At 60.6% G+C, this 42,751-nt stretch carries 46 protein-coding genes, 4 pseudogenes and 1 riboswitch; of the genes and pseudogenes, 36 read left to right on the forward strand and 14 right to left on the reverse strand.

Annotated features, from left to right (window positions below; translation table 11 throughout):
• On the reverse strand, window positions 1-226 hold a 226-nt coding region (locus tag AC5E6N_RS06065), incomplete at its 3' end, for a hypothetical protein (RefSeq protein ID WP_491747018.1).
• Between AC5E6N_RS06065 and AC5E6N_RS06070 the strand changes: the two genes are divergently transcribed.
• The 6 genes and pseudogenes from AC5E6N_RS06070 to AC5E6N_RS06095 all read left to right on the forward strand — a co-directional run.
• On the forward strand, window positions 170-370 hold the full coding sequence (locus tag AC5E6N_RS06070) for a recombinase family protein (protein WP_491746978.1): 201 nt from the start codon (window positions 170-172) through the stop codon (window positions 368-370). The genes AC5E6N_RS06065 and AC5E6N_RS06070 overlap by 57 nt on opposite strands.
• Entirely contained in the window at window positions 349-438 is a 90-nt protein-coding gene (locus AC5E6N_RS06075; protein ID WP_491747015.1) for a hypothetical protein, read from the forward strand. The genes AC5E6N_RS06070 and AC5E6N_RS06075 overlap by 22 nt, the downstream gene beginning before the upstream one ends.
• Window positions 439-528: 90 nt before the next feature.
• Complete coding sequence (locus AC5E6N_RS06080) at window positions 529-756, forward strand: type II toxin-antitoxin system Phd/YefM family antitoxin (RefSeq protein WP_491690054.1); 228 nt, start codon at window positions 529-531, stop codon at window positions 754-756.
• Between the two features lie 3 nt (window positions 757-759).
• The gene (locus tag AC5E6N_RS06085; RefSeq protein WP_491746979.1) at window positions 760-1,152 is read left to right on the forward strand and encodes a type II toxin-antitoxin system VapC family toxin; all 393 of its coding nucleotides are present in this window, start codon (window positions 760-762) and stop codon (window positions 1,150-1,152) included.
• 266 nt (window positions 1,153-1,418) lie between these two features.
• Window positions 1,419-2,038 (forward strand): annotated as a pseudogene (locus AC5E6N_RS06090) (transposase family protein); the annotation flags it as partial.
• Window positions 2,032-2,118 (forward strand): annotated as a pseudogene (locus AC5E6N_RS06095) (hypothetical protein); the annotation flags it as partial. The pseudogenes AC5E6N_RS06090 and AC5E6N_RS06095, both read left to right, overlap by 7 nt.
• 4 nt (window positions 2,119-2,122) lie before the next feature.
• Here the strand turns inward: AC5E6N_RS06095 and AC5E6N_RS06100 are convergent.
• Window positions 2,123-2,887, reverse strand: coding sequence for a GntR family transcriptional regulator (locus tag AC5E6N_RS06100; RefSeq protein ID WP_491746980.1), 765 nt, complete (start codon window positions 2,885-2,887; stop codon window positions 2,123-2,125).
• 195 nt (window positions 2,888-3,082) lie between these two features.
• On the opposite strand from AC5E6N_RS06100, the gene AC5E6N_RS06105 reads away from it, so the two are divergent.
• The 13 genes from AC5E6N_RS06105 (at window position 3,083) to AC5E6N_RS06165 (ending at window position 17,603) form a co-directional block, all read left to right on the forward strand.
• Window positions 3,083-4,297, forward strand: coding sequence for an acyl-CoA dehydrogenase family protein (locus AC5E6N_RS06105; RefSeq protein WP_491746981.1), 1,215 nt, complete (start codon window positions 3,083-3,085; stop codon window positions 4,295-4,297).
• Window positions 4,260-5,180, forward strand: a complete 921-nt coding sequence (locus AC5E6N_RS06110; protein WP_491746982.1) for an isocitrate lyase/PEP mutase family protein — start codon at window positions 4,260-4,262, stop codon at window positions 5,178-5,180. The genes AC5E6N_RS06105 and AC5E6N_RS06110 overlap by 38 nt, the downstream gene beginning before the upstream one ends.
• Window positions 5,177-6,094: an isocitrate lyase/PEP mutase family protein gene (locus tag AC5E6N_RS06115; RefSeq protein ID WP_491746983.1), complete on the forward strand. Its 918-nt coding sequence runs from the start codon at window positions 5,177-5,179 to the stop codon at window positions 6,092-6,094. Before AC5E6N_RS06110 ends, AC5E6N_RS06115 begins: the two co-directional genes overlap by 4 nt.
• 82 nt (window positions 6,095-6,176) lie before the next feature.
• Window positions 6,177-7,175, forward strand: coding sequence for a TAXI family TRAP transporter solute-binding subunit (locus tag AC5E6N_RS06120; RefSeq protein ID WP_491746984.1), 999 nt, complete (start codon window positions 6,177-6,179; stop codon window positions 7,173-7,175).
• Window positions 7,176-7,253: 78 nt separating this feature from the next.
• Window positions 7,254-9,206: a TRAP transporter permease gene (locus AC5E6N_RS06125; protein ID WP_491746985.1), complete on the forward strand. Its 1,953-nt coding sequence runs from the start codon at window positions 7,254-7,256 to the stop codon at window positions 9,204-9,206.
• Complete coding sequence (locus AC5E6N_RS06130) at window positions 9,193-9,852, forward strand: cysteine hydrolase family protein (RefSeq protein ID WP_491746986.1); 660 nt, start codon at window positions 9,193-9,195, stop codon at window positions 9,850-9,852. The genes AC5E6N_RS06125 and AC5E6N_RS06130 overlap by 14 nt, the downstream gene beginning before the upstream one ends.
• Window positions 9,853-9,855: 3 nt before the next feature.
• A complete protein-coding gene (locus AC5E6N_RS06135) occupies window positions 9,856-10,356 on the forward strand; it encodes a CoA transferase (RefSeq protein ID WP_491746987.1) in 501 nt (166 codons plus the stop codon).
• The gene (locus AC5E6N_RS06140) at window positions 10,253-11,782 is read left to right on the forward strand and encodes a 3-hydroxyacyl-CoA dehydrogenase (protein ID WP_491746988.1); all 1,530 of its coding nucleotides are present in this window, start codon (window positions 10,253-10,255) and stop codon (window positions 11,780-11,782) included. Before AC5E6N_RS06135 ends, AC5E6N_RS06140 begins: the two co-directional genes overlap by 104 nt.
• A 163-nt stretch (window positions 11,783-11,945) precedes the next feature.
• Window positions 11,946-14,093, forward strand: a complete 2,148-nt coding sequence (locus tag AC5E6N_RS06145) for an acetate--CoA ligase family protein (RefSeq protein WP_491746989.1) — start codon at window positions 11,946-11,948, stop codon at window positions 14,091-14,093.
• The gene (locus AC5E6N_RS06150; RefSeq protein WP_491690008.1) at window positions 14,090-14,911 is read left to right on the forward strand and encodes an ABC transporter ATP-binding protein; all 822 of its coding nucleotides are present in this window, start codon (window positions 14,090-14,092) and stop codon (window positions 14,909-14,911) included. Before AC5E6N_RS06145 ends, AC5E6N_RS06150 begins: the two co-directional genes overlap by 4 nt.
• Before the next feature lies 1 nt (window position 14,912).
• On the forward strand, window positions 14,913-15,698 hold the full coding sequence (locus AC5E6N_RS06155; RefSeq protein WP_491690009.1) for an ABC transporter permease: 786 nt from the start codon (window positions 14,913-14,915) through the stop codon (window positions 15,696-15,698).
• Window positions 15,699-15,779: 81 nt separating this feature from the next.
• Window positions 15,780-16,826 carry an ABC transporter substrate-binding protein gene (locus AC5E6N_RS06160; protein ID WP_491746990.1) on the forward strand — a complete coding sequence of 349 codons (1,047 nt, stop codon included), beginning with the start codon at window positions 15,780-15,782 and terminating at the stop codon, window positions 16,824-16,826.
• 96 nt (window positions 16,827-16,922) lie between these two features.
• On the forward strand, window positions 16,923-17,603 hold the full coding sequence (locus AC5E6N_RS06165; RefSeq protein ID WP_491746991.1) for an isochorismatase family protein: 681 nt from the start codon (window positions 16,923-16,925) through the stop codon (window positions 17,601-17,603).
• 255 nt (window positions 17,604-17,858) lie between these two features.
• On the opposite strand, the gene AC5E6N_RS06170 is transcribed toward AC5E6N_RS06165, so the two are convergent.
• Window positions 17,859-18,782 carry a ribokinase gene (locus AC5E6N_RS06170; RefSeq protein ID WP_491746992.1) on the reverse strand — a complete coding sequence of 308 codons (924 nt, stop codon included), beginning with the start codon at window positions 18,780-18,782 and terminating at the stop codon, window positions 17,859-17,861.
• 147 nt (window positions 18,783-18,929) lie between these two features.
• Here AC5E6N_RS06170 and AC5E6N_RS06175 point away from each other — a divergent pair, with 147 nt between their 5' ends.
• The 9 genes and pseudogenes from AC5E6N_RS06175 to AC5E6N_RS06215 all read left to right on the forward strand — a co-directional run.
• Window positions 18,930-19,952, forward strand: a complete 1,023-nt coding sequence (locus tag AC5E6N_RS06175) for a LacI family DNA-binding transcriptional regulator (RefSeq protein ID WP_491746993.1) — start codon at window positions 18,930-18,932, stop codon at window positions 19,950-19,952.
• A gap of 42 nt (window positions 19,953-19,994) precedes the next feature.
• Entirely contained in the window at window positions 19,995-20,930 is a 936-nt protein-coding gene (locus AC5E6N_RS06180; protein WP_491746994.1) for a substrate-binding domain-containing protein, read from the forward strand.
• Window positions 20,931-20,938: 8 nt separating this feature from the next.
• Window positions 20,939-21,727, forward strand: coding sequence for an ATP-binding cassette domain-containing protein (locus tag AC5E6N_RS06185; RefSeq protein WP_491690015.1), 789 nt, complete (start codon window positions 20,939-20,941; stop codon window positions 21,725-21,727).
• On the forward strand, window positions 21,724-22,764 hold the full coding sequence (locus AC5E6N_RS06190; protein WP_491690016.1) for an ABC transporter permease: 1,041 nt from the start codon (window positions 21,724-21,726) through the stop codon (window positions 22,762-22,764). Before AC5E6N_RS06185 ends, AC5E6N_RS06190 begins: the two co-directional genes overlap by 4 nt.
• A 12-nt stretch (window positions 22,765-22,776) precedes the next feature.
• A complete protein-coding gene (locus AC5E6N_RS06195) occupies window positions 22,777-23,625 on the forward strand; it encodes a BtpA/SgcQ family protein (protein WP_491746995.1) in 849 nt (282 codons plus the stop codon).
• Window positions 23,622-24,272 (forward strand): TenA family protein, encoded by a 651-nt coding sequence (locus AC5E6N_RS06200; protein WP_491746996.1) that lies wholly within the window; start codon window positions 23,622-23,624, stop codon window positions 24,270-24,272. Before AC5E6N_RS06195 ends, AC5E6N_RS06200 begins: the two co-directional genes overlap by 4 nt.
• Window positions 24,269-25,330, forward strand: coding sequence for a phosphotriesterase family protein (locus AC5E6N_RS06205; protein WP_491746997.1), 1,062 nt, complete (start codon window positions 24,269-24,271; stop codon window positions 25,328-25,330). Before AC5E6N_RS06200 ends, AC5E6N_RS06205 begins: the two co-directional genes overlap by 4 nt.
• A 1-nt stretch (window position 25,331) precedes the next feature.
• Window positions 25,332-26,093, forward strand: a complete 762-nt coding sequence (locus AC5E6N_RS06210; protein ID WP_491746998.1) for a glutamine amidotransferase — start codon at window positions 25,332-25,334, stop codon at window positions 26,091-26,093.
• 304 nt (window positions 26,094-26,397) lie between these two features.
• Window positions 26,398-26,481 (forward strand): annotated as a pseudogene (locus AC5E6N_RS06215) (P-loop NTPase); the annotation flags it as partial.
• A 128-nt stretch (window positions 26,482-26,609) separates the two neighbouring features.
• On the opposite strand, the gene thiE reads toward AC5E6N_RS06215, so the two are convergent.
• The 5 genes from thiE to AC5E6N_RS06240 all read right to left on the reverse strand — a co-directional run bounded on the left by thiE (window position 26,610) and on the right by AC5E6N_RS06240 (window position 31,624).
• Window positions 26,610-27,260, reverse strand: coding sequence for a thiamine phosphate synthase (gene thiE, locus AC5E6N_RS06220; RefSeq protein WP_491746999.1), 651 nt, complete (start codon window positions 27,258-27,260; stop codon window positions 26,610-26,612).
• Window positions 27,251-28,033, reverse strand: a complete 783-nt coding sequence (gene thiM / locus AC5E6N_RS06225; protein WP_491747000.1) for a hydroxyethylthiazole kinase — start codon at window positions 28,031-28,033, stop codon at window positions 27,251-27,253. Before thiM ends, thiE begins: the two co-directional genes overlap by 10 nt.
• A 41-nt stretch (window positions 28,034-28,074) precedes the next feature.
• Window positions 28,075-28,163: riboswitch (TPP riboswitch) on the reverse strand.
• Window positions 28,156-28,833, reverse strand: coding sequence for a thiaminase II (tenA, locus tag AC5E6N_RS06230; protein WP_491747001.1), 678 nt, complete (start codon window positions 28,831-28,833; stop codon window positions 28,156-28,158). It overlaps the preceding riboswitch by 8 nt.
• Entirely contained in the window at window positions 28,830-29,678 is an 849-nt protein-coding gene (gene thiD / locus AC5E6N_RS06235) for a bifunctional hydroxymethylpyrimidine kinase/phosphomethylpyrimidine kinase (protein ID WP_491747002.1), read from the reverse strand. The genes tenA and thiD overlap by 4 nt, the downstream gene beginning before the upstream one ends.
• Window positions 29,678-31,624 (reverse strand): aconitate hydratase, encoded by a 1,947-nt coding sequence (locus tag AC5E6N_RS06240; RefSeq protein WP_491747003.1) that lies wholly within the window; start codon window positions 31,622-31,624, stop codon window positions 29,678-29,680. Before AC5E6N_RS06240 ends, thiD begins: the two co-directional genes overlap by 1 nt.
• 217 nt (window positions 31,625-31,841) lie before the next feature.
• On the opposite strand from AC5E6N_RS06240, the gene AC5E6N_RS06245 reads away from it, so the two are divergent.
• From AC5E6N_RS06245 to AC5E6N_RS06255, 3 genes are all read left to right on the forward strand, one after another.
• Window positions 31,842-32,150 (forward strand): BolA family protein, encoded by a 309-nt coding sequence (locus AC5E6N_RS06245; RefSeq protein ID WP_491747004.1) that lies wholly within the window; start codon window positions 31,842-31,844, stop codon window positions 32,148-32,150.
• Entirely contained in the window at window positions 32,143-33,762 is a 1,620-nt protein-coding gene (locus AC5E6N_RS06250; protein ID WP_491747005.1) for a protein adenylyltransferase SelO, read from the forward strand. Before AC5E6N_RS06245 ends, AC5E6N_RS06250 begins: the two co-directional genes overlap by 8 nt.
• 121 nt (window positions 33,763-33,883) lie before the next feature.
• Window positions 33,884-34,150, forward strand: coding sequence for an XRE family transcriptional regulator (locus AC5E6N_RS06255; protein WP_491747006.1), 267 nt, complete (start codon window positions 33,884-33,886; stop codon window positions 34,148-34,150).
• A 107-nt stretch (window positions 34,151-34,257) separates the two neighbouring features.
• Here the strand turns inward: AC5E6N_RS06255 and AC5E6N_RS06260 are convergent, their stop codons facing one another.
• Window positions 34,258-34,662 (reverse strand): PIN domain-containing protein, encoded by a 405-nt coding sequence (locus tag AC5E6N_RS06260; protein ID WP_491747007.1) that lies wholly within the window; start codon window positions 34,660-34,662, stop codon window positions 34,258-34,260.
• Window positions 34,652-34,879: an AbrB/MazE/SpoVT family DNA-binding domain-containing protein gene (locus tag AC5E6N_RS06265; protein WP_491747008.1), complete on the reverse strand. Its 228-nt coding sequence runs from the start codon at window positions 34,877-34,879 to the stop codon at window positions 34,652-34,654. Before AC5E6N_RS06265 ends, AC5E6N_RS06260 begins: the two co-directional genes overlap by 11 nt.
• 209 nt (window positions 34,880-35,088) lie before the next feature.
• Here AC5E6N_RS06265 and AC5E6N_RS06270 point away from each other — a divergent pair.
• A pseudogene (locus AC5E6N_RS06270) lies at window positions 35,089-35,301 on the forward strand (VOC family protein); the annotation flags it as partial.
• Between the two features lie 331 nt (window positions 35,302-35,632).
• Here the strand turns inward: AC5E6N_RS06270 and AC5E6N_RS06275 are convergent.
• The 4 genes from AC5E6N_RS06275 to AC5E6N_RS06290 form a co-directional block, all read right to left on the reverse strand.
• Complete coding sequence (locus AC5E6N_RS06275) at window positions 35,633-36,451, reverse strand: hypothetical protein (protein WP_491747009.1); 819 nt, start codon at window positions 36,449-36,451, stop codon at window positions 35,633-35,635.
• A gap of 175 nt (window positions 36,452-36,626) precedes the next feature.
• The gene (locus tag AC5E6N_RS06280; protein WP_491747016.1) at window positions 36,627-36,965 is read right to left on the reverse strand and encodes a phytanoyl-CoA dioxygenase family protein; all 339 of its coding nucleotides are present in this window, start codon (window positions 36,963-36,965) and stop codon (window positions 36,627-36,629) included.
• A complete protein-coding gene (locus tag AC5E6N_RS06285; RefSeq protein ID WP_491747010.1) occupies window positions 36,947-37,342 on the reverse strand; it encodes a 2OG-Fe(II) oxygenase family protein in 396 nt (131 codons plus the stop codon). The genes AC5E6N_RS06280 and AC5E6N_RS06285 overlap by 19 nt, the downstream gene beginning before the upstream one ends.
• The gene (locus tag AC5E6N_RS06290; RefSeq protein WP_491747011.1) at window positions 37,287-37,526 is read right to left on the reverse strand and encodes a hypothetical protein; all 240 of its coding nucleotides are present in this window, start codon (window positions 37,524-37,526) and stop codon (window positions 37,287-37,289) included. The genes AC5E6N_RS06285 and AC5E6N_RS06290 overlap by 56 nt, the downstream gene beginning before the upstream one ends.
• A 242-nt stretch (window positions 37,527-37,768) precedes the next feature.
• Here AC5E6N_RS06290 and AC5E6N_RS06295 point away from each other — a divergent pair, with 242 nt between their 5' ends.
• From AC5E6N_RS06295 to AC5E6N_RS06310, 4 genes are all read left to right on the forward strand, one after another.
• Window positions 37,769-38,800 carry a cupin domain-containing protein gene (locus AC5E6N_RS06295; protein ID WP_491747012.1) on the forward strand — a complete coding sequence of 344 codons (1,032 nt, stop codon included), beginning with the start codon at window positions 37,769-37,771 and terminating at the stop codon, window positions 38,798-38,800.
• 73 nt (window positions 38,801-38,873) lie between these two features.
• Window positions 38,874-39,728 (forward strand): aminotransferase class IV, encoded by an 855-nt coding sequence (locus tag AC5E6N_RS06300; RefSeq protein ID WP_491747017.1) that lies wholly within the window; start codon window positions 38,874-38,876, stop codon window positions 39,726-39,728.
• 56 nt (window positions 39,729-39,784) lie between these two features.
• A complete protein-coding gene (locus AC5E6N_RS06305; RefSeq protein ID WP_491747013.1) occupies window positions 39,785-41,137 on the forward strand; it encodes a 6TM ABC transporter family protein in 1,353 nt (450 codons plus the stop codon).
• A 182-nt stretch (window positions 41,138-41,319) separates the two neighbouring features.
• On the forward strand, window positions 41,320-42,751 hold a 1,432-nt coding region (locus tag AC5E6N_RS06310), incomplete at its 3' end, for an ATP-binding cassette domain-containing protein (protein WP_491747014.1).

Below are 42,751 nucleotides of genomic sequence, written 5' to 3' on the forward strand. Positions count from 1 at the left end.
CGACCAGGAAACTGAAGCCGCGCAGACGCGGCCGATAACAAGGAAAATCAGCTAGAGCATAAACGAATGTTTGAGCAACGATTTCGACGCACCGGCACAAAAGAACTTGAAGTGTGCGAAAACCTGCTGCGTAAGCTTCCGCACCAGCAACAGGTTTATGCGACAAACAATGCTCGTCGGGTACGCCCGGGTCTCCAAAACAGACGATCAGGACCTTGGTCTGCAATTGCGTGCACTCAAAGCTGCCGGACGCAAGCGGATTGCGGAGGAACGGGCATCCGGAGGACGCTGGGACCGGCCCGAACTCCACCGGCTTCCTGGGACCTGGATGAAGGCGATGTCGTCGTGGTGTGGAAGCGCGATCGGCTGAAGCGCTCGCTCAAGGACATACTTCTCATACTCGACAAGATCGAAGCCGCCGGCGCTGGCTTCCGTTAACGGACATTTTGACAAATTCGGTCCAGACAGACATTGAACCTGGATATCTGAAATCTTGACTTAGCCATGTTAGCTAACTACATTCCCGTTATGCAATTCACCGTTCACAACGCCAAGAGCCAGCTCTCCAAGCTGATCGATGCCGCCCTGCAGGGCGAAGAGGTTGTTATCGCCAAAGGCGATAAGCCAGTGGTTCGCCTTGTCCCTGTGCCGCAGGGAAAATTCAAAATGGGCGTTTTGGCAGATCAAGTGAAAACCTGTCCGGACTTTTTCGAACCGATGAGCGAGGAAGAACTTGCTTCCTGGGAAGGTAGCTAGTTCTTGGATGCGCTGCTTGATACGCATGCCTGGGTCTGGAGCATGCTGGGCGAAGGCCGTCTGAGTTCGAATGCCGTCTCTGCGATAAACAAAGCCGACACCGTCAGGGTAAGCCCGATCAGCATCTTTGAAATCACCCAGAAGGTCCGTCTGGGCAAGTGGCCGGAAATGGAACCGCACGCCCCCACGCTTGCCGGCCAGATGGCGGCCCAGGGGGCGATTTCGGCGCCCTTTACCAATGAAGTCGCGTATTTTTCGGCTGCGTTGGACTGGGACCATCGCGATCCGTTCGATCGGATTTTGGCCGCAACGGCAATCCTGACCGGCACTCCCTTGATTTCCGCCGACGGACAGTTCGACACGCTGGATGATTCCCGGCTGCTGCGGCTCTGGTAGACCGTCCTGTTTGTTTCCGGCCGCGAAGGTCAGTCGCTCCCGATTGGCCGCACAAACGGCGACGGTTGTTGTTGCAACGTCAAAACGGACTCTCTCGTCGAGCAGAGCGTGGATTGATGGGCTATGGGACGCTGAGGACGAAATCTCAGCCTTTGAGGATCCCGGATCGGGATTTTTGGGGCTGTTTGTCGGATTGCCGGAGTTGGGGTTCTTCCTCACTTTGTGTGGTTAACAGAGTGTTAGCGCCGTCATTGCTATCTGCGGGAATGCAAACAAAATCGAACTGTTCGCCCGGCCCAGGTGTTAAAATTCTGGGTATCACCCTTCAAGATAAAGAGCATTGGGTTGTTTGCGCCGTCGCAAATCCAATTGGCATTTGCCCTGATTGCGGAACGCGAAGCCGGTACCGGCACGGCTGGCACAATCGCCGCCTGCAGGGCCTGCCTGTCCAGGGCCAAGTTGTGAACATCAAACGCGCGCTAAGCCGGTGGCAGTGTAAACACCGGCAATGCAGGCGACGCACTGAACGGATGGCTGAGATTGTGGGCATTGATGATTGGAGCTGGCGGCATTCCTCACGCTACGGCACGGTCATGGTCGGTCTCGAACGTCACTCGGTCGTCGATGTTCTGGACGAGCGCAGCCTGTATGCCCAGGCTGTCAGAGAAGGCGCTCCGCAGGCCCGACAGAAGGATGGACACCGCATCGCACGCCATCTGTTATGACATCAGGAAGCGTGGCTACACAGGCAGCCGTTGCAATCTGGAGCGCTTGTTGAAGGTGTGGCGCCATGCCGAAAAAGGGGCAGCAAGATGATATGTCCTTTGAAGAGCGCGCTCCGGAACCGGTTCGTGATCCCGATACCGGTCATGTGATCTCGCCGATGACGCCGCACATGTGAACCCCAATGGCGGCGCCATCGCGCTTGGCCACCCGTTGGGCGCCTCCGGTGCGCGGCTGGCCGGCCCGCTCAGAGCGAGGATTGGCTGGGCTGCCACAGGCTGCCATTGGGGGCCTGGCGCAGGCTCAGATTAAGCTCGAACTCGTACATGTCGGGGTGATAGAATGCCTTGATCCACTCCACCGCCGAGCCGCTCTCATCCCGCACGATACGCTTGATGCAGAGCAGCGGCGAGCCGATCGCCACCCCGAGATGATCGGCCACCGTGGTGTCGGCGGCGCGCGCATAGATCTTCTGATTGGCGCCGCCGATCTCGACCCCGGCCCGCTCGAACAGCCGCAACAGCGGCGTCTCGGCCATATCCTCGGCGGTGAAGGTGCGCCCGATATCCTCGCGCACATAGGTCTTTGCATAGGAAAAGGGGCGGCCCTTCAGCTTGCGCAGGCGCACGGCATATTGCCCCAGGGTGCCCTCCTCGACCCCCATGTCGCCCGCCACGTCGGCGGGGATGGCGACATAGGCGAAGGCCAGCACCTTGACGGTGGTGGTCACCCCCATGGTCAGCAGGTTCTCGACAAGCCCGCTCACATCGGCCTGCACCGGATTGGCCACACGCTGCGGCCGCGCGAAGGTGCCGCGGCCGCGTTGGCGCAGAATCAGCCCCTCGCGTGCCAGCCGCTCCAGCGTCTTACGCAGGGTGACCCGCGAGACCGAAAAGATCCGCGCCAGCTCCTTCTCGCTCGGCATCGGCTTGTCCGGATCGAAATGTCCGCTCTGAATCTGATCGTGCAGCACAACATAGATGCGGTGATACATCGGCGTCGGGTCATGCATCGCAACCGCCTTTCATGCTGAGGGTGTCCATGCTGCTGCGCAGGCGCTCATAGGGTCTTCCCCGGTCTTTGGCAAACAGTCTGGGTTTAGCAAAAAGTCAAGAAAAATCAAAAGGAGGGTACATTTCCAGTTTACAAAGGTATTAAAAGATCGTCAACTTTACATCTGGACATTTGCGCCGACAAAGGGAGTCTCATGGATTTCAACCTGACCGAAGAGCAGCGGATGTTCCGCGAGGCCGTGCGCGGCTGGGCCACGCGCCATCTGGCGGACAAAGCGCTGGAACGCGCGCAGAACCCGTCCTTTCCCTTCGACGTGGCCCGCGCCGCGAGCGAGGCGGGGCTGATGGGTATCACCATCCCCGAAGCCGATGGCGGGGTCGGCGGCAAGCTGATGGATGCGGTAATCGCGATCGAGCAGGTTGCCGCGGTCTGCCCGAAATCCGCCGATGTGATCCAGGCCGGCAGTTTCGGGGCGATCCGCACCTTCTCGGAATATGCCACCGCGGAGCAGAAAGAGCGCTATCTGACCCGGCTACTGAAGGGTGAGGCGGTGATCGGGCTGGGCATGACCGAGGCCGAGGCGGGATCGGCCGTCACCGATCTGCAAAGCTTCACGCGCCCCGATCCTTCGGGCGATGGCTGGCTGCTGAAGGGCGGCAAGGTCTTTACCAGCCATTCCGTCGAGGCGGATGTTTTCCTGATCTATTGCCGTTTCGGCGAGGGTGTTGGCCAGATCGGATCGGTCATTCTGGAACGCGGCGCCCCCGGCTTCACCATGGGCCAGAGCGCAACCTATCTGAACGGCGAGACCTGGTGTCCGCTGTTCTTCGACGACGTGCCGATTCCGCGGGAAAACCTCCTGCTGGGCCCGGGCGGTTTCAAGAAACAGATCGCCGGCTTCAATGCCGAGCGGCTCGGCAATTCGGCGCGGGCGCTGGCACTGGGGCGCTATGCGTTCGAGGTCGCCCGCGACTATGCCGCCGAGCGCAAGCAGTTCGGCCGCAGCCTGAACGATTTTCAGGGCCTGCAATGGAAATTCGCCGATATGTACGCCCAGCTCGAAGCCGCCCAGCTGCTTCTCTACCGTGCCGCGGTCAGCGCCGATCAGGGGCTGCCGGATGCCCAGCAGACAGCGGTGGCGAAGCTGATGTGCAACGAGGCGGGCTTCCGGGTGAGCAATGAAGCGATGCAGATCATGGGCGGGCTCGGTTATTGCCAGGAGACGCTGGTGGAATATTGCTTCCGCAAGACCCGTGGCTGGCAAATCGCCGGCGGCTCGCTTGAGATGATGCGCAACCGGATCGCGGAAGGGGTGTTCCAGACCCGCTTCTCGCAGCGCGGTCCCCGGGGCGACCGGAGGACCAACTGCCATGAAAAAGACCACCCGCCTGAAAACGCTGATACATGACACCGAGCTGCTGGTCATGCCCGGCGTGTTCGATCCCTTGTCTGCCAAGCTGGCGCAGGAGGCGGGTTTCGCCGCGGTGCAGGCCAGCGGGCTTGGCATCGCGGCCAGCCATCTGGGCATGCCCGATGTGAGCATCCTGTCGATGCGCGAGATGGCCGACCGGACCGCCGCGATGGCGCGCGCCGTCGCGCTTCCGCTGATGGCCGATGGCGATGCCGGGTTCGGCAATGCGGTGAACGTGTGGTTCACTCTGCGCGCCTTCGAGGAGGCCGGCGCCGCCGGCATCAATCTCGAAGATCAGGTCATGCCCAAGCGCTGCGGACATCTGGCGGGCAAGGAGGTCATTGCCTGCGCCGAGATGGAGGGCAAGATCGCCTGCGCGGTGGAGGCCCGCCAGGATCCGGACTTCGTCATCAACGCCCGCACCGATGCGCTGGCCGTCGAAGGGTCGCGGGCGGTGGTGGCGCGGGCGCGCCGCTATTTCGCCGCCGGCGCCGACATGGTTTTCGTCGACGGCGTGGACAGTCTGGACACCGTCCGGATGCTGGCCGGCAGCATTGGCGGGCCGCTCGCCGTGAACATGGTCGAGGGCGGCAAGACTCCCGAAGGGATGAGTTTCGCGCTGTTGCAGGAGGCCGGTGTCGCGCGGGTCAGCCTGCCGGTCAGCCTGTTGCTGGGCGCGATCAAGGGTATGCGCAACGCGCTCCGGCACATCCGCGCCCGGGGCGGCAGCGAACCGGATCCGGCGGTCTACGCCGATTTCACCGAAACGCACCGGCTGTTGGGCATGGACCATGTGTACGATCTGGAACGGCGCTTTCTCGACCCGGACCGGCTGGCCCGCAAGTACCAGACCGCGCAGTCCGGGGAGGCACGGACATGACCGGCAGCAGTAAGCCGGGATATCCGCTCGGGCTGGCCCAGGCCGAGGGCCGTAATGCCAGATTGCGCGCGGCGCTGTGCGGTCCCGACCTGCTGATGGCACCGGGCTGCTTCGATTGCCTGACCGCCCGGCTGGTGGCCGCGCAGGGCTTCTGCGCCGGCTACATCACCGGCTCGGGCGTGTCGATGAGCGCCCTGGGGGCGCCCGATATGGGGGTGATCTCCTATGGCGAGGTGATCGAGCGCGCCCGGCGCATCGCCGATTGCGTCGACCTGCCGATGATCTGCGATGTGGACACCGGCTATGGCGGCCCGGTCAACGTGATCCGCACGGTGCGCGAGATGGAACGCGCGGGCATCAGCGCCGTGCAGATCGAGGATCAGAGCTGGCCGAAGAAATGCGGCCATGAGCTGGGACGCAAGCTGGTTGACGCGACCGAGATGGAGGGTCGCATCAAGGCCGCGGTCGATGCCCGCGACGATGCGGATTTCATTGTCATCGCCCGCACCGACGCCCGCACGCTTCTGGGGCTGGACGCGGCACTCGACCGTGCCGCCGCCTATGCCGAGGCCGGGGCCGATGTGATCTTCGTGGAATCCCCCGAAAGCCAGGAGGAGATGCGCCGGATCAACGACCGGATCGCGCCCCCGACCCTGGCGAACATGGTCGAGGGCGGGCGCACGCCGATGCTGCCCGCCGCCACCTTGCAGGAACTGGGCTACCGGCTGGCGATCTATCCCAATTCCCTGACCCGGCTGATCGCGCACCAGGGCGCACGGATGCTGGAGGTGCTGCGGGAAACCGGCAGCACCGACGCGATGCGCGACGCCATGCTGAGCCACGGCGCGCTGTGGGATCTGTTCGACTACAGCGAATGGACGGCGCTCGAAAACCGCTTCACGGATCCCGGCTGACAACGCGACCGGCGCGGCAGGCATCAACGAGGACTAAGACCGGGCGATAACCAAGACCAACCCAAACAGTGAGGAGACCAAGATGAAACACCTATTGCACAAATTGAGAGGCGGCGCCGTCAGTTGCCTGGCCGTCGCGGCCCTGATCGGGCTGCCGGCGCTCGCCAGCGCCGAAACCCGGCAACTGTCCATCGGCGCCACCAGTCAGGCGTCATCGCTCTACGCCTATCACGTGGCCGTGGCGCAGTTGCTGAACACCGAGCTCGACGTCGTCAATGTCAGCGTCGTCGAAACCGGCGGCGGGCTCGACAATATGCGCCGGCTGAGCGAAGGGCAGGTCGACTGGGGCATGATGGCCGAGCCCGATCTCTTCGAATATCACAAGGGCCTCGGGCCGTTCGAAGGTCAGGCGAACCCGGATTTCCGCACCTTCTGGACAACAACGCCGCTGGCCTATTTCTTTGTCGTCGATGCCGAGAGCGACGTGACCTCAATCTCGGATCTTGACGGCCGGACCTTCAATGGCGGCGGCCGCGGGTCCGGCACCGAGCGGGCCTCGTTCGAGGGGCTTGGCGCCCTGGGGGTGGAGCCCGATTGGTTTCGCACCGGCATGAGCGACGCGATCACCGCCTTCCAGGACCGCCGCATCGTAGGCTTCACCAAGGCCGGCCCCCCGGCCTCGCCCGACAGCGCCATCCTGAACGCCCAGACCGCCCGCGATATCCGCATCCTGAACTGGACCGAGGAGGATATCGCCAAGGTGCAGGCCAGCTTCCCGCATTTCGATTTCATGCAGGTCGAGGACACCCCCTACGAAACCGGCCCGATGAATCTGCGGGTGGTCTTCATCACCATGGGCACCACCAAGGACATGCCCGAGGATCTGGCCTATGACATCTACAAGACGGTTGTCGAGAATGTCGACAAGGTCGCCGAATCCTACGGCGCGATCGCCGGGCTGGACATCGCCAAACAGACTCTGGAACGGGCCCAGACACCGCTGCATCCCGGTGTCGTGCGTTATCTGCGCGAGCAGGGCCACGAGGTGCCCGAGCGCCTGCTGCCACCCGAGATGATGTAACGCCACCCGGCCTCCGTGCCACCGCGCGGAGGCTGACCACCCGGGCCCCGGGCCATCCGATACCGCAGCGGGAGCGTCATGGCCGAGGCCACCGACATTCCACAGACAGATCAGCTCGCTGAGCCGGCCCCGCGCTCGCTGCGGTGGTACTGCATTTCCGCCATCGCCGTCGCGATGACCGGGTTCCATCTCTATACCGGGGCCTTCGGCGCCTTTCCCGATCTGATCCAACGCGCGCTGCATGTGGGCGGCACGCTGATGCTGGCCTTTCTGCTGTTCGGCATCCGTGGCCAAGACACCCGCTACGCGCGGTTGACCATCGTCGATACCCTTCTCGCCCTGCTGGCCGCCGCCGGCGCGCTTTATGTGGTGTTCAGCTACGAACGGGCGATGGGTTTCACCTTCCGGGCCAATGATGTCGATTTCGCGCTGGCCATCCTCACCACGCTGCTGGTGCTGGAAGGCTGCCGCCGGGTAATCGGCTGGACGATCCCGATCCTGGGCCTGCTGGGTCTCGGATATGCGCTGCTGGGTCCGGTCCTGCCCGATGCGATCGCCCATCGCGGCCTCGACCCGCGTCTGGCGGCCGAGGTGCTCTATCTGTCGAACCGGGGCCTCTTCGGCATGGTCACCGGCATTTCCGCCAATGTGATCGCGCTTTTTGTGATCTACGGCGTGTTCCTGCTGCGCACCGGCGGCGGACAGACCTTCATGGATATCGCCCTGAAGATCGGCGGCCGCACCACCGGGGGCGGCGCCAAGGTCACCACGATCTCAAGCGCCATGTTCGGCAGCGTCTCGGGTTCGGCGGCCGCGAATGTGGCGACAACCGGCGCCTTCACCATTCCGCTGATGAAACGGCTGGGATACCGGCCCTCCTTTGCGGCGGCGGTGGAATCGGTTGCCTCCACCGGCGGGCAGATCATGCCGCCGATCATGGGCGCCGGCGCCTTCATCATGGCCGAACTGCTGGGCGTCAGCTATGTGTCGATCATGGTGGCCGGGCTCATTCCCGCCCTGCTCTATTTCCTCGGCTGCCTGGCGGGCATCCACTTCGAAAGCCTGCGGCTGGGCTATCGCCCGGTCGACGCGGCACAGATGCCACAGCTTTCGCAGGTGCTGACCCTGCGAAAGGCCGGGCCAGTGCTGACCTCGCTTTTCGCGCTGATCGGACTGATGGTGAACGGCTATTCGCCGGCGCTCGCGGCCTTCACCGCCATCATGCTGCTGGTCGGGCTCTATCTGCTGGCCGCGGATTCGCGCGGTGATCTGGGCCGGCGTGTGAAGGGCCTGGGCGGCACGGTTGTCGAGGCCGGGATCGCGCTGGTGGCCATCGCAGTGCTGATCGCGGGCGCGCAGATCCTGCTGGCGATGATCTCCACCACCGGGCTCGGCGTCTCCTTCACCAATTCGATCATCTCGCTGGGACAGGACAGGCTGATGCTGTCGCTGGTGCTGGCGATGGTGGTGTCGATGCTGCTGGGCACCGGCCTGCCCACTGCGGCGGCCTATCTGCTGGCGGCAGCGGTGGTGGCCCCGGCGCTGGTGAACCTGGGCATCGAGCCAATCGGCGCACATATGTTCATCTTCTATTTCAGTATCATCGCCGGCCTCACCCCGCCGCTTTGCGCCACTGTCTTCATCGCCGCCACAATGGCCGAAACAAGCTGGCTGCGGGCCTCGATGCTGGCGATCCGGTTGTCGCTGGTGGCGTTCATCATCCCCTTCGTCTTTGTTTTCCATCCGCAATTGCTGATGTCGGACGCGCCTGCCTCGATCGCCTTTTACAGCGTCACTGCCTTTGTCGGCGTGGTCGTGATCGGTGCCGCGACGGCGGGCTATCTGAAAGGGCCGCTGAAACTGGCCGAACGCGCCCTGCTCGCCATCGCCGCCATCGCGCTGATCATGCCGGGCATCGCGCTGCCACTAACCGGCGCCGGCCTGCTCTGCGCGGTGGCGCTCTATCACCGGATGCGCCTGGCCAGGGCCGCTCCCGAACCACAAAGGACACCCCCCGATGCGCATCCATAACGGCAAAGTGATCCGCGAAACCCTGGACGAGATCCTCGATCCCAGCAGAACCGCGGTGATCGCCATCGACATCCAGAACGATTTCTTCGCCCCCGAGGGTGTCTTTGCCAAGGCCGGGCGCGACATGGAGCTGGCAAGCGCGCGCCTGCCCGCCATGGTCGAGCTGATCGGCGCGGCGCAGCGGATCGGGGTGATGACCGTGTTCGTGCGCCAGCTCACCCTGCCCGACAGCAAGGGCGACAGCCCCGCCTGGCTGCGGCTGAAACTGCGCGACGGCAAGAGCCCGGATTACACCCTGCCCGGCAGCTGGGGCGCCGCCTTCTGCGACGGGATCGCGCCGCGCCAGGGCGATCCGGTGATCGACAAGATGCGTCCGGACGCCTTTCACCGGACCGCGCTCGATCTGCTGCTGCAGGCCAATGACATCGACACCGTGGTGTGCCTGGGCGCCAATACCGAGGGCTGCGTGGAATCCACCGTGCGCAGCGCCGCGCATCACGATTACTACACCGTCGTCGCCGAAGATGCCGTGGCCAGCAGCAACGTGGCCTATCACGAAGCATCCCTGGCCCTGATGCGCAACCGGTTCGTCACCGCTCCGGCGGCGGATATCCTGAACGGTCTGGCCGGACCAGGCCGGGACTGACCCATGCAGCACACCGAACCATCCCACGCGCAAGGGCCGCTTGCCGGACTCACCATCCACGAATCCACCGCCTTCATCGCGGCGCCGCTGGCGACCATGAGCCTGGCACAACTGGGCGCCGAGGCGATCGGCTTCGACGCGCCCGAAGGCGGGCTGGACCACCGCCGCTGGCCGCTGGCCGACTCTGGCGCCAGCCTCTACTGGTCGATGCTGAACCGCGGCAAGGCCTCGGTGGCGCTCGACATGCGCCTGCCCGCCAACCGTGACCGCGCCGCCGAGGCGCGCGCTGGTCGAAATCATCGGGATCGCGGTCGAGATCGCCCGCATCGAAGCGGAGCGGAACCGCCCGCTCGCCGTTGCGCTACTCCAACCATGACGCCCTGCACCAGAAGGACACCCCATGACACAGATATTGAGCCCCGTCGCGGTTATCGGAACCGGCATCATGGGGCGTGGGATCCTTCAGGTGCTGGCGCAATCGGGGGCCGAGGTTCTGGCCTATGACGCCAATCCCGAGGCCGCCGCCGCCGCCCGCGACCAGGCCATTGCCATGATGGCCCGCATGGCCGGGAAGAAACGGTTGCCCGAGGCCATCGCCCAAAGCGCCCCGGACCGTATCCGCGTCGTCGAGCGGCTCGACGAGCTGAGCGCGTGCGAACTGGTGATCGAGGCGGTGGCCGAGGATCTCGGCGTCAAGCAGGATCTGTTTGCCCGGCTCGAAGACATGGTGGCGCCCGACTGCATTCTGGCCAGCAATACCTCCTCGCTCCTGATCTCCGCCATCGCGGCCAGATGCGCCCATCCCGGACGGGTTGCCGGGTTCCATTTCTTCAACCCGGTGCCGCTGATGAAGGTGGTCGAGGTGATCGCCGGCGAGCGCAGCGCCGAAGCGGTGCTGGAGACGCTCTGCGATCTGGCCGCGGCCTTCGGTCATCACCCGGTGCGCACGGCCGACACGCCCGGCTTCCTGATCAACCACGCCGCGCGCGGCCTGACCACCGAGGGGCTGCGCCTGCTACAGGAACGGATCGCCACCGCGCCGCAGATCGACCGTCTTCTGACCGAGGCCGCGGGTTTCCGCATGGGGCCGTTTTCGCTGCTCGATCTGACCGGGCTGGACGTGTCCTCGAAAGTGTTCGATCTGATCTATGACGGCTTCTACCAGGAGCCGCGCTTTCGCCCGCAGCCGATCCTGCAACGCCGGGTGGCGGCGGGGCTTTACGGCCGCAAATCAGGCCAGGGTTTCTACGATTACGACGAGACCGGCAACCCGGCACCGATCGCCGAGGCGGCGTTGCTGCCCGGCGATGGTGGCCCGCTGTGGCTGGGCGCCGTCGACGCACCCTGGCGCGAGTGCTTCGCACGGCTGTTTGCCGAGGCGGCTCTGGACGGTGGCGACAGCCCCGGCGCCGACAGCGCGATCCTGCTGGCGCCGATGGGCCGGGATTGCACGACCGAGGCCCTGGCGCTGGGGCTGGATCCATCCCGCTGCGTGGCAATTGATCCGCTGTTCGGCCATGGCGACGGCCAGCGGCTGACGGTGATGGCCGGCACCGCCACCGCATCCGAGATGCTGCTGCGGGTCGCCGGCTGGCTGCCCGGCAACCAGCGCTTCACAGTGATCGCCGACAGCCCCGGTTTCGTCTGCCAGCGCACCGTCGCGATGATCGTGAACATTGCCTGCGATCTGGCCCAGCAGGGCATCGCGAGCACCGCCGATATCGACATCGCGATCCCGCTGGGCCTGGGTTATCCCGCCGGGCCGCTCGCCTGGGGCGACACCCTCGGCGCGCTGCATGTTCTGCGTATCCTGGAACGTCTCGAAACATTCTACGGCGATCCGCGCTATCGCCCCAGTCCCTGGCTGAAACGCCGGGCACTGCTGGGCCTGTCGTTGCGAGCAGAGCCGCAATTCGCCCCACCGGCCTGACCCGCGCACCAGCCGGAGCGCTGGCGGCCAACAGGCGGCCAAGAAAACTGACAAAAGACCTTGCAAAAGTATTAAGTATAATTCAACCATACCAATGTTGCTCGCCAGGCCCGCCCCCGGGACGCGGCAGGCGGGACACAAAGGCGCATTTGGGAGGATGCGAATGCCAAGTACGACACACCCCAAGCCGGATCTGGCCCGCGCGCTGTTCACCCCGCGCACGGTGGCTCTGGTGGGCGCCTCCTCCAATCCGGCACGAAACGCGGCGCGGCCCCTGGCCTATCTGCGCAAGCACGGCTTCACGGGGCAGATTTTCCCGGTGAACCCCTCGGTACAGATGATCGGCGAAATCCCCTGCTATGCCCGGGTACGCGACATCCCCGCCCAAGTCGATCACGCCTTCATCATGGTCGGCGCCCCCCGGGTCGCCGATGCGCTGCGCGACTGCGCCGAAGCCGGTGTCCCCTGCGCGACCATTCTCAGCGACGGGTTTTCGGAGGCCGGGCCTGAAGGCCGCGCCCGCGAGGCCGAACTGCGCCAGATCGCGCAGGACAGTGGCATCCGGCTGCTGGGGCCCAACTCCATCGGCGTGATCGACACCGACGGGTTCACATGCAGCGCCAACGCCACCCTGGCGATGGAAACGCTGCCGCGCGGCGGCTATGGTGTGATCTCGCAAAGCGGCAGCATGATCGGCGCGCTGCTGTCCCAGGGCGCGGCGCGCGGCATCGGCTTTTCCAGCCTGGTATCGGTGGGCAACGAAATCGATCTGACCGTGGGCGAGGTCGGCGCGCTGATGATCGCCGATCCGCGCTGCAAGGCGGTTTTGCTGTTTTTGGAATCGATCCGCGACCGCGCCGCCCTGACCGAACTGGCGCGCCAGGCCCATGCGGCGGGCAAGCCGGTTCTGGCCTACAAGCTCGGCCGCTCGAAAGCCGGTCAGGAGCTTGCCACGACCCATACCGGCGCGCTTTCGGGCGACGATGCCACCGCCGATGCGCTGCTGGCTCATCTCGGCATCGCGCGGGTGCGCATGTTCGAGACCCTTTACGAGGCGCCGCCGCTGTTTCACAGCGCGGCGCCGGCCGGGGGGCAGCGCGTGGCGGTTGTCACCACCACCGGCGGCGGCGGTGCGATGGTGGTCGATACCCTGGCCGCCAACGGCATGCAGATGGCCCTGGCACTGGACGAGGTGCAGACCATCCTCTCAGAGCACGGTGTCGCCAGCGGCGGCCCGGGCCTGATCGACCTGACCCTCGCGGGCACGCAGCCCGATCTCGTGCGCACGGTGATCGACGCGCTCATGGCCAGCGATCAGGTGGATGCGGTGGCGATGGTCATCGGCTCGTCCTCGCAATTCCACCCCGAACTGGCGGTGGCGCCGCTGCGTGGTTTCGCGCGGGCGCCCAAACCGCTGGCCGTGTTCCTGGTGCCCGCAGCGAAGCAATCCCGCCGGATGCTCACCGATGAGGGGCTGGCGGTGTTCCGCACGCCGGAATCCTGCGCCGAGGGCCTGCGTGCGCGGCTGTTCCTGGAAGCGCCCGGCGCGGTGGAGCCCCCCGACGCCGCCCTGGCCGAAACGGTTGACGCAACGCTGAAGACGGCGGGCGGACGGGTACTCGACGAACTGACCTCGCGCACGGTCTGCGCACAGCTCGGCATCGGCGGGCCCGAGGGCGCCCTGGCCACCAACGCCGCCGAAGCCCGGCAGATATTCGCGCGGATCGGCGGGCCCGTGGTGCTCAAGATCGTTTCGGCGGCCATCCCGCACAAATCCGACAGCGGCGGCCTGTTGCTGGGCCTGCGCGACGCGGAGGCGGTGGCCGACGGGTTCGAGACATTGATGCGCTCGCAGGCCCTGGCGCATCCCGAGGCGCATTTGCAGGGCGTGCTTGTCCAGGCGATGGCCTCCGGCGTGGCCGAAGCGCTGATCGGATATCGGCACGATCCGCAGATGGGGCCGATGGTTATGCTGGGCGCGGGCGGCACCCTGGCCGAAATCCTCGATGACACGAGCATCCGCGTGGCGCCCATCGACATGCGGACCGCGCGGCAGATGATCGCCGAGGTGCGCTTCCTGCGCGCCACGCGCGGCTACCGGGGCCGCCCGGCCGGCGATCTGGACGCGCTGGCAGAGGCCCTCGTGGCCCTGTCGCGCCTCGCCCATTGCCCGCAGGTGGCCGAGGCCGAGATAAACCCGCTGCTGATCGGCGCGAAGGGCGCGGGCGCGCTGGCGCTGGACGCGCTTGTCGTGGCGCAGAGCGATGCCACCGAAGACGCCAAGCAAACACTGAAGAAGAGGGCCGGATGACAAACGCGCAAGCACGAGCCGCCGGGCAGGCGAAGGCCGGGAAGGAAACGCTGATTTCCTTCTCCGGGATCGGCAAGCAATTCATCGTCAAGGGCGCGCCCTTGCAGGCGGTGCAGAATATCGACCTGGAGGTCTACCGGGGCGAGATCCTGACCGTGGTCGGCCCCTCGGGTTGCGGCAAGTCCACCTTGCTCAACATCTCGGCCGGTCTCTACCCCGCCAGCGCCGGCGAAGCCCGGTACGCGGGCAAGCCGATCCAGCCCTATAACCCCGCCGTCGGCTACATGACCCAAAGCGATCATCTGCTGCCCTGGCGGGATGTGGCCGGAAACATCGCCATCCCGCTGGAGATCAAGGGCCTGTCGAAATCAGAGATCACCACCCGGGTCGAGGAACTGATGGAAACCGTCGGCCTGGCCGGGTTCGGCGCCTCCTACCCCAATCAGCTTTCGGGCGGGATGCGCAAGCGCTGCGCGCTGGCTCGGCTGCTGGCCTATGATCCCGAAACACTGCTGATGGACGAACCCTTCGCTGCGCTCGACGCGATGCTGCGGATGCGCATGCAGATCGAAATCCGCGATCTCTGCCGCAAGCTGAACAAGACGGTGATGTTCGTGACCCACGACCTCGACGAAGCGGTGGCGATCGGCGACCGCTGCGTGGTCTTCACCGGCCGCCCCGGCACCATAGAGCGGGTCGTCGAGGTTCCGCTCTCCCCGGACCGCAACATCCTGCATCTGCGCAAGGATGCCGAATACCGCGCGATCACAGCCGACCTGTGGGACGTGCTCGCCCCATCCATCACGGAGGACCACTGACATGGAAGCCCCGAGCAAATCGCGTATCTGGCTGCTGCGCGCGGCCTTCCTAACCTTTGTGCTGGGGTTCTGGGAATTCTCCTCGGGCCGCCTGGCCTCGGAATTCTTCATCAGCAGCCCCAGCGCCATTGCCGTGCAGTTCACCCAGTGGGTGCTGTCCGGCGCCATCTTCTATCACGGCGCGATCACGCTGATCGAAGCGCTCGGCGGGTTCATCCTGGGCGGCCTCATCGGCATGTTCTTCGGCGTCTGGCTGGGCCGGGCGGAACTGGTGGCCGAGGTGCTCGATCCGTTCATCATGATGTTCTACTCGCTGCCCAAAGTGGCGCTGGCGCCGCTCTTCGTGCTGTGGTTCGGCGTCGGCATCGACATGAAGATCTACCTCGCCGCCACCATCGTATTCTTCCTGGTGTTCCTGAACACCTATACCGGGGTGCGCGCGGTGAGCCGCGAACAGGTGGCGATCCTGCGGCTGATGGGCGCCACCGAACGGCATCTGCTGTTCAAGGTGGTGCTGCCCTCGGCAATCACCTGGGTGTTCACCGGTCTGCGGCTGTCGGTGCCCTATGCGCTGATCGGCGCCATCGTGGGTGAATTGATCGCCTCGAACCGGGGGCTCGGCTACCTGCTGGCCAATTCGGCGGGCCAGTTCGACACCACCGGCGTGTTCGCAGCCCTGATCGGGATCATGGTGATGGCCTTCTTCCTCAATGCCACGGTCAAGCTCTTCGAGAAGAAGGCGATGCCCTGGCGCGATCTGGATTCATCCCGCGAGATGTCGATCTGACATTCGCCCCCGCGGGGCCCGGCCCCGCCAATACCCGCCGGCATGTACCGGCGGCCCTTCACAGCAACAAGGAGTACAACAATGACAGTCTTCAGCAAGATCAGACAGGGCGCCGCCGCGCTGACACTGGCCGGCGGCCTCGCGCTCGCAGCGCCAGGCGTGGCAATGGCCCAGGACGAGGTGAACTTCGCCATGCCCAGCGTCGGAATGCTCTATCTGCCGGTCTATGTGGCCGATGAGATGGGCTATTTCGAAGAGGCCGGGATCGACGCCAACCTCCAGGTCTTCAAGGCCGGCGGCGGCACCTCGATGGCCGCCGTTTTGGGCGGGGACATGGATGTCTATATCGGCTCCACCTCCGCCGCGCTGCGCGCCGCCTCGAAAGACACCAACGCGGTGATCATCGGCGCGCTGATGACGCAATACGCCTCCAACGTGGTGATGCGCGGCGAGTTCGCCCGCGAGAAGGGCCTGACCGCCGACAGCACCGTCGAGGAACGGCTCGCCGCGCTGGAAGGCGCGCGGATCGGCGTGACCGGCGCCGGCAGCGGCACCCACCAGCTGGCGCTCTACATGCTGACCGAAGCGGGCCTCGACCCCGAGCGCGACGCCACCGTGGTCTTCGTCGGCGGTAGCAACGAGATCCTCGCAGCTTTTTCGCGCGACCGGATCGACGCCTTCACCCTGTCGAACCCGACAAGCGACACCGCGATCGCGAAATATGACGGCTTCTTGCTGTTCAACACCGCTGCCGGGCAGTTGCCGGCGCTGGACGGGCATCTCTATATCTCGGTCAACACCCGCCAGGGCTGGATCGACGAGAACCCCGAACTGGCCAAGCGCATGATGGGCGCGATCCAGCGCGCGCAGACCGCGATGCACGACCCCGCCCTGACCGAGGAGATCCGCGACCGGGTCTACGAGGCCAACTTCCCGCGCGTCGACAAGGCGCTGTTCGATCAGGCCTGGGTCTCGGTGCTGCCCGCCTATCCGAAATCGCCCGAGATCACGCGCGGCCAGATGGAGCGGGTGGTGAACTTCCTCAACACCTTCTCCGAGAACAAGCTCGACGGGCTGGATATCGACGCGGCCTTCACCAACGATATGCTGGAGCCCGCGACCAACTGATCGGCCCCCGCAAAACCGCCCGCCGGCCCGCGCCGGCGGGTGGCCCTGGCGGCGGCCAGTCAGGCGCCGCACACATCACCGAAGGAGAGACGGGCCATGTCCGACAAGCTGGAAAAATGGCAGGGCTACGTGCCCGACGCCGAACTCGCCGCCTACCGCAAGGGCGGCTTTGGCGAACGCATCGGTTTCGGTGCCCGCACGGCCTTGCTCAACATCGACACGACCTGGATGTTCGTCGATCCCGCCCATGACATGTGCGCCCGCGAGATGCCCGAACTGCGGGCCGCCATTACCGCGCTGACCCGGCAATTCCGCGATCTCGGCCTGCCGATCTATTACAGCCGCCGCGACAACCGCAATCATCCGGTCCGGCGCGGCATCTGGAACCTGAAACTGTCGGTGGCCGAAAGCGCAGGTTATACCACCGATGCCCGCGCCGATGAATGGCCGGAAGACTACGCCCCGACCCCGTCGGATGTGGTGATCGAGAAGAACAAGCCGTCGTGCTTTTTCGAAACCCCGCTGGAATCCTTTCTGCGCTACGATCAGGTCGACACGCTGGTCGTGGTCGGCATCTCCACCAGCGGCTGCGTGCGCGCCGGAGTGACGGATGCGTTCTCGCATAATTTCCGCGTGATCGTGGTGGAGGACGCGGTGGGCGACCGCAGCCCCAGCGCCCACAAGGCGAGCCTGTTCGACATGGACATGAAATTCGCCGATGTGGAAAGCCACGCCTATGTCCGCGACAGCCTGGCCGCGCGCTACGGCGGCGCCTGATACAGGGCCGCTTCTGGCCCGGCAAACGCGCGCAGCCCCCGCGCCCGACCTTCTTCAACGCCGCAACACGCACGTTTCGGGGGGCAGCTCCCCCGGACATCATCTTGTATTTCCCGGCAAACCAGCCCAGTTGCGCGAAACCCCAATCATTTGCGATCAACGCGATGGAGCAGTCCGCCCTGGGTTCGGCCGTGAGAACCCGCCGGGCGCGGTGCAGCCGGATGTTGCTTTCCATTTAATTGGGGAAGAACCCATTTAAATGCCAAGCGACAGCAGCGACACCAAATCCTGCCTGCTCGGTAAGGCGCTGACCGTCCCAAAGCGTGATACCGTAATGCCGGCGGCTTTTGCGGCCACCTGCAAGGCCCGACGGGAAACCGGGCCGCCGGCCAGCATCACCGCTGCCAGTGCGACGCTTTGGAATGTGTCCCCTGCACCCGTCGTATCGACCACGTCGCAAGGATAGGCCGCGATCTCTTCGATGCTGCCGGAACGAAGACCAAGCAGAGCACCCCGCGCGCCGCGCGTCAGAACAGCGGTTCGGCTACCCATCGCAAGCAGCGCACGCACGGCTTCCTCGCCGTTGCGCCCTGTATATGTCTCGGCTTCAGCTTCATTGACGAACACCATTGCTGCACGTCCAAGGAGCGGCCGAAACGCGGCCTCCGCCGGTGAAGGATTGAAAACCACGTCCAGTTCCTTCCGGCACGCGACATCGAAAAGCTCCGCCGTGACCGCCGGCGAAAGATTGCCCTGTAACACCATGAAATCTCCCGGCGAGGCTTCATCCAGAACCGGCATGACGATCGAAACATCGAGCGCACGCGCGCAATCGACGGTCGTGATGATGATGTTGCCGCCGCGCGGCTCGGCCATGACGATCGAAAGATCGGTGGCAAGGCCGGGCAGGGTGGCAAAGCGCGCATCTAGCGGCTCCTGCTTCAAGCGCAGGCGCAACTTGTCAGCCTGCGCATCATCGCCGACGCCACCGATGAAGGTGACCGGTACGCCGCAGCGCGCCAGGACGATCGCCTGATTGGCGCCCTTTCCGCCCAACTCGCTGGAACGCTGCGTGCCAAGGATCGACTGCCCTTCCCGAGGCAGCGCATCGACCTCGAAGGTCTGATCCATCGCAACATTGCCGACCACATAAGCACGCATCAAACTCTGCCTTGTCATACCGTTTGTCCCGGTGCTTGAGCGTCTGGGCGGGGCAAACGTCCAGTCCACCGAAAGTCCTGCGCGCGCAATATCCTTGACTCCACCGCCAATAACAACTGTAAATGCGTTTACTAAACCGCTTTACAGAACGGAAAGGGCGCCCGATTGGCCCAAAACCGGCATAGTCTGAAGGATGTTGCGAAGCGCGCCGACGTGTCGGTGGCAACCGTCTCGCGCTACCTGAACGGTTTCCTCGAACTCCCCGATGGAACCCGCAGCCGCATCGACCGGGCCGTCGCCGATCTCGATTACAGCCCAAACCCGCACGCCCGCCGACTGAGCCTCGGGCGATCGGACACACTCGCGCTGGTCATTCCCGACATTGCCAATCCATTCTTCTCGCGTCTGGCTGCGGCGATGGAGGCCTGCGCGGCCGAGCGGGGGAAAATGGTCACCCTGCATGCCACGATGAACCGCAGCGACCGTGAAATCGCAGCGCTGGAAAATGCCTTTCACAATCTGGTCGACGGCCTGATCTTCATCACCAATCACATGCCTCCGGCTGAGATCGCCGAGCGCATCAACCGCTTCCCGCGGGCGGTCGTTCTGGATGAGGATGTGAAGGGCGCGCGTACACCGCGGGTTCTGTGCGACAATGAGCAGGGCGGATTTCTCGCCGGGCAGCTTCTCTACGAGGCCGGCCATCGCAAAGTGGCGTATATCGGCGGTCGCGAGGACCTTTTCAGCACTGCCGCCCGCCTGGAAGGTCTGCGCCGCGGCATGCAGGGCATTGCGCCGTTGCGAAGCTATGTGGACGACCATGCGACCGCGTCGGGTCGTGAACTCGCTCAGCGCTTTCTCACCGAGTGCGATGGGGCAACGGCTCTTTTCGTCGGCTCCGACGAGCTGACCGTTGGGGTGCTTGAAGTGTTCCGCGCCCAGGGCGTGCGCGTACCCGAGGACATCTCCCTCATCAGCTTCGACAACGTCCGCTCGCTCCATCTGTTCGCGCCGGCCATCACCGCCGTCGAGCAACCGGTCGACAGCATGGGCCACCGCGCCATCGAGATGCTGCTCGATGGCGATTGGGACGATCCGGCATTCCTTGAAACGACCGAGCTTTTACCGGTGCGCCTGATCGAACGCCAGTCGGTCGGTGAGCCCCGTCATGCCGGCACAAATGCCTGATCAAGGGCCTCGCCAACACCAAGTTCAACAGGAGAAGAAGCGATGAAAAGTGTATTCAGAAAAACGGCGCTGGCCGCAACCGCCCTTCTGGGCCTGACTGCGGCGAACGCAATGGCACAGGAGACCTTCGCCGTTGTGCAGATCAACCAACAGGCCCTTTTCTTCAATCAGATGAATGAAGGGGCGCTTGCCGCCGCCGCCGAGCTGGGCGACGAGGTGGTCATCTTCAACGCCAACAACGATCCGGCAGCACAGAACAGCGCGATCGAAACCTACATCCAGCAGGGGGTGGACGGCATCGTGGTGGTCGCCATCGACGTCAACGGGATCATGCCGGCCGTTGAACAGGCGGTTGACGCCGGCATTCCGGTGGTCGCCGTCGATGCGGTTCTGCCGGAAGGACCGCACGCGGCGCAGGTCGGCGTGGACAATGCCACCGCCGGCGCCATGATGGGCGAGTTCTTCCTGGAGTATATGGCAGCGGAAATGGGCGGCGAAGCCAAGGTCGGCATTGTCGGCGCCCTGAACTCCTCCATCCAGAACATTCGCCAGGCCGGTTTTGTCGACACGGTCTCGGCGGCCGAGGGCGTGACCATGGCAACGGTCGTCGATGGCCAGAACGTACAGGATCTGGCACTTTCGACCGCCGAGAACCTGATCACCGCCAACCCCGATCTGGATGCGATCTATGCAACGGGCGAGCCGGCTCTTCTGGGCGCGATCGCCGCAGTGGAAAGCCAGGGCCGGCAGGCCTCCATCCGTCTGTTCGGCTGGGACCTGACCGCACAGGCGATCGCCGGCATCGATGCGGGTTATGTCACCGCCGTCATCCAACAGGATCCCGGCCAGATGGGCGGCACCGCGGTCAAGGTGCTCAACACGCTGGCGGAGGGCGGCTCCACCGACCCGGTCGTGTCGGTGCCCGTGACCATCGTGACCACTGAGAATGTGGACGATTTCCGCGGCATTTTCGAATAGGCGGCACGATGGCCTCCCCACAAGCATCGAATCCGGAGGGCCGTGTGCCCTCCGGGACTTCGGATGTGCCACGCATCGCGCTGAAGGGCATCCGCAAGACCTTCGGTTCCATCGAGGCCCTGCGCGGCGTCGATCTGGACGTCGCACCGGGAGAATGCGTTGGCCTTATCGGCGACAATGCCGCAGGCAAATCGACGCTGACCAAGATCATTTCCGGCACCTATATTGCCGACAGCGGAGCGATGGCGATCGACGGCGAGCCGGTCCGCTTCTCCAGCCCGTCCGACGCCCGGGCGCGACGGATCGAGATGGTGTTCCAGGATCTCAGCCTTTGCGACCATATCGATGTCATGGGCAACCTGTTCCTGGGCCGCGAGGAAACGAGGCTGTCGTTCCTCAACAATGCAGCCATGAAAACGCACGCCCGTGCGATGCTGGATGAACTGGACATCCGCATTCCCAGGCTGAATGCGAAGGTTGAACAGCTTTCCGGCGGGCAGCGCCAGGCGATTGCCATCGCCCGCGCGGCCTCCTTCGACCCGCACGTGCTGATCATGGACGAGCCGACATCCGCATTGGCGGTGGCAGAGGTGGAAGCGGTGCTGCGCCTGATCAATCGCGTGAAAGAGCGCGGCGTCTCGGTGATCCTGATCACCCATCGCCTTCAGGATCTCTTCCGCGTCTGCGACAAGATTGCCGTGATGTACGAAGGCACCAAGGTTGCCGAGCGCCGCATCGAGGAGACCAACCTTGAAGACCTCGTGAAACTGATCGTCGGCAAGGGAGAAGCATTGTGAGCGTCAACTACACCGAGCGCAGCCAGGGATCGGCGCTTGCGGATTTCGTCGCCGAACACGCGCAGGTTCTCTCCATCGCCTTCTTTTTTGCCGTCTGCGTGATCTTCTTTTCGCTCTCGACAGATGTGTTTCTGACCGCCGGCAACATTCTCAACATCCTGCGGCAGGCAGCCCCCATCCTGATCGTTGCCACGGCCATGACCTTTGTCATCATCACGGCCGGCATCGATCTTTCCGTCGGTTCGCAAGTCGCACTGATCAATGCGGCCGCCGCCCTTATCCTGATGATGGGCGTGCCCTGGCCGATCGTCATCGTGGCCATGCTTGTGCTGGGCGCTTTCATCGGCTTTGCGCAGGGTTGGTTCGTAGCCTACCAGGGCATTCCCGCCTTCATCGTCACCTTGGCGGGCCTGTCCATTCTGCGCGGCTTGGCGCTTTACATGACACAGGGCTACTCAATTCCGATTTCCGACGTTCCCGGTTTCTTCATGCTGGGCCGCGGAACGTTGATGGGCATTCCCGTGCCGGCCATCATCGCCCTGGCCATCGCCGGGCTCGGCTGGCTGATCCTGAGCCGCAACATCTATGGGCGCCGGGTCATCGCGGTGGGTTCCAACCCGGAAGCCGCGCGCCGCGTGGGCATGCCAGCGCGCTGGACCATAACGTCCGTCTATATGCTTACCGGCGTCGCTGCGGCCATTGCGGGTCTTCTGATTGCCGCCCGACTGGGTTCGGGCTCGTCGAATGCGGCTGTCGGCTTCGAGCTTCAGGTGATCGCCGCGGTGGTGCTTGGCGGCACCTCTCTGTTTGGCGGTCGTGGCTCCATTCTCGGAACGATATCGGGCACACTGACCATTGCCGTTATTGGCAATGGATTGATCCTCATGCACATTTCCCCGTTCTTCACCCAGATCGTTACCGGCACGATCATCTTGATCGCCATTTGGCTGAACACCCGCATCTTCACCGCATCCTTTTCTTTCAGGCGAAAAAACAAAGGCGCCGCGGGGTCGCTCAGGCGGACCTCGGGCTCGTGAACTGGACAAACCATGCAAACCATTTCCAGCAATGACGGCGGTGCGATCCGCGACATTTTCGGGCGCTCCAAGACCCTGATCGGCATGATCCATTGTCCGCCTTTTCCCGGCAGCCCGCGCTATCGCGGCGAAAGCATGGAGGCAATTTACGAAGCGTGCATGCGGGATGCCGATGCGCTGGTCTCGAACGGCATGCACGGGCTGATCGTCGAGAACCATGGCGACGTACCGTTCGCCAAGCCGGAGGATATCGGCCCTGAAACCACAGGCTTCCTTTCTGTCGTGACCGACCGCATTCGCCGCGCTTTCGATGTGCCGATGGGCATCAACGTGCTGGCCAATGCACCCCTAGCCGCCTTTGCTACGGCGTGTGCCGCCGGCGCGCAGTTCATCCGCGTGAACCAGTGGGCCAATGCCTATGTGGCCAATGAAGGTTTCATGGAAGGGCGCGCCGCCCAAGCCATGCGCTACCGATCCGCCTTGCGCTCGGAGCATATCCGCGTGTTCGCGGACGCGCACGTCAAACATGGCAGCCACGCCATCGTCGCCGACCGCTCGATTGCCGAACTGACCCGCGATCTGGCGTTTTTCGATGCGGATGCCGTCATCGCGACAGGCCAGCGCACCGGCAACAGCGCGACGCTGGAGGAACTGAAAGAGGTGGCGGAGGCGACCAACCTGCCCGTCCTTGTCGGCTCCGGCGTCACCGCGCACAACGTCGTGTCTATCCTCGGTGTGGCGGACGCCGTCATCGTGGCCTCGTCGCTGAAAGAGGGCGGCGTGTGGTGGAACCCGGTGGAAGCCGATCGCGTGCGTACTTTCATGGAAGCGGCAAAGCCCGCCATCGCGGTGGCCGGATGAACCTGTCTGACCACATATTGAAGGCCAATGAAGGCATCTTGAACGAGATGCTGACCCATCGCTTTGTCGAGGACGTCTGCGCCGATCGCCTCGCCCCCGACGTGTTTCGGCGCTATGTGACCTATGAAGGGGCATTCGTCGAAACGGCGATCTCGATCTTCGCCTTTGCTGTCGCGCGCGCACCGGACATGAAGGCGCGCCGCTGGATGATCGGTGTGCTCGATGCCCTGGCGAACGAGCAGATCCCCTATTTCGAGGAACGATACCGGGCCTTGGGAATCGAGTCTGGCGCATGCCTGCCGCCGGATGCCCGCGCGTTCGACGACGGCATGCTGGCGCTGGCGGAGAAAGGCGATTTTCTTGACATCGCAACCACCATGTTCGCAGCCGAGTGGATGTATTGGACGTGGTGCCGGCGCGCCATCGCTTGCCAGCTGTCGAATGCCGATCTGAAAGCGTGGGTCGCCCTGCATGTCGACGATACGTTCGCGGCGCAGGCCATGTGGCTGAAACGGGCAATCGACCGCTATGGCAGACAGGACGACGCAACGCGCCTGTCCGCGATCTTCGCCAGGGTGACACGGCTTGAGATCGACTTCCACAACGCGCCTTACCACATGCCGGCTTCAGAGGAACCAGGCCAATGACGCGGCGCTTTTCCGACAGCGTGATGACCGTGCTCGGCCCCGTCAATGCCGATGCGCTCGGCCCGACGCTGATGCACGAGCATATCCTGAACGATTGTACGTGCTGGTGGCGCGGACGCGACCGGGCCTTCACCTCGCCGGTTCGCGATGTGCCCGTCAGCCCGGACATTCTCTGGCAGTTGCGCAACGACCCCTTCGCAAACAAGCACAATTGCGCGCTTGACGATGAAGCCCTGGCGATCGAGGAACTGGGCCTTTTCGCGGCAGAGGGCGGCCGCACGGTCGTCGACCCGACCTGTCAGGGCATCGGGCGCGACCCGGAAGCCCTGAAGCGCATCGCCAGGGCAACCGGCCTCAATATCGTGATGGGGGCGGGCTATTATCTCGAAGCCTCCCATCCGCAGCATCTCAAGGCGATGTCGGCCGACGATGTGGCGGATGAGTTGGCCGTGGAGGCCGAAACGGGCGTCGGGCAAAGCGGTGTTCGCATCGGCCTGATCGGTGAAATCGGCGTCTCGGCGGACTTTACCGACGAAGAGCGCAAAGTGCTGCGCGGATCGGCCATGGCCGCCATGCGCACGGGGCTGCCGCTGATGGTGCAACTGCCCGGCTGGGAGAGGCTTGCGCATGAGGTGCTTGACGAGATCGAAGCGTGCGGCCAGCCGCTCGACAGGGTGATCCTGTGCCATATGAACCCGAGCCATGCGGACCGCGACTATCAGCGCCTGCTGGCCCGGCGCGGCGCCTATATCGAATACGACATGATGGGCATGGACTACTGGTATGACGACCAGAAGGTTCAGTGTCCCAGCGACGAGCAGACATGCGAAGCCATCGCGTCCCTGTTCGCCGACGGTTTCGGCGCCCAGGTCCTGCTGTCGCAGGATGTCTTCCTGAAAATGATGCTGTGCGCCTATGGCGGCAATGGCTACGCCCACGTCTCGCGATACGTATTGCCCCGCCTGCGACGACTGGGCCTCGGCGCGCAGGACCTTGACCTCCTGATGGTGGACAACCCTCGCCGCGCGCTGCTCCAACGTTTGAATGAAGGATCTTAGAATGACCAATGTACTGCTTGTCGGTGAAAGCTGGATCAGCGCCGCGACCCATTTCAAAGGGTTTGATCAGTTCGGCAGCGTCACCTTTCACACCGGCGCAAAGCGCTTCCTGTCGGACATGGAAAGCGCCGGTATCACCGTCACAAACATGCAGGCCCACGACGCCGCGGAGGCTTTCCCCACGAGTCTGGACGGTCTTGACGCCTATGACGTGATCATCCTGTCCGACATTGGCGCGAACACGCTGCTGCATCCCGATGTGTGGCTGCGGGGCGAACGCGTGCCGAACCGTTTGGCGCTCATCGAGGAATGGACGCGCAAGGGCGGCGGCCTCGTCATGATCGGCGGCTATTTCTCCCTTCAGGGCATCGACGGCCGCGCCCGCTGGTACAAGACGCCCGTCGAAGCAGCGCTGCCGGTGACCTGTCTGCCATGCGACGACCGTCTGGAAATCCCCGAAGGCGCAACACCCGTCGTGAAAGCACCGGATCATCCCATCCTGTCCGGCGTGCCGAAGGACTGGCCGTATCTGCTTGGCGTCAACGAGGTGACGATAAAGGACAGCGGCGAGGCGCAGTGCGTTCTGGCGCTCCCCGAGGCTCAGCGCGGGCTGCCGCTGCTCGTGACCGGCCGGCACGGCGAAGGGCGCGCCGTGGCGTGGACCTCGGACATGAGCGAACATTGGCTGCCGCCGGCTTTTCTCGACTGGCCGGGCTATCAGACATTGTTCGCCAACATGATCGGATGGGCCGCATCCCGATAGGAGCGCCAACGTATCGGTCGTCCTTGCTGGACGCCAAGTTTTGAAGCGTTTTGGAGATCACCCAGTTCCGGGCCCGGGCGTCATGCGACTTTTGGAGCTTCGTCGGTTGGGTGGCAAAAGCGCCCGGCGCTATGTTCTCGACCGATGAGTGGGGCGATTCCGGGAAAGCCGGTCCTATCCGGGCGGCGGTGTGGGTTTTACTTAAGGATGTCACTTCATCTAAAACTAGCTATCAGGCAACACAAATGGGGGTCAGCCCGCCGCCCATGGGCAGTTGCCTCAATCATCCGCCAGACCCGACGCGCTCCCGGGGATCGGTCACATCATCGCCATTGGCAGCGCCAAGGGAGGCGTGGGCAAATCTACCGTGGCGGTCAATCTGGCGCTGTACGGCGAGACAACAGACATCTTTCGGCATGGCGGCGGTGAACGCATGAGCCGCCAACTCGGCACGCCGTTTCCGGGCGCAATACCTCTCGATGCGGAAGTTGTCACCGCAGGAGACGAACCGATTAATCACCACCGGTCATGCAGGGACACCTCGGAGCAATCAAAAAATTCACGCGCGGCAGCAGCCGGATCGGGAACACCGCAAATGGCGGACGACACGGCCAAGCCATCCGCACCGGCCTGTAAAACCGACCGGGTGTGTCGTGCTTTAAGGCCGCCTATGGCGACGGTTGGCAGCGCCGACAGCGAACAAAGCGCCTTGAGGCCGACAAGTTCAATTGGAGGCGTGTGATCGGGTTTTGTATCGGTGGCGAAAACAGTGCCAATGCCGAGATAGTCCACCGCGTCGGTATCGACCGCTTTAACATGGGTCTCGGTCTCGCAAGACAAGCCAAGGAACCGATCTGGCCCAAGCCGCTGCCGCGCCTCGGCCACGTCCACATCGCCTTGCCCCACATGACACCCGTCTGCTTCTGATATCAAAGCCGCATCGATGTCATCATTGATGACCAATGGCACGCCGCTGCCGGCGAGAGCGGCTTTGAGAGCACGAGCCATATCAACAAGGCTGGCTGTTCTCGCTTCTTTATCGCGCAACTGGACCATTGTTACGCCACCAGCAACAGCAGCCTGAACCGTCGCGACCATGCCTTGCGTCGCGCAAAGGTCGGTATCTGTCACCAAATACAGACGCAGCTTGCTCCGTGTCAGTCGCATTTGATCCGTTCCTGGTCCATATCCTCCGGACGGACAGCCGCCAGCGCATCCAGGAAATGCACGGCGAAGCTACCCGGTCCACTTGCCTGTGCTTCGGCGCGCGCGCCTGCCTCGGCAAAATGGACGAGCGCAGCCAATGCGGCTTCGAATGGCGCCGCCACCGCGACATAGCCGCCCATCAGCGCGGTCAAAGAGCAGCCAAGCGCCGTAACCTTCGGCATGAAATCAGAACCGCCGGTTACACACGCATTGCGAACACCATCAGTTACAAAGTCCTCGGCCCCAGTTACCGCGACGACGCAGCTTGCCTGACGGGCCAAAGCCACGGCCGAGGACTGAGCAGAAGCAACGCTGTCCCCGGCGTCGACGCCCTTGCCCGCCTCCGACCCGCCCTCCAATGCGATGATCTCTGAGGCATTGCCCCGGATAATGGTTGGCGTCTTTGCCAAGAGGCTCTGCGCCGCCACGCGGCGGTATCGCGTTGCGAAATGGGCGACAGGGTCAAAAACCCAAGGTATTTGACTCTCATGCGCCGCATCTGCCGCACGCAACATCGCCGAAAGCCAGGGCTCCGAGAGGGTACCGATATTGATCGTTAGAGCACTGGCAACAGGAACGAAGTCAGCGACCTCTTGCTCGGCATGGATCATCGCCGGTGATGCGCCTGCCGCCAGAACGACATTGGCCGAGACATTCATGGCGACGAAGTTCGTGATGCAATGAACTAATGGCGCCGAGCGGCGCAGTTCAGCTAGGCAGGTATCGGGAGTCATTCGGCCTCCTTGGTGGGTAAGAAGGCCAAATAAAACCGATAGAATTCGATTTACCGCCTTCCTACGCCAGCATGATCTGGTTCAGGTTCAAAGGGTTCGTCTCAGCCCGAAGGCGCCCCTGGCTATGCTGTCGTCTCTACTGGCCAGTCCTCCATGCGGAATGCGCTGTCCCAGAACATCCACTCGTACTGGGTCGATTTCCTAAAGGCGCGTAACATCGCCTCCCGCCGGTTGTCCGTGCTCGCGGCCGCCGCCCGGTCCGTGATGGCAATGACGGCTTCCACCGCTTCGCCGAACCCGGCATCGGAATAGGTGTCGATCCACGCGTGGTACGGATTATCGGCTTCCGCCTCCTTGGCTATCTCATTGCCAACGTCCCAATAAATCCAGAAGCATGGCAGGATGGCAGCGACGAGTTCCTCGTAGCTCCCGACGTGAGCGACCGACAAAAGAAAATTCGTGTAGCCGTAACAAGTCGGGGACGGCTCTGCCGCAGCCGCTTCATGGGGATCGACACCGAACTTCTCGAAGAAGCCCCCATGCAGCGCCCGCTCAACGACGAGGGCTTCCTCGGACGCATGGGCGAAACGCTGCATCGCGTCAGGATCAGGGGCCTTCGCCGCGGCGATGGCCAGTGCTCGCGAATACTGCTCAAGATAGAGTGCGTCCTGGATCATGTAGAACTGGAATCGCTCCTGGGACAGTGTTCCATCCGCTAGTTGGCGGTTGAATGGAAGGCTGAGAATGCCCTCCCGCAGCAACGCGGATTCCATCCAGGCCCGCTGTGTAAACGAGTTCATTCGGTTTGACGCTCCTGTGCATGTTCCGGCCAAAGCGCATGGAAGTGATGCACCGGCCCATTGCCATGACCCACATCGAGCTGGCCGCTCTCTCGAATAGCGCCCGTGATGTAGCGCTTCGCTTCCTCAACGGCGTCTTCGACGGAATGGGATATTGGCAGTAGCGCCGCAATGGCGGCTGATAGCGTGCAACCCGTCCCATGCGTGTTCTTCGTCGCAATGCGACCGGCTTTCAGTTCAATGACGTCTTTGCCATTGAACAGCAGGTCGGAGCTGCCGGCCCCTTCCAGATGCCCTCCCTTCAGCAGAACATAGGAAGGTCCGAGTTCATGGAGCGCGCGCACGGCATCGTCCATGGCGTCGAGTGTTTTTGGCGCATCGCGCCCGAGCAGCACGCCGGCTTCCGGCAGATTGGGCGTGACGACGCTGGCAAGGGGCAAGAGCTCATCACGGATCTTTGCAATCGCCGCATCATCAAGCAGCCGATCGCCGCTCTTCGCCACCATCACGGGATCGAGGACAATGTTGGCGGCCTCATATCGTTGCAAGCGATCGACGATTGTGGCGGCGACATCGGCCTTGTGAACCATGCCAATTTTCAACGCATCGACGCGCACATCGGAGAAAACGCTATCGATCTGTGCAGCGACAAAATCTACGGGCACGGCATGGATGAAATCGACGCCTCGGGTGTTCTGCGCGACCAGCGCGGTGACGACGGACATGCCGTAAGCGCCAAGCGCGGAAAACGCTTTCAAGTCCGCCTGTATGCCGGCACCGCCGCTCGGATCGGTCCCGGCGATCGTCAACAGGTTCGGAACGGATGTTGAGCAGCTTCGCTTCATCACGCCGCCAACAATCTTCGGCGCCAGTTGATCAGGCCGCCTTCGAGGATCACCGCAATCTGCTTTCCGGTGAGACCATGACGGGTCGGAACGGAGCCTTTGCCGCGCAGCTCGAGGATAAGCTCGGTGTCCTCTTCCAGCGTTCGATGCAGATCACGCGCGACGAGGACGTCGCCTTTTTCAAGGCGCTCATAGTCCATCGGATCCACGAACACCAAGGGCAGTACGCCGTAATTGATCAGATTTTGCCGATGGATACGCGCGAAGTCTTTGACCAGTGCGATCCTCAATCCGAGATTGCGCGGCGCGATGGCCGCATGCTCGCGCGACGATCCTTGGCCGTAGTTCTTGCCGGCGACCACCGAATGGCCGGTGCTCTGTCTAACCGCGCGCGCCCGCTCCAGATACGACCTGTCGACTCGCTCAAACGAAAAGTCGTCGATCTTCTGGATGTTCGAGCGATAGGGCAGCACCTTCGCACCCGCCGGCATGATTTCATCAGTCGAGATATCATCGCCCATCTTGAGGATCACCGGCAGTTCGAGCGTGTCGGGCAGCGAGGCGAACTCGGGAAGCGACTTGATATTTGGACCTTTGACCAGTTCGACAGAACCCGACTCGTCCGGCGCAGGCGGTGGTTCGATCATCGCGACGGTGACGATCGTCTTATTCGGATGTCCAAGATTCGGGTTGGCCATATCCAGCGAGCGCGGGTCAGTGATTTTGCCGGCCAGTGCCGAAGCCGCAGCGGTTTCGGGAGAACACAGGAAGACCGAGTCTTCCCGTGTCCCTGATCGGCCGGGAAAGTTTCTAGGCGTCGTTCGCAGCGAATTACGCCCGACCGCGGGGGCCTGTCCCATGCCAATGCAACCGTTGCAGCCAGCCTGATGTATCCGCGCGCCGGCGGCGACCAGAGCGCCAAGACGACCGTCCGCGATCAGCATTTCCAGCACTTGCCGGGAAGACGGGTTGATGTCGAACGATATGGCCGGTGGGACGGTTTTTCCGCGTACGATATCCGCCACCACGGCAAAATCACGCCAGCCCGGATTGGCGGACGATCCAATGTAAGCCTGGTAGATGTCCTCACCCTCGACCGAGCTGACCGCCACCACATTGCCCGGACTTGACGGTTTGGCGATCAATGGCTCGAGGCGAGACAAGTCGATCTCGTCGTGATGATCATAGGTGCAGCCGTCGTCTGCTGCGAGTTCAACCCAGTCAGAAGCTCTGCCCTCGCTGCCGAGAAAGCGCCTGATCTCCTGGTCTGCCGGGAACACCGTCGTGGTTGCGCCCAACTCCGCACCCATATTAGCGATCACGTGCCGGTCCATCGCGGTGAGCCCGGCCAAACCGGGGCCGTGGTACTCAATGATCTTGCCGACTCCGCCCGAGACTCCGTGACGCCGCAGCATCTCAAGGATCACGTCCTTCGCGCTCACCCAGTCGGGTAGTTCACCCACGACATGGACGCCGAAAATCTTCGGCATCGTGGTGGAGAAAGGCTCGCCCGACATGGCGAGAGCGACGTCGAGGCCGCCGGCCCCGATCGCCAGCATACCGAGCGCGCCTGCCGCCGGTGTATGGCTGTCGGAACCCAGGAGGGACGCCCCCGGTTTCCCGAAACGCTGCATATGGACGGCGTGACTGATGCCGTTGCCCGGGCGCGAGTACCAGACGCCGAAACGCCGGCAGGCGCTTTCGAGGAAAAGGTGATCATCGGGATTCAGATTGTCGATTTGCAGCAAGTTGTGATCGACATACTGGACGCTGACGTCGGTCTTGACACGATCAAGCCCAAGCGCCTCCAGGGACAGCATCGCAAGCGTCCCGGTCGCGTCCTGCGTCAAAGTCTGATCGATCCTGAGTTCTATGGGAGCGCCCGGCGTCATCTCGCCTGCGACCAAATGCGATTGGATCAGCTTTTGCGCCACACCTAACGCCATACGCTTCCCATTCTTTCTGATCTCCTGCTGGCCGTTCCATTGCGGCTGATCGCAACTTTTCCATAGGCTGGACGGCCAATATATGATAGCGATTCCAAACTATCTTGACAAGATGTTAGTTTCGATTCCATATCAATATAGTTGGTTTCCGATACTATGTTTCCTGTCGGCGAGGATCGGCGGCAAGCGCCAATGGAGCGCCCCCTTGGGAGAAGCCATGACCGTACAGAAAGAGATCACCGACAGGCTCAATGACGCACTGCCGATTGAGCATCTGGAAGTGATCGACGAAAGCAGCAAACACAATGTGCCGCCAGGAGCGGAATCGCATTTCAAGGTGGTCGTGGTGAGCTCCGCCTTTGAAGGTAAGAAGCGCTTGGCGCGCCACCGGATGCTCAACGGAATTCTTGCAGATACGCTTTCCACGCATATTCATGCGCTGGCGCTGCACACGCTAACCACCGAGGAATGGTCCGGAATGGGAGCAGCGCCTGCCTCGCCAGCCTGCCGAGGTGGCGATGGATAGTTCGATCTTGCCCGTGTCCGAAGACCCGCCGCGGTTTGAAAGTCGTTTCACGGAGAAACTGCCGGGTGATCCGGAGAAATCCAACTTCACACGGGTTATCAATGGGGCGTGCTACTCGGAAGTGTATCCGACACGCGTTACGGCCCCGCGGCTGGTCGCCTATTCGCCCGAGGTCGCCGAACTGCTGGACCTGTCCACGGCCTTTTGCGAGTCGCATGAATTCACCGAGGTCATGGCCGGTAATCGGCTCCTGGATGGCATGACGCCCTATGCAACGTGCTATGGCGGCCATCAGTTCGGCAACTGGGCCGGCCAGCTCGGGGATGGCCGCGCGATCAACCTCGGAGAACGCGTCAATCGTCGCGGCGAACGCTGGATGCTTCAGCTCAAGGGCGCCGGCCCAACCCCCTATTCGCGTTCTGCCGACGGCCGCGCCGTCCTGCGATCTTCCGTCCGGGAGTTTTTGTGCAGCGAGGCCATGCATCATCTCGGCGTTCCCACGACACGCGCGCTCAGTCTGGTCACGACCGGCGAAGAGGTGCTGCGTGACATGTTCTATGACGGCAACCCCGGATATGAACCCGGCGCAATTGTCTGCCGCGTAGCGCCGTCATTCACGCGCTTCGGTCATTTCGAGCTTCTGGCGGCGCGTCAAGAATATGAACTGCTGAAGACATTTGTAGATTTCACGATCCAGTCGGATTTTCCGCAACTCGGAGTCCCGTCAAAGTCCAGCTACGTTGCATTGTTCGAAGACGTCTGTCGACGCACGGCCGATATGGTCGTCGAATGGATGCGGGTCGGGTTCGTCCATGGCGTGATGAACACCGACAATATGTCCGTCCTTGGGCTGACGATCGACTATGGACCATATGGCTGGCTTGACGATTTCGACCCCAACTGGACGCCGAACACGACGGACGCGCAGGGGCGCCGCTATCGCTTCGGCAATCAGCCCCATGTCGCCCTATGGAATCTCGCCCAGCTTGCCAGCGCACTTCACCCGTTGATCGGGGAGTCGAAGGCGCTTGAAGACGCCTTGCAAGGATACAATCACCGATTTGAAACAGGGTGGCGAAACATGATGGCGGCGAAGCTGGGCCTCAGCCGCTATGAGCCCGCGACGGACGCGACGCTGATCGACGACTTGCATGCCGTCCTCACGTCGACCGAGATTGATATGACAATCTTTTTCCGAGAGCTTGCGGAGACGAAGGCGGACACGCTGACTTCAAATGCGGCCTCGGATACCACGCTGATCGCCCCGCTCATGTCAGCCTACTATGCTCCCGAACAATTAGCGTCTCCTGTTCAAGAGCATGCGGCACGGTGGCTGCGTCAGTATGGCGGACGGCTTCGTCAGGACGGGCTGCCGGACGCCGTCCGTAAAGAGCGCATGAATCGCGTCAACCCGAAGTACATCCTGCGAAACTATCTCGTGCAGCTTGGCATCGACCGCGCGGAACAGGGGGATACCTCCTTGGTGCAGGAACTGTTGGCTTTGTCGAGACAGCCGTATGACGAACAACCGGCGATGGAGCATCACGCCGGCAAACGGCCCGATTGGGCCAGGCAACGTCCCGGCTGTTCGATGTTGTCGTGTAGCTCCTAAAAATCCGATCCTCAGCAAACGATGAGCCATCAGACGGCATTCCATTGAACCGGTCCTGCGCCTTCAGCCAGTAGGTGGCAAAATCGGTCAGCTTCTTGTTGTTGGCGATGACCGGAAGATCATGGCCGTCGCACGCAAGAAGCGCCGCATTTCGACCGTTTCAATGGCCGAACGCGCCTTCATCAGCCGCGGCACACTCTACAAGGTTGAACGCGGTGATCCATCGGTCTCGATGGGAATATATGCGACAGTGCTCGCGATCCTTGGCCTCGTCGATCGGCTTGGCGACGTCGCCGATCGGAGGGACGACACGCTCGGCCTCGATATTGATGAAGAACGGCTTCCAAAGAAGGTGCAGCCACGAGGCCGTAAGAATAAGGGATCATGATCCATCCCGAGGACCGCAGCTCTTGCCATTTGATTTCGTCGGGCCGCCAGTTCCGCGTGAAACCGAGGTTCATGTCGCTACTGAAGCACGGATGCGACAATTTTTTGCTAAGTCAGGGGCGAGAACGGATTCCTGATGGTGAGCGACTGCTCAACGACCAATCCGTCGTGCATGTCTTCCGATAGCAGTGTTTTGCATCCTGCGATCAATGCAGCCGAAACGATCATCGCGTCATAGACCGGGAACCGATACTTCTCACCAAGGGCTCTCCCAACCTGATGAACTTCCAGAGTCAGGGGCTGCACCAAACAGAGTTCCCGCACGCCACAAAGAAACTCCCCCGCCTCCTGCCACGACATTCCAGCCTTCCTGCGGCAGTTGACAAGTGTCTCGTTCAGAACCTGGACGCTGACGACACCCCCGGTTTGCAGCATGGATTCAGCCTTGTCGGCTTTCTGACCGTCGTCCAACAGATAGAGGATAATATTCGTGTCGAAGAAACTATCGCTCATGCGCCTCATCGCGACTTAAGCGATTTTCTGAAGACAAACGGCCACGGAACTTGCGAATGTCTGCAAGTATCTCGTCAGGTCGTCTCAGCCGAGCGACCTTAAGGACCTCGCTGTCACCTGTTACCGAAACCTGGTCGCCTTCTCTCAGGCCAAGTTCCCTGACGAGTCGGCGAGGCAGTCTTACTGCCAGGCTGTTACCCCATTTCGCGATTTGCATGACTGATTTTCCATAGATATACGATGATAAATGTATATCATTATCTTTCGGGAATCAAGTTCTGGCGTAAACGAAGTTGATCAAAGATGGTGCACTCTGGAGCCAGAGAAATCGGGTGTATGAACCACCTTGAGAACTCACGACTGCATGGTGAAGCAGACACTCCATGAGGAGAATCCACCGGCCTCTTACTTTCACGGAGAATGCTCATGGAAACCCAACGCCTGCATCGTGGCCGACTTATCGACCACCTCCAGCTCGTGGTACATGATCTCAATGCCAGCCGGGACTTCTACACGGCGGTATTGGCTGTTCTGGACATTCCCATCGTCGACACGAGCGAGGACTATTTTTGGGCTGACGAACTTGTCGTTTCCTCAACGGACAGCCCGGCCGCATTGGGTATTCCAACGGGGCGCCATCAACCAATTCTCCTACCATTCCACACAAACGGCAAGAGTGAAGGAATATGGTTAAATGAACATTATTGGGGCTAAACGGAACAACCTCCTCAGAAACCAGATCTAAGCTGCCCGCGCCGCTTCAGCGTCCAGCATCGCGTCCTGGGCTTCTTCAACCGTGTCGCGGACCATCTCGCCCAAGTGGTCGTGGATCCGGGCCTCGTCGATCTGGATTACCTGTCTATCGGTCTTGGTCTGTCGGCCTCGTCCATTCTCAACTCTTCTCAGCCAGTACGAAAGGGATCGACATCGCGATCAAATGTGCGACGATAACCCATTATGTCTCTCCCCGTTACTGGTCTCGCAGTACGGTCTTGGCCTGTTGCGCGAACGCGGCCATAGCGTCGAAGTTCTTTGTATTGATGGGGATCGCCACATTCTCTAACCTCACGAGCCCGTTGGAGCCCATGCGCCTCTTCTGTTTGATTGCACCGCGCCCAAGACCATGCCGCCTAAACCCCATTTCCTCAGCGATCTTGTAAAGCTGATAATAATCGCTCACATACAGGTTCAAACCCGGAGGAACTGCGTCATGACGGATCCCCTGTACAAGCTGCGTAAAAACGCCGGAGGAACAATCTTGATGGCTCAGCGAAGCTTGTATTACTAATCCGTTATCGCGTCGCGCGCCCAATTTCAAAATGTAACGGTCGGCGGCAGGCGACTTCATGAGTGTGACAACTGCTTCCTTTGAATACATATTTATCGGATGATTGTACTTCCTGGCGTTCAATTCTTGAATCTCGACAAAAGAAGCAATCTCAGCGCTGGAGGATGCGAGATCACTAAGGGTCCAGATCCTGAAATCGCATGCTTCCTCAGCGCGACGCGTTAGCCGTCTTATGTCTCTGAATTGGCTAGAGCCAATGTTCTTACGCAGTTGCTCATCGACCGTCGACGAAACGTGAAAAAACGCTGCGGACATAAAAGGGACCCGGATTGCGTCGATGCCCATGTTCGACGGAATCGATTCGCAGGAGATTGACGGTATCAGCAGCCAGCAGGCGCCCGCCGCCGCCGCGATGTATTGTTCGACGAGGTGGCTGGCGGGATACGCTTCACACGGCGCATAAAAGCACCGCTGTGCCACGTAGGCGTTTTCTTCATGCAACCGTTTATCGTGATCGGATACGGACCACATAACCGCTGACCAATGGGAAATTGCACTCAACGGAACGACGGGATTCGGCACACCATGTGAGACACAAAACGCCAGAGACTCTGGAGCCGATAGATTTGATGGCACCATCAATAGACCATTTGTTCAGAACGGATAACGTTCCCGGTCACGACACAAAGTCGTTCCGGCACTGCCCCAGATTTTCGGAAATCTCCTTTGCCGATTTGCCGAAGTAATAACCACCTGTTTTCAAAGGATTCCCGTCATAATCGCGTACAGTATTCCCTTCCTTCTCGTAAAAAGAAATAATATTCGAATAATCCCTCATGTACACAATTCTGAAATCCACACTCACTCGCGTTTCATCGCTATCATTCTCATAAGCGCCATGCAGAATTCTTGGATCAAAGAATAGGCATTCACCTATTTTCATAGGCACGGGCGCTGTATTATTGATTACTTCGCTAACAATATCTTCCTTTGTACTTAGAAATGCAAAAAAAATTCATCACGACCTTTGACGAACTTATCTATAGAGTAACCAATGTGCTCGGCGAAGGCATCGAGAACCTCTATGCTCGTCTTTTTGTCGGTCAGCCACAATGCGGCCGGACCATCGACGTCGCACAGAGGCAGCCAACAGTTTATCTGCTCAAAATAGTCACCAAAAAGCATATCCGAATGCAAATTCATCGCGTGGCCATTACTCAGCCGGAAACGATCTCCCATGGCTCCGGGCATATGGAGCCGCAGGGTTGGATCGGCCTCGAATACAAAATCTTCTCCTAATAATTCATATAATTTAACAATCATTCTAAAATAGCGATCAATTGCCAAGTCGCCAAAAGAAGAAAGCGGAATCAGAAATGCAATTTTTGTCAATTTTCGTGTGAGTCTTACTCAATTCTATATCAGAATTTATACTATATTTATCTATCAAAAATTCTTTTATTAATTTTCTTAAATCAATCGCACTATCTCTTAAATTTGAAACAATTTTATACCCTTCTTTTTTGTCTATATAATGCTCTGCGTTCAGCATTAATTTTATGTTCTCGTTGATCATTTTACTTATCCTTTGTATTCTACACTCAATTTACTTTCACTTTATTGACAAAAATTGCCAGTAAAGACTCAGCAATTGAGATTGACTAACGGTAGTCAAATCAACAGACATCGGCTTCTATTTTCTGGGTGCATCAGGTGAGGCATTTCTTGACTCCGGCGGCAGGCTCTGAAACACTAAACTATAGTGGGTACTAATTTCATAACACACGCAATAGTGTCACGAAAGAGCAGAGATCGGCTATGGTGAAGCCTAACCTGTTCGTCGTTCGTCGAAGCGATTTGAGGGCCGTCAATTCGATTCTTGAGAACGGCAAGGAGGTCGATTTGGGTGAGTTACGTGACTTCAGAAAGCACCCGGAAATCGCGTCTTTCCTTCCCAATGTTGTCAATCCGTCGATGGCTTGGACCAAGCTCGCGCAGGCGCAGAGACTGGAAGTTCACAAGCACCCAACCAAGAGCATGGTCGTGGTTGCGGAAGGGCGCGGTTATCTGACCGGGGATGTTGAGACCACTCTGGAGGCGGGTGATGTGGTCTGCATCTATCCGGGGGCAAATCACGGCTTCGTTGCCGGAGACAGCGATCTCCATTGCCTTTCCCTACAGTTTGAAGGCAGTGGTTTATACGAGAACGAGAACACGCCGCGCGTCCAGTTCACAGAATCTGTCTATGACGAGTTTGTTGCGCTTAATGAGAAGTATTGCGAGCGTTTTCGAACTCTGGTCATAGAGGATGTCAATGTCGTGATGTCGAACGCTCGGTGCCAAGAGGCATTCTGGTCACAGCTGAAGCGCTGGTCCACGACGTTCCAACACCTTTTGTTTGTTCGGCAGATATCGACGAGCGTTGACGACCCTCTTTACGATTTGTTTCGAGGTCATTTGCGGGAGGAATTCGACCACGATCAAATGGTGGATGCCCCTCCAGCGCCCTGGGACTCGGTATTGGACGCGTGCGCTGCATGGTTTGAAAGAACCATAGCCAACTCGCCTCCGGTGGAGAAGCTGATCATCGTCAACTTGGCCCTTGAGGGTGCAGGGGACGTTTTTTCAACCGAACTTCGTGGACATTTCGAGCGTCTCGGAGACTACATAGAGACACATCACGATCATGACGAGGATCATGCGAATTTGGGGCAGGAGCACTTGCAGGCCCATGTTGAATACAATTACGAGATGGCGCGGAGCACGTTGACCCAAGCCTGGGAGGTGTTTTTCTTAATGTTTGAGAGAATTATAGAACTTTCCAAACAGAGTTATGACATAGAGCATTAATGATCTTTAGGTCATTCGGATATCTTCGATCGGAAGTCGGGACGGCGTCCAAGAGCCTTGAGAGGTGGCTGGTATGCATGGGATGGTGTGGATAGATGGCTCTTTCAAGGACTATGAAGCGGCGTCGGTACCCATTCTTACTCATTCGATTTCATATGCAACATCCGTCTACGAGGGGATCCGAGCTTACGGCGGCAAAGTATTCAAGTTGAAAGAGCATTTGAATCGTCTGAGATATTCGGCAAGTGTATTTCATCACAATATCTCTTTTGATGACGAAATACTTATCAATGCAATACTGCACTTGATTGAAACGAATTCACAGCCGGAAGGATACATCAAGATCCAGGTGATTTTCGATGATAGCGATTTCGGATACGCGGGATTAGGCTGCAAGTCGAGAATCATGATTTCCATTATGCCGAAACCCCGGTTCCCGCATGATGGACCGTTTTCGCTTTCAGTTTCCAAGTGGCGCCGTCCCGCCGCCACTTGTCACCCGTATGCCGCCAAAACATCGTCCACATATGCGCTCAGTTTCCTTGGCTTCAGAGCCCGAAATCCAGGATTTGACGATGTGTTGTTTGTGAGTGAGGACGATCGGGTCTGCGAGGCAAGCGGCGCCAATATTTTTTTCGTCAAGGGCGATGATCTCGTAACCCCGAAAACAGATATGTGTTTGGATGGTATTACGCGTCGAGCCGTGCTGGAGACGATTGCTCCGTCCTTGGGTCTCAAGCCAATCGTTTCGGATGTGTACATGAGTCAGCTCGGTTCGTTCGACACATGTTTCATGTGTGGCACCGCAGTTGAAATTCGGGGAATCTCCCATATCGACACTCACCGATTTCCTTCTAGCAATGCGGTTAGGAAGGTCTCCAGCGCCTACGAGAAGCTGGTGCATACGGAATCGCCGCCTTGCCATTGAGCAAGGCCAAAGCTTAATGAACGTTCACCCAGACCCGCCAAGGACGATGCCGAAGAATGCCACGCGCGTTGCTTGAATGGCTGCACTTTCGCTTGCCTGCGTCTAATGTCCGGCGCACGGAGGAAGAATTTCAGAGCGGTTGGCAGCGATGGACGGAACAAGCAAACGTCGACAGCCTTGATAGCAGCCTGGACCACCTGGGCCGGAATATTATAGCCGCGCTCATGCCGGAGATTCGGTCCGTGGCTTTCACGCTCACCATCCACGGCGTTGCATCGTTCTCAGCGGCCATACTGCTAAAGGAGCTCGTCACGGAGCTCTTATCCGGCTCTTCGGATGCCTCTGGATTCGTGATTGTCTTGGCCCTGCTGATCCTGTTGACGGCCACCGCCTGGGTATCACTTAATCACATATTCAAGATGTCCGATATTCTCGGAATCGCGGCACGCTCTTATGTCGAGCGGCGCTTGGTTTTTTCCATAGGTGGCCGCGTCCCCCAGCAAGACGACGCCAAAATGATGCTCTCGCTGTTTGACCGGGAGTGCGGCCGTGTCGAACAGGCCTGGTCCGGCTTTGTCATGATTGCGCTGGCGTCGATCACGCTCGTCGTGACAGTCACTTACTTTTTGTTTATTCTTAAACTTAGTGCTTTTGCGGTCTTCGCCGTGATAACTTTCTTCGGACTGCTGATCTATCTGACGACCCACAAGCTCGCTACCCTCTATAAGAATATATCAAATTACTCCAAACACAGAGTCAAATCAGCAGAGTTCATAGTCAAGAACCGGCTGGCGATCCTCTTGAACAATTGGAAAGAAGATTGTCTGCAATCGCACGATCTGTGCCGGCAAGACGAGGAAGGCGTCCTGAAAAGCACGGCGAGATTCGTCGCGCTGATCAACCTAGCAACGACCGTCGCCCCCCCTCTGTCTCTGCTTGCAGCGATCGTGATGCATGTTTGGTTGTACGAAGGACAGGACACTGGCGCCATTGTAGCCGCGATCGCGCTCGTTGGGTCTCTCCGATCAGTGGCCAACGGCGTTCCTGCCGGCATCCAAAACCTCATCATGGGAAAGGTCGCCCACCAGACGATTGAATCTTTTCTTGTTACTCCCAGAGCAGGCCCCGGCGTTCGCCCGGACGCGCCATGCGTCGGTTACGCAAGACATGTTGCAATTATAGGTACCACAGGTAGCGACCGCTCCGACGTTTTGCTAACGACGGCGAGGGAACATGCGGCACCCTCAGTTTACGTTCCGATTGAACCGTGGATTTTCACCGGAACACTAATGGACAATGTAACTCTTTACAATAATAATGCCACAATCAATGAGATTGCGCGTACACTTAATTTGGTGAGTTTATCTTCAGGATTATTCGTCGATGAACATAAAAAGATCGAATATTAAGGGGCGATAACTGGGGCATTTCACGCGGCCAGGCCAAACGCGTTGAACTTGCGCGGGCGCTTCTCTCTGATGCAAGTGCCATATTCATCGATCAACCGACGACCGGACTGGATCCGCAACTAGCGAACGGGTTTCTCGGTAAGCTGCTGAATGGACCTTGGAAGGATAAGGCGGTTTGTTTCGTGACCGATCGAGCAGACGAAATCGCGCTCGCCGACGAAGTGTGGACCGTTGCGGATGGCCGGGTAGTGAGGATCGCCAGACCAGGAGTCAACGATGACTCCCTCACGCGACCTGCGGTGAAATCTAGACGCTCCGAGGTAGACACGAGCTTTCCATCGTTCGTAGCTCAGACCGCCGGTCCACCGTCTACTCAAACCGGACTGGGCGTCATCCGCCGGCTGCGCGCCGGTGGTTTGACAGCCATTTCAGTTGCAACGGTCATTGCATTACTAGCCCGCGATTTTGGATCTATTTTCTCAGATTACTTTCTGTCTTCTAGATCCTTCAGCACAGATTTAGCGAGCGACGTATTACACGTATTGATCCTCGTTTTGTTTGTCGGTACCGTGACGATAACCTGTTCTTGGCTTTGTATAGTACAAATTCTGCGAAAGCTAACTCGTCTTTGTGAGCGCTACATAAGTAATTTTCTCGAACCAATTGATTTTACAAATAAAACAACCAAAAAGGACAGTTTGGGTATACTTACCCGCGATCAACGTCGTCTCGATGAGTTTCTTCCAGCTTTAGCGTTGGAGGTCGGCGGCGCAATTACCTTGCTCATTTCGACGCTATTATTTTCGGCATCCACCGGAATTATCACGCTGGCATCGCTACCTCTTCTCGTAGGCCTTTACATCAGGTTGAACAACCGAGGGAAACCATACCTGCGTGCCTCGAATTACGATGAACTCGAAGCCTCGGCGGGGCTGCTTCAGCGGGTGGCAGAAACAAGTTGGACTCTCGAACGCTTTTACATTCGCAGCGGCCAGTCCGTCGCGAAATGGTTCGAAGGTATAAGCCGACACCGGGCGCTCGCATCCTATAAGAACGCACTCACCCGACGTTGGTTCTCATATTCCGTCGACCTCGTGGCGGTCTCCATCTTTTCTTTCGTGGCGGTTTCAGCCGTAGTCAGTTACCGCGCCGGGCTTATCGGGCATGCCGGAGTCCTCTCAATCAGTCTGACCTACGGCTTGATGTCGATCTTCGGTCGCGCGGCAAGATCGTTGGTGGAGTTAGACCAGTTGCTTGATAGTCAAGACCGTTTGTCAGATGGGCATGAAGCCTCACATAAGTTTAACGCTATGGCCAGGGAAAAGGTTCAACTTCCCACGAATGATATTGTATTCGATCAGGTTTGTTATAAGCATCGGGAATCAAGCCTGCCACTATTGTCGAACTTTAGCGCCAAGTTTGCACCAGGTGACACAATTAGCGTTATCGGCAAGAGCGGGTCCGGGAAATCTACTCTCGTCTCCCTCATCGTCGGTGAGCTGACTCCAACATCCGGTAGCATAAGGATGCTTGGCTCCGATCTCCCGTACCTGCAAGGAACGGTTTGCAGGGATCTTGTTCAGCTATATTCCTCGGCACCGGTGTTTCGGCCTG

The sequence above is a fragment of the Hoeflea sp. genome (assembly GCF_984452065.1).

Excerpts from the sequence above, each read along its gene's own strand:
- AC5E6N_RS06125 (WP_491746985.1), top strand. The coding sequence starts at position 7,254 with ATGGCCGAGGCCACCGACATTCCACAGACAGATCAGCTCGCTGAGCCG.
- AC5E6N_RS06210 (WP_491746998.1), top strand. The coding sequence starts at position 25,332 with ATGACCAATGTACTGCTTGTCGGTGAAAGCTGGATCAGCGCCGCGACC.
- AC5E6N_RS06105 (WP_491746981.1), top strand. The coding sequence starts at position 3,083 with ATGGATTTCAACCTGACCGAAGAGCAGCGGATGTTCCGCGAGGCCGTG.
- AC5E6N_RS06120 (WP_491746984.1), top strand. The coding sequence starts at position 6,177 with ATGAAACACCTATTGCACAAATTGAGAGGCGGCGCCGTCAGTTGCCTG.
- thiM (WP_491747000.1), bottom strand. The coding sequence starts at position 28,033 with ATGACTCCCGATACCTGCCTAGCTGAACTGCGCCGCTCGGCGCCATTA.
- AC5E6N_RS06180 (WP_491746994.1), top strand. The coding sequence starts at position 19,995 with ATGAAAAGTGTATTCAGAAAAACGGCGCTGGCCGCAACCGCCCTTCTG.
- AC5E6N_RS06110 (WP_491746982.1), top strand. The coding sequence starts at position 4,260 with ATGAAAAAGACCACCCGCCTGAAAACGCTGATACATGACACCGAGCTG.
- AC5E6N_RS06305 (WP_491747013.1), top strand. The coding sequence starts at position 39,785 with ATGCCACGCGCGTTGCTTGAATGGCTGCACTTTCGCTTGCCTGCGTCT.
- AC5E6N_RS06070 (WP_491746978.1), top strand. The coding sequence starts at position 170 with ATGCTCGTCGGGTACGCCCGGGTCTCCAAAACAGACGATCAGGACCTT.
- AC5E6N_RS06080 (WP_491690054.1), top strand. The coding sequence starts at position 529 with ATGCAATTCACCGTTCACAACGCCAAGAGCCAGCTCTCCAAGCTGATC.
- AC5E6N_RS06140 (WP_491746988.1), top strand. The coding sequence starts at position 10,253 with ATGACACAGATATTGAGCCCCGTCGCGGTTATCGGAACCGGCATCATG.
- AC5E6N_RS06145 (WP_491746989.1), top strand. The coding sequence starts at position 11,946 with ATGCCAAGTACGACACACCCCAAGCCGGATCTGGCCCGCGCGCTGTTC.
- AC5E6N_RS06300 (WP_491747017.1), top strand. The coding sequence starts at position 38,874 with ATGCATGGGATGGTGTGGATAGATGGCTCTTTCAAGGACTATGAAGCG.
- tenA (WP_491747001.1), bottom strand. The coding sequence starts at position 28,833 with ATGAACTCGTTTACACAGCGGGCCTGGATGGAATCCGCGTTGCTGCGG.
- AC5E6N_RS06200 (WP_491746996.1), top strand. The coding sequence starts at position 23,622 with ATGAACCTGTCTGACCACATATTGAAGGCCAATGAAGGCATCTTGAAC.
- AC5E6N_RS06250 (WP_491747005.1), top strand. The coding sequence starts at position 32,143 with ATGGATAGTTCGATCTTGCCCGTGTCCGAAGACCCGCCGCGGTTTGAA.
- AC5E6N_RS06195 (WP_491746995.1), top strand. The coding sequence starts at position 22,777 with ATGCAAACCATTTCCAGCAATGACGGCGGTGCGATCCGCGACATTTTC.
- AC5E6N_RS06155 (WP_491690009.1), top strand. The coding sequence starts at position 14,913 with ATGGAAGCCCCGAGCAAATCGCGTATCTGGCTGCTGCGCGCGGCCTTC.
- AC5E6N_RS06150 (WP_491690008.1), top strand. The coding sequence starts at position 14,090 with ATGACAAACGCGCAAGCACGAGCCGCCGGGCAGGCGAAGGCCGGGAAG.
- thiE (WP_491746999.1), bottom strand. The coding sequence starts at position 27,260 with ATGCGACTGACACGGAGCAAGCTGCGTCTGTATTTGGTGACAGATACC.
- AC5E6N_RS06255 (WP_491747006.1), top strand. The coding sequence starts at position 33,884 with ATGGCCGTCGCACGCAAGAAGCGCCGCATTTCGACCGTTTCAATGGCC.
- AC5E6N_RS06170 (WP_491746992.1), bottom strand. The coding sequence starts at position 18,782 with ATGACAAGGCAGAGTTTGATGCGTGCTTATGTGGTCGGCAATGTTGCG.
- AC5E6N_RS06295 (WP_491747012.1), top strand. The coding sequence starts at position 37,769 with ATGGTGAAGCCTAACCTGTTCGTCGTTCGTCGAAGCGATTTGAGGGCC.
- AC5E6N_RS06205 (WP_491746997.1), top strand. The coding sequence starts at position 24,269 with ATGACGCGGCGCTTTTCCGACAGCGTGATGACCGTGCTCGGCCCCGTC.
- thiD (WP_491747002.1), bottom strand. The coding sequence starts at position 29,678 with ATGAAGCGAAGCTGCTCAACATCCGTTCCGAACCTGTTGACGATCGCC.
- AC5E6N_RS06135 (WP_491746987.1), top strand. The coding sequence starts at position 9,856 with ATGCAGCACACCGAACCATCCCACGCGCAAGGGCCGCTTGCCGGACTC.
- AC5E6N_RS06185 (WP_491690015.1), top strand. The coding sequence starts at position 20,939 with ATGGCCTCCCCACAAGCATCGAATCCGGAGGGCCGTGTGCCCTCCGGG.
- AC5E6N_RS06130 (WP_491746986.1), top strand. The coding sequence starts at position 9,193 with ATGCGCATCCATAACGGCAAAGTGATCCGCGAAACCCTGGACGAGATC.
- AC5E6N_RS06260 (WP_491747007.1), bottom strand. The coding sequence starts at position 34,662 with ATGAGCGATAGTTTCTTCGACACGAATATTATCCTCTATCTGTTGGAC.
- AC5E6N_RS06265 (WP_491747008.1), bottom strand. The coding sequence starts at position 34,879 with ATGCAAATCGCGAAATGGGGTAACAGCCTGGCAGTAAGACTGCCTCGC.
- AC5E6N_RS06290 (WP_491747011.1), bottom strand. The coding sequence starts at position 37,526 with ATGATCAACGAGAACATAAAATTAATGCTGAACGCAGAGCATTATATA.
- AC5E6N_RS06100 (WP_491746980.1), bottom strand. The coding sequence starts at position 2,887 with ATGCATGACCCGACGCCGATGTATCACCGCATCTATGTTGTGCTGCAC.
- AC5E6N_RS06160 (WP_491746990.1), top strand. The coding sequence starts at position 15,780 with ATGACAGTCTTCAGCAAGATCAGACAGGGCGCCGCCGCGCTGACACTG.
- AC5E6N_RS06245 (WP_491747004.1), top strand. The coding sequence starts at position 31,842 with ATGACCGTACAGAAAGAGATCACCGACAGGCTCAATGACGCACTGCCG.
- AC5E6N_RS06165 (WP_491746991.1), top strand. The coding sequence starts at position 16,923 with ATGTCCGACAAGCTGGAAAAATGGCAGGGCTACGTGCCCGACGCCGAA.
- AC5E6N_RS06240 (WP_491747003.1), bottom strand. The coding sequence starts at position 31,624 with ATGGCGTTAGGTGTGGCGCAAAAGCTGATCCAATCGCATTTGGTCGCA.
- AC5E6N_RS06115 (WP_491746983.1), top strand. The coding sequence starts at position 5,177 with ATGACCGGCAGCAGTAAGCCGGGATATCCGCTCGGGCTGGCCCAGGCC.